Consider the following 57,671-nt stretch of genomic DNA (forward strand, 5'->3'; position numbering starts at 1 on the left):
CCAACACCGTATATAAAAAATTGCTGATTTTAGCTAAATCAAAAGGTCGTTGCACGTTTGCTACGTCTGATTTTCCTTCGGAAAATCCTCGCACGCAAACACGCAACTTTCCATATACAAACACGTTAGCAAACATTAAATACCTACTATTAGGTATAGTTCTAACATTAAGAAATTACTACTTTGCAAAAACCAAAACCAACCAAATATGAAAACAATTACAAAATTTATTTTAATCCTATTCTTAGGATTTAATAGCTATGCACAAGTTACACCTACATTTACAGGAACAGAAGAAGTAAAATTGAAAACTGGAAGTTATGAATTTATACAATCTCTACCTCAAGGGTTTTCACCACAACTAGAAAACGGAACTTCTTCCTCAATAGATATAAATAAACGCAATAAAATTAGTGTCTTATATGAATATAATGATAGAATTTATTTTAAGTATTGGAATTTCAAATCTACAAGTCCATCATTTACTAAATACAATAATGACAAAGTTTTTAGTATAGAAAAAGAAAAATTTGATCAATTAGTACAACCTCTTTACAGTAGATATAAAGGAGTAGCTTTTGGAGCTTACACAGTACCTTTCAGATTGAGAAGTATTGGAGGTGGAGACGATTTTGATTTTGAATCTAGCCTATCTTTACAAGCAAATTTAGTTTTTGGTTTTGGTAGTATTTACAAACAAGACTCTTGGTTTGATGCTTCAATAGGATTAGGTTTAACTGGTGTCAATCTCACTAGCAAAAATAGTAATGTAACAGAAGATAGAACTGCTTCTGCATTTACCTTTTCATTAGGTGGTGTAATAAAACCAGCTAGATATGCAAATATTGGAATTTTTATGGGATGGGATTTTCTTGGACAAAATGATAATGAAGTAGATTGGAAACACGATGGAAATGCTTGGATTGGATTAGGTATAAACGTTAGTTTTAATGAGGTAAAAACTGAAAAAACTGCAACAAACCTTGACAACAAATAACGTTTGCAAAACAGTAAACCTAAGATAAATAAAAAATCAACAAAAATGAAAACATCAATATTATCTGCCTTATTTCTGATACTTTTTACAAACTCTGTTTTTTGTCAAGCCAAAAAAATAAATCCTACAGAATATCCTTACGCATATGTAGTTAAATTACTGATGCATAAAAATGGTAGTACTTTTCACGGAACTGGAATAATGATAAACGAAAATAGTATTATAACTAATGCTCATAATGTTAACGGAAAAGATTCAATTAGTATTTATCCAGGATATAGCAAGCAAAACAATTCACCATTTGGAAAAATAACAGTCGAATGTAAATTTAATGAAAACATTTTTTATCCAAAAGAGTACAAAATTGATTCTCTACATAGATTCTATGATTATGCGGTTATAAAATTTGAGAATAAAGAAGTTTTTAATAAAGTTTTAGAAAAATCAAGCAATAAAAAATTTGAAATAGAACTTGTTGAAAATCTAGACTCTAAAACAATTAACATATCTGGTTATCCTTTTTTTAGATTTTTTGAATTTTGGAAACCCAAAAAAGCAAGAGTTCACTATCACAATTCGACAACAAAATTTAATATTACAGAAAATATATTATTGAATTACAAACTAAACACTCGTGGTGGAAGTAGCGGTTCACCTCTCTGGATTGAAAAAAATGGTAAACTGATAGTAATAGGAATTCATAAGTCAGGAAAAGGATTTAGCAATCAAGGAATTTTCTATGATGCGAAAAGGGTTAATCAAATTAAAGAATGGATAGAAAAATAACGTTTGCTAACACCGTATATAATTTATTGCTAGTTCTCGCCTACTTACGAAAATCCTCGCGGATTTTCTATTCGGTTTTTATTTGCTAAATTAGTTGCTTAAACACGCAACGAAATCATACACAAACACGTTGTGCATAATGCTGAAGAAACAACCGAAAAATTAAATAACACAGTTGATTGCGAAAAACCGTAAGGAAAAAATAAAACTAATTTAGAATTTTACAAACTAACCAAAACTATAAATATGTCAAAAGTCATTGTTACAATCGGAATTATTATTGGATTCATTTTCTTATTTGGAGTTATCGTAGCAGCTAATAAAGGAAGTGGAACACCAGGAATTTTAGGGTTAATTCTTTTTGCTGGAATGGTTGCCGGAATTCGAGCAGTTTGGAAAAAACCTTCTGTAAAAAATGAAATTACTGAAACTGACAAACACCAACTTGACAAAAGAGACTAATCGTGTTTAAGGATTATTATTCCATTCTCGAAATTCCTCAAACAGCAACTCAAACTGAAATAAAACTTGCGTTTAAAACCCAAGCATTAAAATGGCATCCCGATAAAAACATTGGTTTGGATACTACTATAAAAATGCAGGAAATTAATGAGGCTTATCTTATATTAAAAGATAGCGATGCAAGAAGAAGATATGATATTGAATATTCAAAATACAAAGAGTTTAAAGAACAAACTCAATATCAACGAGAAGAAAGGAAATACGAGAAAGAAGAAAACACTAAAACAAAATCAAGAAGCTATGAATATGAAGTAGAAGATGAAACTTTAGAAAAATGGATGAGAAATGCACGCAGGCAAGCGGTGGATTTAGCAAAACAAACACTTAAAGAGATTGCAGATTTAAGTGTAGAAGCTACTAAACAAGCTGGCTCTAAAATGTTTCAAATGTTCATTTATTATGGAATTTCAGGACTAATAGTAATGCTCTTATTTAGAGCTTGTAATTAAAAAAATATGATTCAATTAAAACGCATTTCATCAATTATTATATTATCAACTATAATACTTTCTTGTAACCAAAAAAAGGAAACAAAATACTCTAAAAAAGAACTGACTGATAACTTTACTATCGAAATACCATCTGACTATTTTAGTTATGGAAATAGTGAGGGAAGAAAAGTTTGGAAATCTGGAGAGACATCATTTTTATTAATAGAAACAAAATTTGCTAATTCTACAGATTTAAACAAAGAGATTCAAGAATATTCCTCTGCGCAAGATGCTAAAGACCTTTATAAGAACAAACGATTAGTGAAAACAGAAAATTTTGAAAATGATGATTTAAAAGGAATCATTTCCTTTTATAAAAATGATGTTAAAGGCAAAGGTGCTGGTTTAGTTACTCTAACTTCTTACATTACTTTCGCAATAGTTCAGTCAAAAGATACTCAATTCAATATAGAATCAATGACTTTGAGTGATAACACCTTTGATGAAATTGCAAAAAGTATTAAGTCAATTTCAAGAAAAACGAATTCAATAAATATTCCTGTTGCAAATTCATTTGACAAGAATAAAGCACTTGAAGAAGGTTATCAGGTTTTTCAAGAAGATGGTTTTATGGTTAAATGTAAAGGAGAATTAAAGTTGGATAAATTACGAATTCAACAAATGAAACAAGCTGGAATGGCAGATAACTCAAAACCATATCACGTTTATCATAATAATACAGATTACAATATCAATGTGAGTTCTTTTGACCAAGTTTTGTTTGGAAAAAATGATAAAGAAATTGAAGATTACAATAAAAACGATTTAGACTATTATCAAACCAAGTTAGATGAAATGTCAATAAAAAATAGTCGTAAAAAATTCAAGGATTATGATGCTGTTTATTATGAGAATACACAAGATAACAGAACAACAAAAGCTGTTTTTTTTCATCATAAAATGAAAAGTTATATGCTTCAAGTTACAGACGATAATAATGTAGAAAAGAAATTTTTAGATTTTATAGATACATTTGAGATAATAAAATAAAAAGCACTATGCACAACAATGGCTATAAGTAATTGCTTGTTCTCGCCTACTTCTGAAAATCCTCGCGGATTTTCAGATTGGTGTGTACTTGCAAAGTTTAGTACTAAACCACGCAACTACTCATAGCCGAGACCGTTGGCAACAAGCTAAAAAAACATCGAGCTTCAAACAAAAACACGAATTCATTTTTACATATCGAGAATTATCAATATATTTGAAGTATGAATTTGAAAACAGCAACAGAAATAGGTAAATGTTTATCGAACCAAATCAGATTTCAGATATTGGAATGGTTGAAAGAACCAGAGAAACATTTTCCACCACACGAAACATTAAAGCATTTTAACGATGGTGTCTGTGTAACTTATATTCAAGAAAAAACGGAATTATCTCAATCAACGATTTCAACATATTTGACCAATATGGAAAAATGCGGACTTTTAATATCAACAAGACACGGTAAATGGTCTTATTTAAAAAGGAACGAAGAGACTATTAAACAGTTTACGGATTTTCTAACATAAAAAAAAAATTGACAAAATATATCGACATTTCGCAATATAACAAACTATGAAATTATTAATTGACATTTTAGGTTGGTCAGGTTCAGGATTGATAATCCTTGCCTATGCCCTAACGTTAATCGAAAACAAAAAATATTTGGACTATGGCAAGTATTTAAACTTGCTTGGAGGACTTTTAATAGCCATAAACTGTTATTACTACAATGCTATCCCACCATTTGTAACCAATCTGCTTTGGAGCATCATTGCGACTTTAACGATATATAAGTCAAGAAATAAAAAAGAGAAATGTAACAAGACTAAATGCTTAACTTAAAAATTAAAACAATGAAAATTTTAATAATTGGAGGAAACGGAACAATAGGAAAAACTGTTGTTTCACATTTTAAAGAAAAAAACGAAATCATAATTGCTGGACGAACCAATGGAGACGTGACTGTTGACATTGCTGATAGTAGTTCAATACAATCGATGTTTGAAAAGATTGGAAAAGTGGATGCTATAATTTGTATCGCTGGAGAAGCAAAATGGGACGATTTCAATAAACTATCTGAAGACGATTATTATATCGGTCTTAAAAGTAAACTAATGGGACAAGTTAATCTTGTACGCATTGGACAGAATTATTTAAATTCTAATGGTTCTATAACTCTATCTACAGGAATTTTAGCAGATGACCCAGTTGTGAAAACTGCAAGTGCTGCTATGGTAAATGGTGGAATACATAGTTTCGTAAAAGCTGTTGCACTTGAAATTGAAAACGGAATTAGGGTAAATGTAGTTTCTTCAGGAATGGTTGAAGATGCTTATGAAAAATACAAAGATTATTTCCCAGGACACAATCCGATACCAATGAAAAAAGTAATTAACGGATATGTAAGAAGTGTAAACGGAAAAGGAAATGGAGAAATTATTAGAATTTACGACTGAAAAAAGCCAGTTGCCAACAAAGAACTGAGGTAAAAAACAAGTAAAAATTATTGTTTTATAACCAAAGTACTTCTAAACTCAGGGTTATAAGGTATTCCTTTTTTAACTATAGAAAAAGCCTGCTTTAATAGTTTGTTACAAACCGCTATTAAAACAAGTTTTTTACATTTTCCTTTTGCCACAATTCTATCAAATAGTGCTTTACAAGCACTATTATATTTACAGGCATTAAAACTGCACATAAACAATAAGCTTCTAAGTTTTGGATTTCCCATTTTACTTATTCGGGGTCGCCCCTTTATACTACTTCCCGATTGCCTTATTATTGGTGTTATACCAGCATAACTACACAGTTCTTTTGAACTTTCAAAACGCTTAAAACCATCTGTAAAAACCAATAACATTAATCCTGTTTTACTTCCTATTCCTGGTATACTTTTTAAAAGGGTTAAGGATGCTTGATACTCTGATTTTACATTCTCTTCTAACTTTGTTTCTAATAGTTCTATCTCCTTTTTTAAACTTTTTAATTGTCTCTTTAAAGAGCCTAAAACTGCTTTTGATGGGGTGCCTAAAACTATTTCTCCATGAATTTTATTTTTAATTTGAGTGCTTTGTTTACTATAAACACTAAGTAAACGCGATATTTGCAAACTCTCTTGCTGCGTTTTTGATTGACCAAACCATAACTTAGGTTTTTGGTCTTGTCCATAAAGCTGAATCATCTTGGAATCACTCTTATCTGTCTTGATTTTACACATTTCCATTTGAATATAACGCTTAATTTTTAATGGATTTACTATGCTAACCTTAAAACCATTATCTAATAAAAAGTAAGACAAGCGTACATGATAGTAACCGGTAGCTTCCATAACGCAAACCGTATTATGATCTAATAATTTTAGCAACTTTTTAAAGCCTATTAAACTGTTTTTAAATTGATAATAATTGTGATGATTATCGCATACATCAAAGACATCTTTACTAATGTCTAAACCAAAATATTTTATATCTTTAGTCATAAGAAAATAGAATTGTAAAGAGCCAATCTACTGAGAATTCAACAACTTGAAATCGAAGTCTAAAGCTTCTTAGAACTGAACGAATTTAACGTAGATAAGAGAGGGGATTATCAATGTTGACGAGATCTAGGTCTCTGCGTATATAATAACCTTATTCCGCTCTTTGGTTCTTTATGATTAAATAATAAATTTAGTGAATTGCTAAGTTAAGATGTATAACCGCAATTACGGCGGATTCGACTACGTCCGAATCCACTCGGAATTGCTAATGTCAGTGCTAAACCGAAAATTAACGCATATTAACCCGTAACTGACGGTTATACGAGACCGTTGTGCATCATTTTAAAAAAGGAGAATATGAGATTTTGTGTAGATAAAAATATGAGATTAATAATAGTCATTTCTATTATTCTGGTTTTATCAGTTAATGCTTGTATCATTGGACCAACAAATAAAAATGGAATTAAGCCCAACCTAGTCATTATAAACATTGATGACATGGGTTGGAAAGATGTTGGTTTTATGGGGAGTGAATATTACGAAACGCCTAATATTGATGCGCTCTCTACCAAAGGTATGGTATTTACCAATGGTTATGCAGCATCAGCAAACTGCGCACCAAGTAGAGCCTGTTTAATGACAGGAATGTGGACTCCACGTCATGGGATTTATACGGTGAATTCTTCTGAAAGAGGACAAGCTAAAGACCGTAAATTAATTCCAACAAAAAACACAAACCTCTTAGCTTCAAAATTCATTGTAATTCCTGAAGTCTTAAAAAGTAATGGATATACTACCTGTCATGCAGGCAAGTGGCACTTAAGTCACAACCCACTTGAAGACGGTTTTGATGTAAATATAGGTGGTAGTCATGCAGGTCTTCCAAAAAGTTACTACCCGCCTTATAAAAGCGTGAATATTACTAAAGGGAAAAGTGAATATTTAACTGATTTGGTTATGGAAAAGGCTATAGAATTTGTTGATACTGTTGCTTCTCCATTCTTTTTATACTATTCTCCCTATGCAGTACATACCCCTATAACGCCAGTAGATAGCTTGTTACCTAAATATAAGAATAAGGCACCTTGGAATGGTCAAAAAAACTATGAGTATGCTACCATGGTAGATAATCTAGATAGAAATATTGGGTTGCTTATCCAAACATTAAAAGACAAAAATATTTTTGATAATACTTTGATTGTGTTTACATCAGATAATGGAGGTTTGTATGGAGTAACTAAACAAAAACCTTTACGAGCAGGAAAGGGGAGTTATTACGAAGGCGGTATTCGAGAGCCCTTTTTCTTCGTTTATAATAACATAATTAAACCAAATACAAAGAGCGATGTAACAATTACCAATCTCGATATCTTTCCAACTATTTTGAATTATGCTGGTATTCAGAATACCCAACTGGAATTAGATGGAGTTAATATATCTTCGGTGCTAGAAGGAAAAACAGAAACACTAGAACGCCCATTATTTTGGCATTTCCCAATCTATTTGGAGTCTTATAATAGAAAAGACAACGAAAACAGAGACCCTTTATTTAGAACAAGGCCTGGTTCTGTGATACGCAAGGACGATTGGAAAATGCATTACTATTTTGAAGATGATGCCATTGAATTATATAACCTATCTGAAGATATTGGAGAGCAAAACAACTTAGCAGAAGCCAAGCCTGAAAAGGTAGAAGAACTTTTAGAGGATTTACAAAAATGGTGGAAAGATACTAATGCCCCAATTCCTACAAAGTTGAATCCTAAATATGGAGATTGAAAAAAAACGAATGCACAACAATGTATAAAAATAATAGCCGAGATAGTAGTAAATTCAGGGATTGTAGCCCGCTTCAACTTCATGGTAACTTGACAGGAAAGTACCACGCAGTCGGCTACTATTCTTATACTTAACGTTGGGTGTAATTTGAGCGAAAATCTACAAATTTGATTATTTTACCAATATTTGGTATATTTGATTAAAATTAAAAACGAAATGAAAAACACATCAATATCGCTTGGAAATTATTTTGATCAGTTCGTACAAACTCAAGTATCTGCTGGACGATACAAAAACGTTAGTGAAGTAATCAGAGCTGGACTTAGACTTTTGGAAAATGAAGAAAGTAAAGTAATTGCTTTACGAAATGCAATTCAAGAAGGACTAAACAGCCCATTAGTGGAAGACTTTGACTTTGACGAAAATCTAAAAAGACTAAAAGCGGAAAAAAGAAAAAATGGCTAAAGTAATATTAAGACAAAAAGCCATTGATGACTTGAATGACATTTGGGATTATACTTTTGAAAAATGGTCAGCAAAACAGGCGGACAAATATTATGCGACAATAAAGTTAGCGTGTAATGGAATCGGACAAAATCCTGATGTTGGAAAAGAATATGACGGAATAAACAAAAACTTGCTCGGACTAAAATCTGGGAAACACATTATATTTTATCAATCACTTTCCGAAGATAAAATTGAAGTTATAATAACCTTATTCCTCTCTTTGGTTCTTTATGATTAAATAATAAATTTAGTGAATTGCTAAGTTAAGACGTATATAAAAAATTGCTATATTGTGCTTAATCAAAGGTCGTTGCACGTTTGCTACGTCTGATTTTCCTTCGGAAAATCCTCGCACGCAAACACGCAACTTTCCATATACAAACACGTTGTGCATAATGCTGCCCCGTCCTGAATAAAGGCTACATAATTTAACATCGTTAGATTACTATTTAAACAACAACTAGAGTTATTTTTTTCTATCAATAACGTAATTCACCATAAGCTTTAATGAATTTTTATACTCAGATTCTGGATAGGTTTTAAGTAAATTAAGTGCTTCTTCTTGAAATGTTTTCATTTTATTTATAGCATAATCTAACCCGCCATTAGCCTTTACATAAGCTATAACTTCTTTTACTCGTTTGGTATCTTTATTATGGTTTTTCACAGAATTAATAAGCCATTTTTTTTCTTTTATTGGAGCTTGATTTAAGGCGTATATTAAAGGCAGAGTCATTTTTTGCTCTTTAATATCAATACCTGTAGGCTTTCCTATTTGGGTATCTCCGTAATCAAATAAATCGTCTTTTATTTGAAATGCCATACCTATTAATTCTCCAAACTTACGCATAGTTTCTACATGACTAGATTCTGGCTTTACAGATGCTGCTCCTAAACTACAACAAGCTGCAATTAAAGTTGCTGTTTTTTGACGAATAATTTCATAATATACATCTTCTGTAATATCTAGTTTTCTTGCTTTTTCAATTTGAAGCAATTCGCCTTCACTCATTTCTCGAACGGCAATAGATATTATTTTAAGCAAATCGAAATCGTTATTATCAATAGAAAGTAATAGACCTTTAGAAAGTAAAAAATCGCCTATTAAAACCGCTATTTTATTTTTCCATAATGCGTTTACCGAAAAAAAGCCTCTGCGACGGTTACTATCATCAACTACATCGTCGTGCACTAAAGTTGCTGTATGAATTAACTCTATAACTGATGCGCCTCTATAAGTGCGCTCTCTTACCTCTCCATTAGAAACCATTTTGGCTACTAAAAACACAAACATTGGTCGCATTTGTTTGCCTTTTCTGTTTACTATGTAATGTGTAATTCTATTTAACAACGCTACTTTACTTGACATAGAAAGTTGAAACTTTTGCTCGAAAAGATCCATTTCGAAGGCTATAGGTTGTTTTATTTGTTCTACTACTTTCAATTTATAGTGTATTTAAAACGCGGTTAAAATATAGGTTTTAGAAAGCTTATTTTTAAGTTTTATTAGCTAATTGCCCGCAAGCTGCATCAATATCTTTGCCTCTACTTCTTCTTACGGTTACGGTAATATTATTTTTTTCGAGTATTTCTACATACATATCTATAGCCGTAGATTGGGCTTGTTGAAACTCACCATCGTCTATTGGGTTATATTCAATTATATTAACTTTACTTGGTGCAAATTTGCAAAATTCTACTAAGGCATCAACATCTTTTCTTTTGTCGTTAATACCTTTCCATACTACATACTCGTATGTTATTCTGTTTTTTGTTTTGGCATACCAGTATTGTAGGGCCTGCCTTAAATCGTTTAGTGGAAATGTAGCGTTAAATGGCATGATAGAAGTTCGTACTTCATCTATTGCAGAGTGCAAGGATACGGCTAGTTTAAATTTAACATCGTCGTCGGCCATTTTTTTTATCATTTTTGGTACTCCCGATGTTGAAACAACTATTCGTTTTGGCGACATACCTAAGCCTTCGTCCGATGTAATTTTATCTATAGCTTTTAATACGTTATTATAATTCATTAGTGGTTCGCCCATACCCATAAATACTATATTGCTTAATGGTTTGTTATGGTATAAACGGCTTTCGTTATCTATAGCTACGACTTGGTCGTAAATTTCGTCTGGATTTAAGTTGCGCATTCGTTTTAAACGTGCGGTTGCGCAAAATTTACAATCTAAACTACAGCCTACTTGACTGGATACGCAGGCCGTTGTTCTTGTTTTTGTTGGTATTAAAACAGATTCTACTACTAAATTATCGTGTAAGCGTACGGCATTTTTTATGGTGCCATCGCTGCTACGTTGCATTTGATCTACTTTAATATGATTAATTACAAAGTTATCTTCTAGCATTTGTCGGGTTTGTTTTGATAGGTTTGTCATATCATTAAAACTATGTGCCGATTTTTGCCACAACCATTCGTAAACTTGGTTACCACGAAAGGCTTTGTCTTCTTGTTTTACAAAGAATTCTCTGAGTTGTTCTTTGGTTAATGCGCGTATGTCTTTTTTAGCTGTTGCCATATGTATTGCAAAAATAAGGAAAGGTTTTTCTAATTATGAATTATGATTTGATAATTATGGTTTGATACTGTTTTTGTGCATTAGGGATTGAGGCTTTGTTGAAGCTCTTTTTGTGTTGTTGCGCCTATGCAACACAAAAAAGCGACTGCCGAAAGCCCGACCCTTGGGTAATGCCCTAATATACCTGCCAAAAAAGAAAAAGCCCCGTTATAAACGAGACTTTTTATGATTTTAGGTTTGTTTTTTTATATAATTAACATGGCATCGCCGTAGCTATAAAAATTGTAGCCTTCTTTTATTGCCTCTTCGTAAGCTCGTTTTACAAAATCATGCCCGGCAAATGCAGATACCATCATTAATAGTGTTGATTTTGGGGTATGAAAATTGGTTATCATGGCATTTGGTATGCTAAAATCGTACGGTGGGAAAATAAATTTATTGGTCCAACCATCAAATTCGTTTAACATGCCGTTTGTAGATACAGAACTTTCTATGGCTCGAACGGCTGTTGTACCTACAGCGCATACACGACGTTTTTCTTTAAGTCCTTTGTTTACAATTTCTACAGCTTTGCTGTCTATGGTTAACTCTTCGCTATCCATTTTATGTTTAGATAAGTCTTCTACTTCTACAGGATTAAATGTTCCTAATCCTACGTGTAATGTAACTTCTGCAAAGTTTACGCCTTTTATTTCTAAGCGTTTTAATAAATGTTTTGAGAAGTGAAGCCCTGCTGTTGGTGCTGCTACTGCGCCTTCGTTTTTTGCAAATATGGTTTGGTAACGCGACTCGTCTTCTGGTTCTACATCTCTTTTTATGTATTTTGGTAGTGGTGTTTCTCCTAATTCGTTTAGTTTTAAACGAAATTCTCTGTATGAACCATCGTATAAAAAGCGTAAGGTACGCCCTCTTGATGTTGTATTATCTATAACTTCTGCGACTAGGGTTTCATCATCTCCAAAGTATAGTTTATTTCCTATTCTTATTTTACGTGCTGGGTCTACTAAAACATCCCATAAACGTTGCTCTTCGTTTAATTCTCTTAATAAAAACACCTCAATTCTTGCTCCTGTTTTTTCTTTATTTCCATAAAGTCTTGCTGGAAACACTTTGGTGTTATTTAAGATTAATACATCATCTTCATCAAAATAGTCAATAACATCCTTAAACATTTTATGCTCTATAGTTTGCTCTTTTCTATTAAGTACCATTAAACGCGATTCGTCTCTGTTTTCAGCTGGGTATTCTGCTAGTAGTTCGTCTGGTAACTCGAAGCCAAAGTTTGATAATTTCATGTGTTACTTTTTATTAATTTTTGTGAGAAAGATGCAAATATACAATCTGAACATAGGGGTTGTCAAGTAAATAGCTGTTTATTATTTACTTATTTGAAAACCAATAGACTCTAAATCATTCCAAAAGGTTGGATATGACTTTGAAACTACCATGGCTTCTTCTATAGTAATGGCTGTTTTTAAAGCTAATGGTGCAAATGCCATTGCCATTCTGTGGTCGTTATAAGTGGCTATTGAAACCATTGATTTTATACCACTTGAAGCCGATAGATGTAATGATTTGTCTGTGATTTTTACTTGCCCTCCTAATTTTTCTATTTCGGTTTTTAAAGCAACAAGCCTATCTGTTTCTTTTATTTTAAGTGTATGTAGCCCTATTAAATCGCACGGTATACCTAAGGCAAAACAGGTTACAGCTATGGTTTGCGCTATATCTGGTGCATTTTTTAAATCTAAAGTTAAGGGTGCTAATTTAGATGGTTCTTTTTTTAGTGTTAGTGTATTTTTATTAAAAACTGCAGATACACCAAAATGTTTATAAATTTCTACTAATGAAGAATCGCCTTGTAATGAATTTTCTTTATAAGACGACAAAGTTATCTCTGTTCCAACATCGCTTAAAGCCACAATACTAAAGTAATATGATGCCGAAGACCAATCGGACTCTACAGTTAACGTTTTAGCATTTAACGTTTTTGTGTTGGGTTTTACAGTTATTACATTATTGTTAAAGGATGTTTCTACTCCTATTTCGTCCAACAAACTTAAAGTCATGTTAATGTACGGAATAGAGGTAATTTCGCCTTCTAAAGTTAATTCTAGGCCGTTCTCTAATTTTGATGCGATAAGTAATAAGGCCGATATGTACTGGCTACTTACATTAGCTTTTAAAGATACTTTATTTTTAATAAGCTTTTTCCCTTTTATTTTTATTGGTGGGTACCCTTCTTTTTCTACATAACTAATTTCGGCTCCTAATTCTTGCAGGGCTTCAACTAAAATTTGTATTGGGCGCTCTTTCATTCGTTTAGAACCTGTTAGTATGGTTTCTCTACCTTCTTGTATTGAAAAGTAAGCTGTTAAAAAACGCATTGCTGTACCGGCATGGTGGATGTCTACAATTTCTAATTGAGAGCTTAATGCGTTTGTCATTAAATTACTATCATCGGAGTTTGAAACATTTTCTAATTTAAACTCAGGGTATAAGGCTTGTAATAACAATAGTCTGTTAGATTCGCTTTTTGATCCTGTTATTTGAACTGATGATTGTTTTGCTATTTCGGATTTTTGAAGTGTAAAGTGCATGTTCTAATTATTCCTAAATTTAAAGAAGTGGCAAATTTACTCGATAATCGAGATTAATACTATGAATCTTAATGATTTTTTTATGCTCTTGCTTAATTTTAAACACATCATGCAAATTAAAGTAGTTATTTAAGTTTTTTGTTATTGTGATGCCTGTCGTGGTCTCGTTTTCCTTTTTTATCCATTCGTTTATCAAAAGCATTTTGTAAATCTACACCTGTTTGGTTTGCTAAACATAATACTACAAATAACACATCGGCAAGCTCTTCGCCTAAGTCTTTATCTTTATCGCTTTCTTTTTCGCTTTGCTCGCCATAACGCCTAGCTATTATTCTGGCTACTTCGCCTACTTCTTCTGTAAGCTGCGCCATGTTTGTTAATTCATTGAAATAACGAACACCGTGTTCTTTTATCCAATTATCTACTTCTTTTTGTGCGTTTTTAATATTCATTATGCTTTGGTTAACACGATTTGTTCTGACTCTTTTTCTACCAACATTTTAAAATATGATTTTAACGCATCATAATAAACTGGTGAAATTATTGGCTGATTTATTTCCGACTCAATTACAATTTGTACTTTACTATCTGTTGGCGATATATTATACTTAAAGCTCCCTAAATTATCTGGTAATGCTATAACCGTTGATTCTGGTACGCTTTCTACTTTATATCCTTCTGGCAAATTTACAACAATAGTGTATTTACTGCTTGAAGGGTATCCAAAATCTACAGGAAATTCTCTTTTTTCTAACTTAAATGGGTTTTCTTTTGTTTTTAGAAAAAATACTGGCGAAAAATATACTTTATCTCCAATTATATCTGCTTGATTTTCTAAAGAAAACTTAAAGGATTCCATAATAGGCTTAGATAAATCTCTATCGTTTTTAACAGTAAAATCTGAAATCTCCATACCGTTATATTCGTTTTCTAGATTTTCAATAAAAGTATTATTATCTGTATTTATGTAATTTTCTCTGTATAACAATGCGTTATTTGCCGTTTTTATATTTCTAATTCCGCCTTTTATTGTACCTGTTTCATCCAAACTTAAAAATAGAGAAACGATTTTTTTAGACTTCTGGCTTGGGTATAGGTTTACTGTTGAAAATGTATTGTCCTTCCTTATAATTCTACCTTCCCAATTTAGCACTCTTGAAGGCAAAACATTTGGTGCAGAAAACGTATTAGTAGCATCTAACAAAACAATACCTTTTGGGGTTTCAATACAGGAAATTACATAATTATACCCTTCTCTGGTTGGGAATAATGGCACTCCGTTTTCTCTTGTACTTACTAAAACCGGGTTGGCATTTAATCCTGCATATCTTAACATAGCCGTAAGCATTAAGTTTATTTCTGCAACACCACCTACTTGTTCTTTATAGGCTTTTCTAACTCCTGAATTACAATACTTACCATAATAACCATTCCATTTTATTTTGCTTTTAACAAAATTAAATATTAATAGTGCTTTTTGCATTGGATCTGAAGTGGTTTTTATTAAAGCTTCAACATCGGTTTTAAAATAACTAGTTTTATCTAATTCTGAACCAAAGCTAGGGTTGTTATATATTGCTTTTACAACATCTTCCCATGTGGTTGAATAATATTCTGTTGACGATTGTGGCATCTGTATATAAGACAACTCGTAGTTAACCGCAGATTGATAATTAGATATGTTATTTACATAGGGTTCGTCCTTTAAAGCTGGAATATTGGTTAAACTATAGGTTGTAACATTTTTCATGAAATTTAAATCAGACGAAGAAAAATCTGTTGTTCCGTTAGAACCATATCTTTCTTTATTTTGAAATGTTATCTTGCCTGGAACTTTTTCTTTTTTAGGATTAATAGACAAAAACCCTTTAGTGTTTACTTTAAAGTTAAAATACTCGGGTGTTTCAAAAATAGCTTCTAATTTTTTTACAGGAATATCATGCTGAAAAACATAATCATCAATATTTGAAATAAAATCTGAAAGAATAGTATACCTAAATTCAACTACAGAGCCTTCCTTTAAATTAGGCATTGTAAATTTATATAGGTCGCGATAATCATCATATTCTGTTTCAAAAACACCATTTTTTTGCAGTTTGGTATCCTCTACCTTACCATTAACCATATTATATGTATATGCCTTTAGGTTAGACACTTTTTCTTTATTGCCTCCTCTATTATATAACATAATTTGGTGGGTTGCATGATTAAACCCCTCTTGGGTATAAATTTTAATACGTTGATGCACTTCTGTAAAAAGCTGAAACCCCTTATCTTGAAAGTACTCGAAATGGGTTTTCCTATACTTATACAAATACGTTGCACTTGCCGAAGAATCTAAAGTATTATACTTTTCTTGAAGCTCGGCTTTTGATATTTTTCCAAATTTAAAGTCTTGAGATAATAGTGTTAAAGAAAAACACATACAAAATAAAATAGTAATAATTCTCATATTAATAGTAATTGTTATTTTTTAATTAAAGCAACTTTAGCGTTATCTTGTTTTGAAACTTCTTTGTAAAATTCTCTAAATGGGCTATAGTCTTCCTTTGTAAATAGGCCATCATTAATTATAAATTCGCGCTTATAAATAAGTGTGTTTTCATCTATAACGACAAACTCTGTTTTATAGCTTCCAAATTTATTTTGAATGGTTTTATTTTTTGGTATTGCTTCAACTTTATAATTGGTTGGAAGCTTAATTTCTAACTCGTCTATATCTTTAAATCCACGGTTTATCTTAAGCGGTAACTTTCTGTTTCTATATCTATTGGGAATATGTGTGTTTCTGTTTAAGGCGTTTAGGGTTAGCAACATTCTGTCTCCTACTTTTTTTGTGTAATTGGTTGCATTGAAATTAATGTGTTCAATAAATTCGGCATTATTTTTATTATTTTCAATAGTTATATTATTTATAGTTATATTATTTATATAACGCCACCTATTCTTGTAATGCTCATTTAAATCTCTTTCAACTTCGGTTTCTAACCAATACTTGTTATCATACTGTATTCCTTTCGAGGTTATCATAACATTGGTATTTAAAACCCCATTGTTAGTAATACTACAACGGCCTTTAATTTTTTGAATGTTCTCGTTTACACTATATTTTTTAGTATGCTTTATTTTGCCACTATTTGGTGTAATTACTAGCACATCTCTATCATCAGTAAAGTCTCCTATAAAACCAAATGGTAATTTTTGGCTTGTACACTCTAACCAAACATCTTCTGTATCTGTTGGTATATTAAGAATAACATGATTACCCATCATGGCTGCAAAATCATTTTCAATATGCCTTTGAGATTCTCCGGCATAAACTACCGTGTAGTTAGATGTAATTCCTACAGCCTGCAAAAGAGCCATGGTATAATTTGTTAAAGCTTTACAATCGCCATAACCCAACCTATCGACTTCTGAAGCATTAAAAGGTTTCCAACCGCCAATACCAACTTGCACACTTATATATCTTACTTTATTTTGCACATACTCGTATATTTTTTTTGCCTTTGCTATATTATTTGGTTCGTTCTTTACCAAATCCTGAACCATTGTTATGGTACTTTCGGGCAAATCGTGTGTGCTTTTTATTAAGTCGTGATACATCCATTTTGCAAAATCGTCCCAAGTTTCAACCTGAGACCTTACTCCTTCTAGGGTAAAATACTTTGATGCTAATAATACTTTAGGAGCAATATCAAAAAATGCAGGTGCATATTCTTCTGGTTTTAAAGCTTGAATATTTTTAACATGGTATTTAATTTGCCCATTAAATTTTTCTTTTTGTAAATCGAAATCTTGAAAATTTTTCTCTTTGGTTCTTATCTTTAAATTTAAAGGATAATTAATTTGATAACTACTATTTTCAACACTAACAAAATACTCATCAATAGGCATAAAAGATTGTATAAATGCTGTATTATTACTTATGGTTTCGCATACAAACTCTATAGTATAAGGGTAGCTAATTGGTGTAAATTCTAGATATTTAACTCTAGAATCTGAATATAAGGTGCCACCATCTACAGCACTTACATCTTTAAACTCGTGCTTTTTTATTTTTTTTATTTGATTACCAAAATTGTTATAAACAATAGCCTCTAGGTTTTTTATTTTAACATTATTATCATAATGTACATAGGCATTAATAGCATGATTTCCTTCTTTATTAAATACTGTAATTATTCTTTTAACAGATACAAACATTTCGTAATGCGATTTTAATTCGACCTGTACAGTATTAGACCTAATTACTGCATTTGCATTTTTATTAAGGTTGGGTGGAATACTAAAACTTGTAAGTAAGTTTTCTTGAGAAAAGGAAAGCGTTGCGATAAATAAAAATAAAATACTTAGAATAAGCTTTAATTTCATACTTGTTATTTATAATATATAATTGAGGTTTTAATACCTACAAAAACAACTATCTTTTCTAGTAAAGAAAAAAATCAATTAATAAACTAAAGGACTAATATAGCTTTTTTATTAAAAATCTTACAGTAAAAGTAAAAAAACATGGCAAAACTATGTACTTAAATTCACTTAAAAGCACTTTTATACCCCAAGTAGAAAAAAAGTTTTTAATTCCTAATGGAGACACCAATATGCTTCTAAATGAAAAGAAAAATCTTTCATTATTAAGAGGGATAAAAAAGCCTACGCCTTCGCCACCAGACGTCATGGCATCTAACACACCATGAGATATTGTAGAAAGAAAAATAACCAAAAACCAAATAAGCTTATGTTTTCTGCCTATTGTAAACATTAATACTAATGCCCAAAGTATTGCAAAAAGTATGGAATGTGTAAATCCGCGATGCCCTAAAGGGTGCTGGTAAGCAATGCCTAGCTTAAAGGCTACAACATCAAAATCTGGTAAAATGGTAGAAAAAACAGCAGCCAACAGCAACCATTTAAGGTTTTTATTATCTATAACCTTTGTTATTGTTAAGCCTAATACGGCATGCCCAAAAATTGATGCCATTATATTTTATTCTTTATGCTTTGTGTCTATAATTATAGTAACTGGCCCATCATTTAATAATTCGACCTTCATGTCTGCTCCAAATTGGCCCGTTTGTACTTTTTTACCTAAATCGGTTTCAATTTGTTTTACAAAATCTTTATAAATTGGTATGGCTATATCTGGTTTTGCTGCTTTAATATAACTTGGCCTGTTTCCTTTTTTTGTTGAGGCATGTAGTGTAAATTGACTAACCACAATGGCATTACCGTTTATATCTTTTAACGATGTATTCATAACACCGTTTTCGTCATTAAAAACGCGAAGGTTTACTATTTTATTGGATAACCATTTAATATCGTTTTGGGCATCATCATTTACTATGCCTAACAATACTAAAAGTCCGTTTTCTATTGTCGCTACTTTTTCGCCTTCAATGGTTACGCTTGCTTTTAATACTCGTTGTATAACTGCTTTCATTCTTTATCCCAAATATCGGTTCGGTAATGTTCGTCTTCTCCTTCAAGAATTTGTACGTAGCTTCTATAACGCGAATATGGTATTTCTTGGTTTTCTAAAGCTTCTTTAACAGCACATTTAGGTTCTTTTAGGTGTAAACAGTTATTAAACTTACAGTTTTGTTTTAGTTTAAAAATTTCTGGAAAATAATCGCCAACCTCTTCTTTATCCATATTAACTACACCAAAGCCTTTTATTCCTGGAGTGTCTATTATTTTAGCATTGAAACTTAAATCGAACATTTCTGCAAAAGTTGTTGTGTGCTGTCCTTGACTGTGTAAAGTAGAAATTTCTTTAGTTTTTATATTTAATGCGGGTTCTATACAATTTACTAATGTAGATTTACCAACTCCAGAATGCCCAGAAAACATACTTGTTTTTCCTTCCATTAGTGCTTTTACTTTATCTACATTTTTCCCTGTTTTTGCAGACACACCTATACACTGGTAACCTATTTCTCTATACTGGTGCGCTAAAAATTTCACTTCGTTTAAAGTGTCTTCATTATAAGTATCTATCTTATTAAACAACAAAATAGTTTTTATAGAATAGGCTTCGGCCGTTACTAAAAACCTATCGATAAAACTGGTAAGGGTTGGAGGGTTATTAATAGTAATCATTAAAAAAACCTGATCTAAATTTGCTGCAATAATGTGCGTTTGTTTAGATAGGTTTACAGATTTTCTAACAATATAGTTGGTTCTGTCATGAATGTTATGAATAACTCCTGTTTCTTGATTATTATTAGTTTCAAGCTCAAAATCTACAACATCGCCAACCGCAATTGGGTTTGTACTTTTTATACCTTTTATACGAAACTTACCTTTTATACGGCACTCGTAAGTTTGCCCTAACTCGGTTTTTACCGTGTACCAACTTCCTGTAGATTTATAAACGTGTCCTGTCATTCATTATAATATATCACAAAATAACAATTTTTATATTGATTTATATTAATAGTAAATACTTTTTTAAAAGCTAATTTCTTGTTACAAATAAAATTTAAAAATATTTTTTAAGCTTATGCAACCCTTTAATTAATGTACTGTCTATTAAAAAACAAATACTCCATTACATTATTTTTAAATTAAATTAACATTTTAATGTAAGAGTATTTCTATATTAGCCGTTTTTTAAATCATAAATCAAAAAATCAACAACATGAAAAAATTATTAATTGTATTAACCATTTCTTTATTTACTTTTTTAGAATCTAATGCGCAAGTAGAGTACAAAGTTGTAACTAGTGTAGAGTCTATTGTACCTAATGGGTTAGGGCGCTCTAGACTTATTAGTGCTAATGAGAAAAAAGATTATAAAGCATTTACCTCAACCCAAACTGAGGAAGATAATAAGAGAAACAAATCTAAACGTGGTGAAATACGAGTTAAAGATTTTGACGAAACTAAATTATTAAACTTTTATAACATTGGTGGTATTCGTTTTCAAAACATTGCTGCTAATGATGCCGTAATAGAATCTAAAATTAACACCATGATTGAAGAAGGCTGGGAACTAGCTTTTGTAACAAGTGCTGTTGAAAGTGAAGGTGGAAAAGGTGACGGACAAGGTATTTTTATTACTAGATATCTTTTTAAAAGAAACAAACAATAATTTAATTATAAAAAAGCCTCGCAATGCGAGGCTTTTTTATGTTTATTTACCAACCATTACTATCCGTTAATAATTTTCTCTTGGTGATTAATTGACTCTTGGTGAACGGCTTTAAACATTCTTAAAATAAACTCTTCGCTTAAACCATGTTGCTCGCCTTCTAAAACCATTTTTCCTAAAATTTCGTTCCATCGTTTAGATTGTAAAACGGCAACGTTTTTTTGTTTTTTTAGGGCTCCAATGCTATCAGATGTTTTCATTCGTTTACCTAATAACTCAATAATTTGGTTATCAACTACATCAATTTGAGCTCTTAAATTATCTAAAGCACTATTATATTCTGCTTCTGCATCAGTTTCTTTTCTAATTTTTAAATCTCTCATTATTTGTACTAATGTAGATGGTGTAACTTGTTGTGCTGCATCACTCCAAGCATTATCAGGGTCGTAATGAGTTTCTATCATTAAACCATCAAAATTTAAATCTAGAGCTGTTTGAGACACATCAAAAATCATATCTCTTTTACCTGTAATATGCGATGGATCGTTTATTAAAGGAATGTCTGGAAATTTATTTTGAAACTCGATAGCCATTTGCCATTCTGGAATATTTCTATATTTTGTTTTTTGGTATGTTGAAAATCCTCTATGAATAGCTCCTATGTTTTTAACACCAGAACTATAAATTCTTTCTATACCTCCTAACCATAAAGATAAATCTGGATTTACTGGGTTTTTTATTAAAACAGGCTTATCTGTTCCTTGTAAAGCATCTGCAATTTCTTGCATTATAAAAGGCGATACTGTAGAACGTGCACCAATCCATAATAAATCGATATCGTGCTCTAAAGCTAATTTTACATGAGCTGCATTTGCAACCTCTGTACAAACTTTCATTCCTGTTTCTGCTTTTACTTTTTGTAACCACTTTAAGCCTAAAGCTCCAACACCTTCAAAATTCCCTGGTCTTGTTCTTGGTTTCCAAATACCTGCTCTAAAATAGCTTACATCTGTATCTTTCAATTCGTGAGCAATTTTTAATACTTGCTCTTCTGTTTCTGCGCTACAAGGTCCTGCAATTACTAACGGATGATCTAGTTTTAAATCATCTAACCAGGTTCTCATTTTTTTTGTGTTTTCCATTTTTACTTAATATTTAGCTTCTTAAGCTATTGTGTTTACTATTATTTTTAATTGTTTTGCTTTATTATTTATCCAACTATACAATACCGTTAAGTATATCTTTAATATGGTTGGTATCTTTCATCTCATTAAAAATGGCATCAAAATTATCATTTTTCATGAGCTCTTTAAACTGCGACAAATTATTTATATACTCTTCTAGAGTTTCGATAACATTCGTTTTATTTTGCTTAAAAATAGGTGTCCACATTTCTGGCGAGCTTTTAGCTAACCGTACTGTAGAGGCAAAACCACTTCCTGCCATATCAAAAATATCGCGTTCGTTTTTTTCTTTTTCTATTACCGTTTTTCCTAACATAAAAGAACTAATATGCGATAAATGCGATACGTAAGCTATATGCTTATCATGATCTTTAGGATTCATGTATCGAATTCGCATGCCAATATCTGTAAACAGTTTTAATGCTTTTTCTTGTAATTTAAATGTTGTTTTTTCTACCTCGCAAACTATGTTTGTTTTGCCTTTAAAAAGCCCCTCGATTGCTGCTGTTGGCCCAGAGTGTTCTGTTCCGGCTATGGGATGCATGGCTAAAAAATTTCTTCGCTTTGGATGATTTTCTACAACTTTACAAATATCTTCTTTAGTTGAGCCTGCATCAACAACCAAACCTGTATCGGATATTTTATCTAAAACAGTTGGCAATAATTTTACTGTAGCATCAACAGGTATGGAAACGATTACTAAATCGGCTTTTCCAAGATCATCTAGCGTTGCTTTTTTGTCTATTAAATTTAACTCTAAGGCTTTTTCTAGTGTTGTATCTTTTCTACTAATACCATGAATAATTGCATTTGGGTTATTCTTTTTTATATCAATAGCAAGGCTACCGCCTATTAATCCTACTCCTATACAGTATATATTTTTCATATTACTTTATTCTTGCAATAGCTTCTTCTAAAACCTCGGTTGATGCACATAAAGAGAACCTAATGTAACCTTCACCTTTGGTTCCAAAAATGGTTCCTGGTGTTATAAAAATATGGTTCTCTTTTAATACTAAATCTATAAATTCTTCGGCTTTTAAATAGGCTGGTAATTTGGCCCATACAAAAAGTCCGGATGTATTTTTATCGTAAGTACAATTTAAAGCATCGGCTAATTTCCATACTAACTGTCTGCGTTCTTGGTACACATTATTTAAGGTTGCAAACCACATATTTGAGCATTTTAAAGCCTCGATAGCGCCTTTTTGTATCCCATAAAACATACCCGAATCCATGTTACTTTTTACTTTAAGGATATTGTTTATATGCTGGCTAGCCCCTACTACCATTCCTACGCGCCAGCCTGCCATATTAAAGGTTTTACTTAAAGAATTTAGCTCTAAACAAACCTCTTTGGCGCCCTCTACACTTAGTATACTTTTTGGCGAATCGTTTAATATAAAACTATATGGGTTATCGTTTACAATTAAAATATTATGACGTTTACCAAAAGCTACCAACTCTTCAAAAACTATTTTACTTGGTTTTGCTCCTGTTGGCATGTGCGGGTAGTTTACCCACATTATTTTTACTTTACTCAAGTCTTGGTTTTCTAACGCTTTAAAATCTGGCATCCAATTGTTAGTCTCATCAAGCTCATAAAGCACTCCTTTAGCGCCTACTAATTTAGTTACCGACTGGTAGGTTGGATATCCAGGATTAGGAATTAATACCTCATCGCCTTCATTTAAGTAAGCCATAGATATATGCATAATACCTTCTTTACTTCCCATTAATGGCAAAATTTCTGTTCCTGGACTTAAATAAACCGAAAATTGAGTTTTATAAAATTTTGAAATTGCATCTCTAAGCTCTGGTAAACCTTGATAGCTTTGATATTTATGTGCTATGGGGTTTTCAAAACTCGCAGAAATTGCAGACAACACCTTTTTTGGTGGTTGCAAATCGGGGCTTCCTATACCTAAATTAATTACAGGCTTACCACTTGCTATAAGCAAGTTTACTTCTCTTAATTTCTTTGAAAAGTAGTATTCCTCTACGGTTTGCAATCTATTTGCTACCTCTATCATAATTTTGCATTTTTATATTCGCCTAATACTTTAAAGCCTTCGGCCATTATTTCAATAATAGATTTTGCTTTATTAAAATCTTCATAATTTTCAAATGTAACATCTACAAAAAAAGCATATTTCCAAGGCGTTTCAACAATAGGTAAAGATTGTATTTTTGTTAAATTAAGCTTACAATCGCTCATTACATTTAAAATGGTAGCCAAACTGCCTCGTTTATGGCTAGCTTCAAATTTTATTGATGCTTTATTAATATGGTTTTTAGAAACCTCAGAATTTGTTCGTTTTACAATTACAAAACGGGTTTCGTTATGCTTAATGGTTTGTATACTATGCGCTAAAACATCTAAATTAAAAATCTTGGCAGCCGTAACACTAGCAATGGCACCAATACCTACTAGCTGTTTTTCTTGTATGCGCTGCGCTACTTCGGCAGTATCTTTATCTTCTACCAACTTGATATGCGGATGCAACTTAAAAAACTCTTTACATTGCAATAATGCCATTGGGTGCGAATACACTTCTTTAATAGCTTCAATTTTTTGATTTGGCAATACCATTAAATTGTGCTGAATATCTAAATAATGTTCGCCTACAATATGTAATCCATATTTATCAATTAAAGCGTAATTTGGTATTATAGATCCTGCTATAGAGTTTTCTAAAGCCATAATTGCGGCATCGCACTCTTTAGTAATTAAAGCATCTACAACCCTATCAAAAGTCATACATTCTATAACATTAACAGAGTTATTAAAAAACTCGCGAGATACAATGTGATGAAACGATCCCTTAACTCCTTGTATGGCTACAGTATTTATCAAAACTTAATTTTTAACTCTATTTATATTAATTTTTATTCAATATCTTAACTGTTAAACAAAAAAAAGTCTCGATTTTCATCGAGACTTATATTTAAATTTATAGTTATAAATTACACATACAACGCCTCGTTCTTTTTGCTAAAAAAGAAATAAAACCAGTTGCTAAAATATGTATAACCTGTTGTCATTGTCATAATTGAGTGGCTAAAGTAATTATTATTTTAAGAAATCAAAATACTATAAAACCTTTTTTTTATTTTTCTGAAAAGTTTTAAAGATTTTATAGTAAATCCTATATTACATTATATAATCATTTATTTTTGAACAAATTATTTTAGATATGTCTATTGAAGTTGAAGGAGTTTTAAAACTATATGGAAACCAAAAAGCACTTAACCATATTTCTTTTAAAGTAGGTAAACCAGAAATTGTTGGTTTTTTAGGGCCAAATGGCGCCGGAAAATCTACTATGATGAAAATTTTAACAACCTACCTTAACACCAATCTAGGCGAAGCTAAAGTTAATGGTTATAGCGTTAATACAAACCCTAAAGCTGTACAACAAAGTGTGGGTTACCTACCAGAACACAACCCTTTATACCTAGAACAATATATTAAAGAATATTTAGCGTTTAATGCAAACATTTATGGTGTAAATAAAAAACGTATTAACGAGGTTATTGAATTAACAGGACTAACCCCCGAGGCGCATAAAAAAATTGGACAACTATCAAAAGGATATCGCCAACGTGTAGGCTTAGCAAATGCCTTATTACACGACCCCGAAGTTTTAATTCTAGACGAACCTACAACAGGACTAGATCCTAACCAATTAGTAGATATTAGAAACCTTATTAAATCTATTGGAAAAACAAAAACCATATTTTTATCTACACACATTATGCAAGAAGTAGAAGCCATGTGCGATCGTGTTATTATTATAAATAAAGGAGAAATTGTAGCCAATAAAAAACTAAAAGACCTTAGAGACGATAAAGAGCAAATAGTAATTGTAGAGTTTGATTACCGTGTAGAAGATGCGTTCTTATTAAAACTCCCTAAAGTAAATAAAGTCGTTAACACCTACGGATTTGTTTACGAAATATCTTTTAAAACCTCTGAAGATATGCGCTCTCACGTTTTTGATTTTGCACACGATAACCAATTAAAAATACTTCAACTTAATCAAAAAAATGCTAGTCTAGAATCTCTATTTAGAGATTTAACTACTAAATAACTCGTACTTATTTTTTTTCGTTTTCATACCTAAGTATGACAAATATCATTATACCCAAATTACTAAGTCTGTAATTTTGTATTTATAACTAACAAACCATTTTTAGCTATTACAAAAAAGCAAAAATTGCATTTGTTACTATATTAAATATAAACTTATGAGCAAAGGAATTTATGTAGCCACTATAGAGCCAAATAGTGGAAAATCGGTAGTTGTACTAGGATTAATGCGTATGCTTTTAGGCAAAACAGCCAAAGTAGGTTACTTTAGACCAATAGTTGAAGACACCAAAACAGGCGAAATGGATAACCACATTAACACCGTGATATCCTATTTTGAAATTGATATTAATTACAAAAACACCTTTGCCTATACCAGAAGCCAAGTATTAGATTTATATAACAAAGGAAAATCTGGCGATGTTATTGACCAAATAATTAAAAAATACAAATACCTTGAAGAGCGTTTTGATTTTGTTTTAGTTGAAGGCACCGACTTTTCGCATGAAAACTCTAGTTTAGAATTAGACATTAACCTACTAATATCAAAAAATTTAGGATTACCAGCAATAATTGTATCGCAAGGCGACGGAAAATCTATTACAGAAATTGTAAATAATGTACAATTAGCGCATGATGCTTTTAAGGAAGAAGTAGATGTTCTTTCTATAATGACAAATAAAATTAACGCAGACGATGTAACAAACTTAAAATCTCTACTAAAAGCAAGAATAAATAACGGAACAGATATTACTGTAATTCCTAAAATTAAAAGTTTAGCAAACCCAACCATTAAAGAAATAACAAAAAAACTTAAAGGCACCATACTATTTGGTGAAGATATGGTTAACAACCAATCAGAAAACTTTAGTGTAGGCGCTATGCAACTACGCAACTATTTAACCCATTTAAAAGAAAACGCCTTAGTTATTACACCTGGCGATCGCGCAGATATTATTCTGGGTGCATTACAAGCCAATATTTCTAAAAACTATCCAAAAATAGCAGGCATTATTTTAACAGGAGGCTTAATTCCTGAAGCTCCTATCTTAAAATTAATTGAAGGCTTGTCTAGCGTAGTTCCAATAATTAGCGTTAAAGATGGTACTTTTTTTGTAACCAATACCATAGGTAAAATTAAATCAAGAATTTATGCCGAAAATATTGAGAAAATTGAAACCTCGATAGCAACCTTCGAAAAACATGTAGAAACAAAAAAACTGTCTGAAGACTTAATTACTTTTCAGTCCGATATTTTTACACCTCGAATGTTTCAATACAACTTATTACAGCGCGCTTTAAAACACAAAAAACACATTGTACTTCCCGAAGGTTACGATGAACGCGTTTTACGTGCTGCAGCAAGATTAATTGATGCCCGCGTTGTTAATTTAACATTAATTGGTGAAAAAGAAAAAATTCAAGAACAACTAATTAAATACGATATTCCTTTAAATATTGAAGATATTAATATTATTTACCCACAAAAATCTTCCTATTTTAAAAATTATGTAAACACTTTTTACGAACTAAGAAAACACAAAAATGTAAATTTAGATATGGCTAAAGATGCCATGTCCGATGTATCGTATTTTGCAACCATGATGATTTATAAAGGCCATGCCGATGGTATGGTATCTGGAGCTGTACATACCACCGCCCACACCCTTCGCCCTGCATTACAATTTATAAAAACAAAACCCAACGTAAACATTGTATCGTCTGTGTTTTTTATGTGTTTAGAAGACCGTATTTCTATTTTTGGCGATTGCGCTATAAACCCAAACCCAAATGCATCGCAGTTGGCCGAAATTGCTATTTCATCAGCAAAAACAGCTAAAAATTTTGGTATCGAACCTAAAGTAGCCATGCTTTCTTATTCTTCTGGTGCTTCGGGCAAAGGTGAAGATGTTGAGCGTGTTAGAAAAGCTACAGAAATAGCAAAAACAAAAGAACCAAATATAAAAATAGAAGGTCCTATTCAATATGATGCTGCTGTTGATATGCGAATTGGCAAAAGCAAACTACCAAATTCTGAAGTTGCAGGACAAGCTAGCGTGTTAATTTTTCCAGATCTAAATACAGGAAACAACACCTACAAAGCAGTACAACGAGAAACTGGAGCTTTAGCCATTGGTCCCATGCTACAAGGTCTTAACAAACCTGTTAACGATTTAAGTCGTGGCTGTACAGCAGACGATATTTATAGCACCGTAATAATAACCGCCATTCAAGCACAAGACCTTTAATATATGCAAGTACTCGTTTTAAATTCTGGAAGCTCTTCTTTAAAGTTTCAATTATTTTTAATGCCTAAAAAAACCATTTTATGCTATGGATTAATTGAGCGTATTGGATTAGATGATGCGTTATTTAAATTTAATACCGATAAAGATAAAATTGAAATAACACAAGCCATACCAAATCATAAAGTTGGATTAGAATTATTATTAAAACAATTATTACACAGTAAAACAGGTATTATTAAATCTACTGATGCTATAAATATAGTAGGACATCGTGTAGTACATGGTGGCAAATATTTTACAGCTACAACCCAAATTACAACAAAAGTAAAAGAAAAAATTAATGCCCTTTCTAGTTTAGCGCCATTACACAATCCTGCAAATTTAGAAGGTATTAAAGTTGCCGAAGCTATTTTTCCGCATGCCAAACAAGTGGCAGTTTTCGATACGGCTTTCCATCAAACCATTCCAGAGTATGCTTATAAATATGCTATTCCTAATAAATATGCAGACCAACACAATATTCGTTTATATGGCTTTCATGGCACTAGCCACAAATTTGTTTCGCAAAAAGCAATAAACTATTTAGGAAAAAAAGATTCTAAAATTATAACCATTCACCTAGGAAATGGTTGTAGCATGACCGCTGTTAAAAACGGCAAAAGTATAGACCACACATTAGGCTTTTCTCCTGTTAACGGGCTTATTATGGGCACGCGCTCTGGCGATATAGACCAATCTATTATATTTCATTTAGCTAAAAAATTTAATTATAGCTTAGATGATATTAACACTTTACTACAAAAAAAAAGTGGTATGCTAGGTTTAACAGGTTTTAGCGATTTAAGAGATATTCAATTTGAAGCTGAAAAAGGAAACAAATCATGCCTATTAGCTTTACAAATGAATGCTTATCGTATAAAAAAATACATAGGTAGTTATGCTGCTATTTTAAATGGTTTAGATGCTATTGTATTTACCGCCGGTATTGGCGAAAACTCGGCAGAAATACGACGTCGGGTTTGCAAAAACATGGATTACTTAGGTATTAATCTTGACATTAAAAAAAACCAAACACGAACAAACAAGCTAACCGTTATTAGTAAAACCGATTCGAAAGTAAAAATAATAGTAATTCCTACTAATGAAGAATTAGAAATAGCAAAACAATCTGTAGCATTATTCAAAAATTAATTGCCCTCTATACACAGTTTCAACATTAACAATTGGAGGTGTATGTACAGCAATTACATTTCCAATTCCAGAAATTTCGCCTGTAATTTCTTGCTGCGGATTAACAATCATATCGTTAGAACCTCGGTTAAAAACCATAACTTTTTGAGCCATTAAATCTCTACCTTCAAACCTTGGTGTTCCTGCCGCAAAGGTTATACTTAAATTATTGGTTTTACCAGAAACGTAACAAACCGATAAGTTATTAAATGTTAACTTTAAATTGGTATTATCTATTTGCAAATTAAAATCGCCTACATTAAATGCCCCGGGTGCTCCAAAATCTTCAGACAAAAGGGTTAAATTTGGGTATGTTAAAACACCATTAGAACTAATAGTATATTGTGTAGAACTTCTTATCTCTGTAATATTTGGAGCAGAAACATATACTTTTGTTATACCATAGTCTCTAACATAATTACAGGTATTATTATCGGTTAATGTTAATCTTCCATCTGTAACTTTAGCTACAACATCATCCATTAAGTTTTTACCTGTTTCAATTAATACACGATGTTCTGCACTTTCGGTAATAACCAACTCTATATCTCTATTTACCCATATTTTATTAAAACTAGAAATGGCAACTTCTTGCTGTATAATATCTCCTGCTTTTTGAAAACAATTACCCGCATTTTCACTATCGCAAGATGTTATTATAAACCCTATAATTAATATGTAAACTATTTTTTTCATAATCTTACACCAATACCAAATTCGACTCCTTCTGCTTTAGCACCATGAGATTTTAGTGTTAATGCTCCAAACCATTTTTTTGCAAAATATCGTTTTAACCCTATTCTTACATAAACACGACCTTCAAAATCAAAAGGATAATACACATAATAGCCTAATTGCGTAATTAACGATGTTTTATTTACAAACAATTCGTGTCCTGCAAAAATACCTACACGTTTATGGTCTTCATTGCCGGAAAGACCATCATTAGGAAAAGCAACGCTTCTGTAATAAATAAGTTCTTTTAAAAAATTTGAAAAAAACACGTCTGTTCCTAAATGTAAAGCACTTTTTTTATTTATGCGTTTATCGGCGTAAGCAGAAACAACATACATAGCATATTGGCCACTACCAACAATATCGCTTTCGTTAATACCCGTTCTAAATGCTAAATTATACTTTATAGGCTCAGAAAAATCTTGGTCTTCTTTTAAATTTATAGTGTGTTGGTATTCCAAATCTTCTCGATCTAAACTATACGTTAAGCCAAGATTAAACGTAATAGAATTTGTACCATTGTTTGGCGATTTTACATTAGCATTAGAATAATGAATTAACGAAAAACCTCCTTGCAAGCCAAACCTATCTATTATACGTTCCTTTTTATAATTTAGCATAACGTAGGTGCTACTGCCAAATTTAGAACCAAAAGCCACGTTTTTAAAATTAGTTTCCTTATCATAAGGGTTAGTATTATAAGCCATACCTTGCCCAATGCGGAACATTAAATTTCTATTAAAAAAATAAAAATTATAATGCGCATAAAGCGAATAATTATTGCCTAAAACAGGATTTTTCATGTCTTGGTAAGCAAACGAAACACCATAATCTGGATAATTAAAACGTTGCTCCCATGCTTTAAAACCATAGGTTTTTTTATTCCAACTTAAAATAACACCTTCTGGGTGCCCTTTTATTAGGTGTAAAATTTCGTTATTGTGTAATGCTATATTTCCTTTAAAATAATTGACATCAAAATACGATGTATGCGTCTTATCTTGAGCAAAAGAAAAGCTAAATATTACAAAAAAAACACAAAAAAATATGTGGCGCATAAATAGGTTTTATGCTGCAAAAGTAAGTTAATTATTAAAACAAAGCCGAAGCTATAGCTTTAATATTATCACTTTTACCCATAGAATAATAATGTAGTACAGGTACACCAGCTTTTCTAAGTTCTTCAGATTGTTTAATAGCCCACTCTATACCAACTTGCCTAACAGCTTTGTTATCCTTACAATTTTCTACCTCTGTAATTAACGCTTCTGGCAAATCAATTTTAAAAACTTGAGGCAATAACTGTAAATGTCTTTTTACAGCAATAGGTTTAATACCAGGTATAATAGGCACATTAATACCTGCTTTTTTAGCAGCATCAACAAACTTAAAATACTTATCGTTATCAAAAAACATTTGAGTTACCACGTAATCTGCTCCAGCATCAACTTTTTCTTTAAGGCGTCTTAAGTCGGTTTGTAACGATGGGGCTTCCATGTGCTTTTCAGGGTAACCAGCAACTCCAATACAAAAATCGGATTTATGCTCTGTTTCAATAACATCGTGTAAATATTTACCTGTGTTTAAGTTCTGAATTTGTGTAACCAATTCGGTAGCAAATTTATGTCCACCTTTAGCGGCTTCAAAATATTTTTCATGGCTCATAGCATCGCCACGTAAAGCCATTACATTTTGTATGCCTAAGTAATGGCAATCTACAAGCACATACTCTGTTTCTTCTTTTGTAAAACCACCACACAACACGTGCGGAATAGCATCAACATTATATTTATGTTGTATAGAGGCACAAATACCAACCGTTCCTGGGCGCATACGCGTTATCTTCCTATCTAAAAGCCCATCGCCTTTATCAATATAAATATACTCCTCTCGAGAGGTTGTTACATCAATAAATGGTGGATTAAACTCCATTAACGGATCTATATTATTGTATAATTCTTGAATATTTCTACCTTTTTGAGGCGGAATAATTTCAAACGAAAACAATGTTTTCCCGTTTGCCTTTTCTATGTGTTCTGTTACTTTCATTTATTCTTTTTTGCTATTTTCACACTAGTGAAAACTCCTTCTATTTTATATTAAACCTAAAATCTATAAGGTTTTGGCATTATTTTATTTCTACTAGTTTTTTTAAATTGAATTTATGTTTCTAGAAATAAGATATTTTATTAATCTATCTTTTTTCTTAGAATTCTTTCCGAAATCAATAAGGTTATTAAAATCTATTTTAACAATTTTATTATTTGTTAGGAATATTTTTAAGCTATCGGAACCACGACCTGTAAGCAACTTCCAATTTTTAATTTCTGAAATAGCAATTATTTGATTTTCTCTTTTAGTAAATAATGGCCTTATTTTCCATTTGGTAATAAGCAAATCTTCTTTACTTTTAAACTCTATAATTAAAGTACCGGTAAATATTAAAAGCAAAATAATAGTACAAATAAGATGAAAAATTAAAGCCATAGTATACTGGTTACTTACATTAATAAGGTTTATTAAAAATGCTTCTGCTGGAAGCAAAATTAAAATTGCTAAAACAAAAGGAATAACAGATAATGTTTTCACTTCAATTATATTATTTTTTGTTTTCACCTTAATTAATTATTATAGTGAGTTACACCAAAGCTTTTTTTACATCATCATAATGTTCTTTATACTCCCAGTAAATCCATCTACCGTCGGCATAATCGGTTAAAACATACTTATCGCTTACCGATTTAATTCTAGAAATAGGCACTATTTTTTTAGAAAATGTATCTGAATTTACATGTTGTAAAATTTCTTTATTTTTATTATCGTACCCATGCGATATAATATAACTCCCTAAAGTTAATTCTATAAATTTCATATTGCTTTTTTATACAAAATAAGCCACTATAAATGCAGAAACGGCCAATATTAAAAGCTGAATAAAGAACAGTACTTCTGTTTTAATTTTTTTCATTTTAATAATTTTCTGCAAAATTCTTATTTCTATTATTTTAATTTGTTATTTCAAATAAAACAAATTGTTAACTTATTAATTACTACATTTATTCTTCTGCTAGTGTTGGGTGCAACCATTTTCTGGCTTTCTGCTTTGTTATGCCTTTTCGGCTAGCATAGTCTGTTACCTGATCGTCTGTTATTTTACCTAAACCAAAATACTTAGCCTCTGGGTTAGCAAAGTAATAACCCGATACTGCTGCTGCTGGCCACATGGCTAAGCTTTCTGTTAATTTAACACCAATTAGTTTTTCAACCTCTAATAATTGCCAAATGGTTTCTTTTTCTAAATGGTCTGGGCATGCTGGATACCCCGGAGCTGGACGTATACCTTTATAGTTTTCTTTTATTAAATCGTCGTTGGTTAAATCTTCGTTTACTGCATATCCCCAATGCTTGGTTCGTATTTGTTTATGTAAATACTCGGCAAAGGCTTCGGCAAACCTATCGGCTATGGCTTGTGCCATAATGGCGTTATAATCATCTTGTTTTTCTTTGTAACTATCTGCTAGTTCTTGCGCACCAAAAATACCCACACAAAAGGCGCCTATATAATCGGTTTTGCCTGTTTCTTTTGGTGCTATAAAATCTGCTAGCGCATGGTTTGGTACACCTTCTCGTTTACTTAATTGTTGGCGTAAGGTTCTAAACACAGCTATTTCTTTTCCTTTTTTCTGTACAGAAATATCATCGTTATTAATTGTGTTTGCCTCAAACAACCCAAATACAGCTTTAGGTTTTAAAAGTTGTTTTGCTATAATTTCTTTTATCATAACCTGAGCTTCATTGTACATAATTGTAGCTTGCTCGCCAACCACTTTATCGGTTAAAATATCTGGAAATTTACCATGTAAATCCCAGCTTCTAAAAAACGGACTCCAGTCTATAAATGGTACTAATTCTTTTAAGCTTAATTGTTTTAAAATTTGTACGCCTAATTCGTTAGGTTTTATAATTTCAGAAGTTTCCCAATTTATGTTATATTTTCTATTTCTGGCTTCTTCTATTGAGATGTATGTTTTTTGTTTTCCGCGTTTTAAAAACTTGGTTCTAAATTCATCATAATCTGCTTTTAATTTGGCTACATAAGCGTTTGATGATTTTTTGTTTAATAAATCTCCCACTACGGTTACCGCTCTAGATGCATCATTTACATGAACTACTGCATTTTTATATTGTGTATCTATTTTTACAGCTGTGTGTGCTTTTGATGTTGTTGCGCCTCCAATTAACAATGGTATTTCGAAGTTTTCGCGCTGCATTTCCTTAGCTAAATACACCATTTCGTCTAACGATGGTGTTATTAATCCAGATAGCCCAATAGCATCAACACGCTCGTTTATTGCTGTTTCAATAATTTTTTCGGGTGGTACCATAACCCCTAAATCGACAATTTCGTAATTATTACAAGCTAATACTACACTTACAATATTTTTACCAATATCGTGCACATCGCCTTTTACAGTTGCCATTAATATTTTACCTACGGGTTCTGCGTCTTCTGTTTTTTCGGCTTCAATAAAAGGGTTTAAATATCCTACTGCTTTTTTCATAACACGAGCAGATTTAACGACTTGTGGCAAGAACATTTTACCAGCCCCAAACAAATCGCCAACTACATTCATCCCAATCATTAAATGACCTTCAATAACTTCTATTGGTTTTTTGGCTTCTTGTCTGGCTTGTTCTATGTCTTCTAAAATAAAAGCATCGATACCTTTTACAAGGGCATGCGTTATTCTGTCTTGCAACGGGTTTTCTCGCCATGATAAATCTACCGTTTTCTCTGTTTTTTTGCCTTTAACAGTTTCGGCAAATTCTAATAATCTTTCGGTAGCATCGTCTCGTCTGTCTAAAATAACATCTTCTACGTGTTCTAATAAATCTTTTGGAATATCATCATAAACCTCTAACATAGCTGGGTTTACAATACCCATATTCATGCCAGATTGGATGGCGTAATATAAAAACACCGAGTGCATGGCTTCGCGAACAGGGTTGTTACCTCTAAATGAAAAGGATACGTTACTAACACCACCGCTAACCGAAACATTTTCTAGGTTTTCTCGAACCCATTTTGTAGCTTTAATAAAATCGATAGCATTTTTTCGGTGTTCTTCCATACCTGTAGCTACAGGAAATATGTTTAAATCGAATATAATATCTTCGGATGGGAAACCTACTTTGTTTACCAAAACATCGTAAGATCGTTTTGCTATTTCAATTCTACGTTCGTAATTATCTGCTTGCCCAACCTCATCAAAAGCCATTACAATTACGGCTGCTCCATAGCGTTTTATTTGTTTGGCTTCCCAAATAAATTTTTCTTCGCCTTCTTTAAGCGATATCGAGTTAACAACACATTTTCCTTGTACAACTTGAAGCCCTGCTTCGATTATATCCCATTTAGAGCTATCTATCATGATAGGTACACGACATATATCGGGTTCGGCTGCAATAAGATTTAAAAAGCGAACCATGGCTTCTTTACCATCAATTAAGCCATCATCAAAATTAATGTCGATAATTTGTGCGCCACCATCTACTTGATGTCTTGCTATATCTAGCGCTTCATCAAATTTTTCTTCTTTAATTAGTCGAAGAAATTTTCGTGAACCTGCTACATTAGTTCGTTCTCCTACATTTATAAAATTGCTATTCTCGTTTAAAACCAAAGGTTCTAAACCAGACAATTTCATGTATTTTGTTTGTTTCACTTTCATCTACATTCAACAATTTTATTACGATGCCGAAATTGTTTCGGCATAACGACGAGGTTCGTATTTTGCTGCAATATCTGCTATTACTTTTATATGTTCAGGAGTTGTCCCGCAACAGCCCCCTACAATATTCATTAAGTTCTTTTTTAAATACTCTTCTATTTGAGCACCCATTTCCTCGGGTGTTTCATCATACTCCCCAAAGGCATTTGGTAATCCTGCATTAGGATGTGCAGAAATAGCAAAATCTGTTTTATTGGCAATAGCTTCTAAATGCGGTTGTAACAAATTAGCACCTAAAGCACAATTAAACCCAACTGAAAGTAACGGAATATGCGATACCGAAATTAAAAAAGCTTCGGCTGTTTGACCTGATAATGTTCTACCTGAAGCATCTGTAATGGTTCCGCTTAACATAACTGGCACCTCTATATTTCTTTCCTCTTTAACTTCTTCAATTGCAAATAATGCTGCTTTGGCATTTAAGGTATCAAACACGGTTTCTACCAATAACAAGTCTGAACCGCCATCTATTAAAGCTTCTACTTGCTGTTTATAAGCAATACGCAACTCATTAAAAGTAACGGCTCTAAAACCAGGGTCGTTAACATCTGGCGACATGCTTGCTGTACGGTTTGTTGGCCCAATAGACCCTGCTACAAAACGTGGTTTATGTGGTTCTTTTGCTGTAAACTTATTTGCAACTTCTTTAGCTATTTTTGCCGATTGATAATTTAACTCGTAAACCAAATCTTCCATTTGATAATCTGCCATAGCAATGGTAGTTCCAGAAAAAGTATTGGTTTCTACAATATCTGCTCCTGCCTCGAAATATTTTGCATGAATGATTTTTATAGCTTCTGGCTGTGTAATAGATAACAAATCGTTATTACCCTGTAATGGTGTTGGATAATCTTTAAAGCGCTCGCCTCTAAAATCTTCTTCAGTAAATTTATAAGCTTGTAACATGGTGCCCATAGCGCCATCTAAAACTAAAATTCGTTCTTTTAATGCTTGTTGTATACTTGACATTTGATATTTATTATCTACATGTCATCAAGAAAAGCTAAGGATTTACTTTTCGTTATCTTTCTAATATTTCTATTAGTAGAATTTAGCACCTTCTTTAAAAGTTAAAGGGTTGCCAAGGCTTCAACGGGTCTAATCCCTCTACCTTTCTTGATAACATTAGTACGTTTATGAACTATTTCGCTTTCGCGGAATTTTAAGTTACAAAAATACTAACTATATTTTTGTTATTCAAACAAAGAGGAAGATAAATATCTATCTCCTCTGTCGCAAATTACAGCTACAATAACACCTTCTGTAATTTGCTCTGCAATGGTTAATGCACAAAACACAGACCCGCCGCTACTCATTCCTGCAAAAACACCTTCTTGTTTAGCTAAATTAATGGTTGTGGTTTTGGCATCTTCTTCAGAAACATCTACAACTATATCGACTTTTTTAGGATCGAAAAACTTAGGTACATAATCTGGCGACCATTTTCTAATTCCTGGAATTCTTGCTCCGTCGGCTGGTTGTGCGCCTACAATGGTTATGTTTTTATTTTTTTCTTTTAAATATGTAGATGTTCCTGTTATGGTTCCTGTGGTGCCCATGGCAGAAACAAAATGTGTTATTTTTCCGTTGGTTGCTTCCCAAATTTCGGGACCTGTTGTTTTATAATGGGCTTTCCAATTGTCATGGTTTTCAAATTGATTTAACAAAGTATACCCTTTTTCATCTCTAAGTTTAAAGGCTAAATCTCGTGAGCCTTCTATACCAACATCGGCAGGTGTTAAAATAACTTCGGCGCCATAGGCACGCATGGTTTTAACACGCTCTTCTGTTGAGTTTTCGGGCATAATTAACACCATATTTAACCCTAAAAGTTTCGATATAAATGCTAAGGCTATTCCTGTGTTTCCGCTTGTAGCTTCTACTAAAGTACCTCCTTTTTTTATATCGCCTCGTTTTAAAGCTTCATTAATCATGTTAAAAGCCGGCCTATCTTTAACGCTTCCGCCGGGATTATTACCTTCTAACTTAAGAAACAATCGGACGTTTTTTTTAGATATAAGATGCGTAGCTTCTACTAAAGGCGTATTGCCTATTTGACCAATAATACTATTTTTGAATTCCATTTTTTCTTGGTCTTATTTTAATTTCTGTTTGATAGGTTACTAACGAATTTTCTGGAACACTTTCTGTTATCCAAACATTAGCTCCTATTATACTATTTGCTCCTATTACAATATCGCCTCCTAAAATCGTAGCATTTGCATAGATACAAACATTATCTGCTATAGTTGGGTGGCGTTTTGTAGATGCCAAATTTTTAGAAACAGATATACCTCCTAAAGTTACTCCTTGATAAATTTTAACATGGTTGCCTATAACAGAGGTTTCGCCTATTACAATTCCTGTGCCGTGGTCTATATAAAAAGAATCACCAATGGTTGCGCCTGGATGAATATCGACCCCTGTAATGCCATGAATATATTCACTCATCATTCGTGGTAAAATGTAAACTCCTAATTTATGAAGGGCATGGCTTAACCTATAAATTGAAATGGCATAAAAACCTGGATATGCCATATAAATTTCGGCTAAACTGTGCGAAGCTGGATCGTTACTCTCAAAAGCAATAGCATCTAAATCTAGTTTTTTTCTAATATCGGGCAATTGAGTTTTAAAAGTTGCCCAAATATTATTGGCATTTTTTATGTCTAGTTTAGCTAAAATTTTAAGAAACGTTTTTTCTAAATAATCGCCATGAGCCTCTTCTTGTTCACAATCAAATAAAGAATAAAACAATCTTTTTGTAAATGTTTTTGCGGTATCTTTAAGGCAAACGTTATAACTTATCATTTTGTTAAATATGAAATCCTACAAGGCTTTTAACCTTGCAGGATTGTAAATTTATAGTTTAATTTTACCCATATTGGGCTTTTTTATTTTTATTAATTTATAGCTTGTACTACCGCTTTTGGTGCTTCTTTACGAGAGCCATCAAAGCCATCAATACCAGAAACTGTTGTATATTTTAATACGAATTTTTTTCCTGGATTAATAATTTTATATGCGGCTTGACACATTATTGTGGCCTCGTGAAAACCACAAAGAATTAACTTTAATTTTCCTGGGTAAAAGTTACCATCTCCTATTGCGAAAATTCCAGGAATATTGGTTTGATAATCTAAAGCGTTATTAACTTTTATTGCATTTTTCTCGATCTCTAACCCCCAATTTGCAATTGGCCCTAATTTTGGAGATAATCCAAATAACGGAATAAAGTGATCGGTTTCTAAAGTAAATGGCTCTTCATCTTTTTTAGTAATTTCTAAGGCTTCAACCTTATCATCGCCAATAATTTTTGTTATTTCGGCAGGTGTAATTAAGTTAATTTTTCCTTCTCTTTTTAACTCACCAACCTTTTCAACAGAGTCAAGATGACCTCTAAACTCATTACGACGGTGCACAAGTGTTACACTTTTTGCTACATCGGCTAAAAAGATACTCCAGTCTAAGGCAGAATCTCCGCCTCCAGCAATTATCACATTTTTATCGCGATACATTTCTGGTTCTTTAATCATGTATTCTACACCTTTATCTTCAAAATCGACAAGGTTTTCTAGCTGTGGCTTTCTAGGTTCAAAACTTCCTAAACCACTAGCAATAGCAACTACAGGCGCTTGGTGTTGTGTCCCTTTATTTGTTGTAACTATAAATGTCCCGTCTTCTTGCTTTTCAATAGTTTCAGCGCGTTCTCCTAATGTAAACCCAGGTTCGAACTGCTGCCCTTGCTCTAGTAAGTTTTTTGTTAAATCTCCGGCTAAAATTTCTGGAAATCCTGGTATATCGTAAATAGGCTTTTTTGGATATAATTCTGAGCATTGACCACCTGGTTGTGGTAATGCATCAATTAAATGACATTTTAATTTTAATAACCCAGCTTCGAATACTGTAAATAAACCTGTTGGCCCCGCGCCAATTATTATTATATCTGTTTTAATCATTATATATATTCTTAATTTTACTTTTCTATTAGTCCTTTTGTAAATTCGTTTAGTTTTTCTACTTTTTCTTCGAAATTACCTTTTATTGTTTTTCTATATTCGTTTAAATTCTTCACTAAATCGTCTACATTTTCTGGAATAACATCTTCAAAAAACTGACGTAAACGTTTTGCTGTTGTTGGCGATTTTCCGTTTGTTGAAATAGCCACTTTTACATTTCCTTTGGTTACAATACCACCCATATAAAAATCGCAATACGGCGGATTATCGGCAACATTAACCAAAATACTTTTTTGCCTGCAATGTTTATGAACCTTGATATTAACCTTTGGTACATTGGTCGTTGCAACCACAATATGCTTTTCTTTTAAATACTTTTTTTTATATTTTTTTTTTATTAGCGTAACATTTCCTGTCTTAGCCAAAGATACGGTACCTTTTCTAAACATTGGTGATACCATTGTTACACAAGCATCTGGACTAGACTTTAATAAGAACGTTAATTTTTCTTCGGCTACATAACCACCGCCTACTATAAGCACGTTTAAACTTTTAGCTTTTAAAAATATAGGATATAAATTATTTCGTTCCATAATTTAATTCTCTACAAATTTTTTAGCTATTGAATCTAATATTGCTCTTTCTTTTACTACATCTCCAATAACTATTATTGCAGGTGCTGTAAGTTGTTTTTCTTTTACAACTTGCTGAATATTACGAATGGTACCTACACCTACATTTTCGTCATGACGTGTTCCGTTTTGAATAATTGCTACTGGTGTATTTCGTTTATTCTCTGCATAAAACACTTTAACAATTTCACTTAATTTATGCATCCCCATTAAAATAACTATGGTTGCTGTTGATTTTGCTGCTAACTCAACATCGGATGATAATGCATGTTTTTTTGTTGTAGCTGTTACTACCCAAAAGCTTTCTGAAATCCCTCGTTTTGTTAAAGGAATACCTTGATATGCTGGCACGGCTAATGCCGATGAGATGCCTGGTACAACATAGGTTTCTAAGCCAAAGTTTCTAACATAGTCTATCTCTTCTGCGCCGCGACCAAATATAAATGGGTCGCCTCCTTTTAACCGAACTACATGCCCTTTTTCTTTAGCTTTAGTAACTATTAACTCGTTTATTTGTTCTTGCTGAAATGCATAACACCCTTTGCGTTTCCCTACAAAAATAAGCTCGGCATCATTAGAAGCGTATTTAAGTAAAGTCTCGTTTATAAGTGCATCATACAGAACTACGTTTGCAGATTCAATGGCCTTAATAGCTTTAAGGGTAATTAAATCTTCATCGCCTGGACCTGCGCCTACTACGGTTAACTTTGGAGTGTTTAAATTCATTTAATTTATAATTATGCTTCTTGTTGTACTGTTCTAAAAGCTCTTACTGCTGCCAAAAATTTATCTGAATTTGATATATAATTTAAAGCAAATTCTTTTGTTGGTGCGTTTTTATTTATTTGATAAATTAATTCTGCAAACGATGTTCCTAATTCAATTTTTCCGCTTTCAACAAAAAGCTCATCAAATTGTTTAACGATACCAGCGTGTGTATTTGTCTTTTTATTTTCTGCCAACAATAAAGCTTTTGCTGAATTAACTAAAGATTGGTATGCGTAATAAATAGCACTAGAATATACTTGATTTTCAAAAGCTTCTTTGGCATTATCAATTTTTTCTTCGCTTTCAAAAAATAGTGTTGCAATTAAATCGATAACAACACCTGCACACTCACCAATACCAATTTCTTTTACGTATTTTTCTTCTTCACCCCAATCAATAAAATCTTCTTGGGTTAAATTAGTAGCGTCTTGTAAATCGTTTAAGAAATCGTAAAAATATTTTTCTCCTTTTTCTTGATAATATTCAACAAATGGTTTTCCTTTTGCATTGGCTTCAAAATCATTTAAAATTCTACGTAAAGCTTCTGGCCCTCTTCTACTTGGTACTTTTACAACCTTATCGGCAAAAGTTGCATTTCCATCGCCTTGATTTCCGCCACCTAACAACACTTGTAATGCAGGTGCTACTAATTTGTCTGGTGTGCGTACTGTCATGCCTTGAAAACCAATATTTGCCATATTGTGTTGCCCGCAAGCATTCATACAACCACTAATTTTTATAACAAGGTCTTGATTTTTTAAGTATTGCGGATACTCTTCTTTAAGCATACGCTCTAACTCTACAGCTATACCTGTACTACTTGCTATACCTAAGTTACAAGTATCTGTACCTGGGCATGCTGTAATATCTACAGCTTTATTATAACCTGCTTCTACAAATCCTAATTTCTCAAGTTCTTGGTAGAAATATGGCACTAAATCTTCCTTTACAAAAGGAATAACTATATTTTGGCGCAATGTTAAACGTACTTCGCCAGCTCCATATTTATCTACTAAATTGGCTAATAAACGTGCTTTATCTGTATAAAAATCGCCTAATAACACCTTAATTCCAATAGCTACGTAACCTTTTTGTTTTTGCGGTATAAGGTTGGTAGATTTCCATAAGTTAAAAGCCTCTTGATTTTTAATTTCTACCTGCGGTGCTTCAACCGAAACTGGTTTTGAAGCTACATAAGCATCTGCATCAATAGTTACTGTTTTAAACTCTATAGCTTTTTGTTCTTGAGCAATTAATTCTTTAAAAGCCTCTAACCCGATATCTTTTACTAAGAATTTCATTCTTGCTTTAGCTCTACTTTTACGCTCGCCGTAACGATCGAAAACTCTTAAAACCCCTTCCATAATTGGAATAATTTTATCTGTTTCTATAAAATCGTATAACACATCGGCATGGCGTGGTTGAGAACCTAAACCTCCTGCTACTAATACTTTAAAACCACGTACACCGTTTTGTATTTTAGCAATATATCCTATATCGTGTAAGTATGATAATCCTGTATCCTGATCTGTTGATGAGAAAGACACTTTAAATTTACGTCCCATTTCTTGACAAATTGGGTTACGTAAAAAGAATTTATAAAGTGCATCGGCGTAAGGTGACACATCGAAAGGTTCGTTAACATCAATCCCAGCAGTTTCTGAAGCTGTAACGTTTCTAACTACATTTCCGCAAGCTTCACGAACGGTAACCTCATCTTTTTCTAATTCGGCCCAAAGCTCTGGGGTTCTATTTAAATCTACATAGTGAATTTGAATATCTTGACGTGTTGTAATGTGTAAACGCCCACGAGAATACTCGTCTGATACCGCAGCAATTCTACGTAATTGATTGCTTTTTAGTTTTCCGTAAGGTACCTTAATACGAATCATTTGCACGCCTTCTTGACGTTGCCCATATACACCACGAGCTAAACGTAGGCTTCTAAATTTTTCTTCGTCTATTTTACCATTATGAAAAAGCTCTATTTTTCTAGCTAATTCTATGATATCCTTTTGTACTATTGGATTTTCTATTTCTGTTTCAAAACTTTGCATGCTATACCTGACTTTTTCTATTAGAAAAAAATTGTTTTTGTTTTACTGAATAAATCCAGCCCCAACTGTATTATTTGATTGCGGATCGATTATAATAAATGAACCGTTAGTTCTGTGGTTTTTAAACTGATCGTAAAATATGGGTTTGTTTAATTTAAATGATACTGAAGCAATATCGTTTATATTTAAACCTGTTACTTCTTTTTCGATACCCGAATAATCTGGATTAATTTTATGGTTTATTCTATCAACCTTAGCTAACACTTTATTTACGCCGTGCTGAATAATATACTTTCCGCCTGTTGATAACTGATCTGAATCCATCCAACATACATTGGCCGTAAATTGTTTCTCGATGGTTGGTAAATCGTTTTCTTTTACAATCATATCGCCACGAGATACATTAATATCGTTTTCTAAAGTGATGGTTACAGACGAGCGTCTTGATGCCGTTTCGTACTTTTCATCATAGAAATAGATGTCTTTAATTTTAGATCTTGTTTTTGATGGTAATACAATAATATTGTCTCCTACACTTAAATCGCCACCATATACTTTTCCTGCATAACCTCTATAATCGTGAAAACTTTCGGTTTTAGGTCGAATTACATATTGCACAGGGAAACGCGGGGTTCCTGTATTAAAAATATCGGCTTTATCTAATTGCTCTAAATGTTCTAATAACGCTTCGCCTTTATACCAAGGCATAGCTTCAGATTTATTTACAACATTATCGCCTTTTAAAGCACTTACAGGAATAAATGTTATTTTTTGATCCTGGTAGTCTCTTTTACTCATTAATTCTGAAAAATCGGCTTTAATTTTATTGTAAACCTCTTCAGAATAATCTACTAAATCCATCTTATTAATGGCAACTACAACATCTTTAATTCTTAACAAATTATTGATAAAAAAGTGACGATTAGTTTGTTCTATAACACCTTTACGAGCATCAATTAATATAATAGATGCTTGCGATGTTGAAGCACCTGTTACCATGTTACGTGTATATTCTACGTGACCTGGAGTATCTGCAATAATGTAACTTTTCTTTTTTGTTGAAAAATAAATATGGGCTACATCGATGGTGATGCCTTGCTCTCTTTCGGCTACTAAACCATCGGTTGCTAATGAAAAATCTAAGTAGTCGTACCCGCGTTGTTTACTTGTTTTTTCTATGGCTTCTAACTTATCTGTAGTTAAAGATTTTGTATCGTAAAGAATACGCCCAATTAAGGTACTTTTTCCGTCGTCTACACTTCCTGCTGTTGCTATTTTTAATACTTCCATTTTATCTTGGCTGTTGGCCTTTGGCTTTTAGCTGTTGACTAATCTCCGCTTGCCTAATTTTAAATTCTTTTTAGTTTTGCTAAAGGCTAAAAGCCAATAGCTAAAGGCTAAATTTGCTACAGCAAATTTTAAAAATACCCTTGTTGTTTACGTTTTTCCATGGCTGCTTCAGAGCGTTTATCGTCAATACGAGCACCACGTTCTGATATTGTAGAATCTCTAATTTCTTCTACTACTTTTGATATTGATACAGCATCAGACAGTACTGCTGCGGTACAACTCATATCTCCAACGGTTCTAAAACGCACCATTTTTTCTAAAACTTCTTCATCTTCATCTCTGTAAACTACATCATCTTCGGCAGACCAAATCATGCCATCTCTTAAGAATACTTTACGCTTGTGTGCAAAGTAAATTGAAGGAATTTCTATGTTTTCTTTCTCTATATAAGACCAAACATCTAACTCTGTCCAGTTTGAAATTGGAAATACACGTACGTTTTGACCGTGATCTATTTCTCCATTTAACATATCAAACAACTCTGGTCGCTGATTTTTCTCATCCCATTGCCCAAAATCATCACGTACAGAAAAGATACGCTCTTTTGCTCTTGCTTTTTCTTCATCACGACGAGCCCCTCCTATTGCTGCATCAAACTTAAATTCTTCTAATGCATCTAAAAGTGTTGTTGTTTGCAACATATTTCTACTTGCATAACGTCCAGACTCTTCTTTTACTTTACCTTGATCGATAGAGTCTTGCACATTTCTAACTATAAGCTCAAGCCCTAATTCTTTAACCAAACGGTCTCTAAACTCGATAGTTTCAGGAAAATTGTGTCCTGTATCTATATGCATTAATGGAAATGGCACTTTTGCTGGATAAAATGCTTTTACAGCTAACCTTACTAAAGTAATTGAGTCTTTACCTCCAGAGAATAATAGCACTGGTTTTTCAAACTGTGCTGCTACTTCTCTCATAATGTAAATAGCTTCGTTTTCTAGCGAGTTGATATGCGATGTGTCTTTCTTCATAATCTTATTTTTAAGCGTGTAAACCACACTCTCTATTTTCTAATGCTTTTGTTGGATCGAAATATTTAAATTCGTTTGGTAAATTATTTTCTTCTAAGTAGGTATCTAATCTTTCATCAGACCAGAAGTAAAACGGACTTACTTTTAAAACACCATCTTTACTTAAACTAAATATTCCTATACTATTTCTAAATGCTGTTTGCCCTTGGCGCAAATTTGTAAACCACACATTTGGTTTATGCTCGGCCATTGCTCTTTTAAAAGGCTCTAGCTTTACTTGCTCTGTAAACAATGCATGCTCTGGAGCATCAATACTTGGAATTCCCATAACCACATCTCTATGAGCCGATGTTTGTTTTGGTACATATAAAGACACGTTTAAGTTTAAATCTTTTATAACCTGCTCTGCATGCTTGTATGTTTGCGGGGTGTTATACCCTGTATCGCACCAAACTACAGGAATACTAGCTTCTATTTTACTGACTGCATGTAAAATAGCGGCTTCATAAGGCCTAAAATTTGTTGTAACAACGGCTTTGTTATTAAGCTCGAAAGCTTTCTGAATAATTTCAGAAGGTGTTGCTTTTTCAAAGCTTTTATTTAATTGTTCTATTTGAGTTTCTGTAAACATTTTAATTGCTATTTATTTGCCCCATTTAATTGAATTCCAAATGCGTTCGTGAAAAAAGTATAATACCATTTTAGTAACTAACTCTATACCACCAATAGAAAATGCTAAATCTAATTTGCCTGTAATAATCCAAGAAATTAAAATCGTATCTAAAGTTCCGATAGTTCTCCAACTAAGTGATTTAACTACACTTCTAATTGGTTTTTCGTTTGTACTATCCGCTTTATAAGTCGACTTTTCTTTGTCTTTTGTTAACATTTGTGCAATCATTTGTAATTGTTTTATATTAATCCTATCGATTTAGTAGGGATTACAAAAGTAAAACATTTTATAACATAAAAAAGAGAATTAACAACTTTTTAGAATAATGAAGTATTTTTAGGATTAAAAACAGATAATATTATAAAAAAGCGATTTATATTACGAAATTTTCAGCTATTTGTATTTGACAAATCTGCCAAAGTGGTGTTTCTAAACACTTTAAGTGTGTTGTCTCGCACTTGAATCATTAGTTTATGCACACTACAAAGATTCTCATCTGGACAGTCATCACATTTTTCATAGTAATTTAAACTTACGCAAGGCACCATAGCAATTGGTCCTTCTAGAACACGCATAACATCGGTCATTTTTATTTCTGAAGGCTCGTTTCTTAGATAGTAACCTCCATGTTTTCCTTTTTTTGAACCTAAAACACCTGCTTTTCTTAAAGTTAAAAGAATGCTTTCTAAAAATTTTTGTGGTATTTGCTCGTTTTTAGAAATTTCACTTACCCTAACTGGATTTTCGCTTTCAGATTGTGCAATAAAAGTTAATGCCTTTAAGCCGTATTTTGTTTTTTTGGATAGCATGGTGCTAATATAGTTAATTTAATGCCTGTTCCAAATCTGCAATAATATCATCAACATGCTCCAAACCAACCGAAACTCTTACCAAGCCATCGGTAATGTTTACAACCAACCTTGCTTCTTCTCCTAAACTGTGATGGGTTGTTGATGCTGGATGTGTTACAATAGTTCTTGTGTCTCCTAAATTAGCAGAAAGCGAACACATTTTTATAGCGTTTAAAAAACGACGCCCAGACTCTATACCACCTTTTATTTCGAAAGCAACAATATTGCCTCCCAATTTCATTTGTTTTTTGGCAACTTCATATTGCGGATGCGATTTTAAAAACGGATATTTTACCCAATTCACTTTAGAATGCTGCTCTAAAAACCGAGCTACTTTTAGGGCATTTTCGCAATGCCTATCTACTCTTACAGGTAGAGTTTCTAAACTTTTTGATAATGTCCAGGCATTAAAAGGAGATAAAGCTGGTCCGGTATTTCTTGCAAATAAATATATTTCTCGAATTAAATTGGCTTTACCAACTGTTACCCCACCTAACACACGACCTTGTCCATCCATTAACTTTGTTGCCGAATGAATTACCAAATGCGCTCCATGCTTTATAGGTTGTTGTATGTATGGCGTTGCAAAACAGTTGTCTATAATTAAAATAAGATTATGCTTTTTTGCTATGTTACCTAGCAGCTCTAAATCTATAATATCTACAGCTGGATTTGTTGGCGATTCTGCATAAAGAATTTTAGTTTTTGGGGTTATAAATCCCTCAATAGTTTCAGGCTTATTAATATCAAAATAACTTGTTGTAATATTCCATTTTGGTAAATACTTGGTAAACATAGAATGTGTAGACCCAAATACCGAACGTGCAGACACAATATGGTCGCCACTTTCTAGCAAGGCTGCAAAGGTTGAAAAAATAGCAGCCATACCTGTTGCAAAAGCATAACCAGTTTCTGCTCCTTCCATATTACATACTTTTTCTACAAACTCTGTAGTATTAGGGTTTGTAAAACGACTGTATATATTTCGCTCTTTTTCTTCTGTGAATGATGCGCGCATATCTTCGGCATCTTCAAAAACAAAACTAGATGTTAAATATAACGGGCTTGAATGTTCTAAAAATGCTGTGCGCTCTAACTGATTGCGAATGGCGTTTGTTTCGAATTGTTTTTTATGTTCACTCATTTTATTTACTTTAGTCTTTTGGCCGTACTATACCAAAATAGCTATATTTAACTTATATGTTTTGATAACCTTAAAATATCTCCAAAAACGCCTCTTGCAGTAACTTCTGCTCCGGCACCTGCACCTTGTATTACAATAGGTTGCTCGCCATACGATTCTGTAAATATTTCGAAAATGGCGTCACTTCCTTTTACATGCCCTAAAGTACTATCTTCTGGAATAGATACCAATTTAACTTCTAGATTACCTTTATCTTGTGATAAATCTCCAGACAAATCGCCAACATATCTTAAAACATGTCCTTCTTTTTGATTGTCTTTAATTTCTTGATACTGTTCATCTAAAACATGTAATTGAGACAAAAACTCATTAACCGATATATTTTGATATGCTTCTGGGATTAAATTTAATACCGAAACATCTTCAAATTCATTTTGTAAATCTAACTCTCTTGCAAGGATTAATAGTTTTCTTGCCACATCGTTACCAGAAAAATCTTCGCGCGGGTCGGGTTCGGTAAAACCCTTATTAACAGTTTCTTGTATAATTTCGCTAAACGGTTTATCTTCTACAGAAAAGTTATTAAATAAATAACTTAAAGTACCAGAAAATACACCTCGAATTCGGGTTATATTTTCACCAGATTCATGTAATAGTTTAATAGTGTCAATTAGCGGTAAACCTGCACCTACAGTTGTTTCATACAAATACTGCTTATTATTTATAGCTAGCTGCCCTCTTAATTCCTTATAAAAATCATGCGAAATCGTGTTTGCTATTTTATTAGACGATACTAAATCGAAACCCGCTTCAATTAAAGGTATGTAATTTTTATAAAATATAGAACTTGCCGTATTATCAACCGCTATTAAATTTTCAAGATGATGGTTTTTAGCATACGTTATCACATCATCAACAGAACTTTCATAAGCACTATATTTTATAGCATCTTCCCAGTTAGATTCTGCTCCATTTTTATTTAAAATAAGCTTTTTAGAATTCGCTATTGCAAAAATATTTAGGTTGATACCTTTACGTTTTTCTATATCGTTTTTAGACTTTAAAATTTGATTTATTAAGGCTCCGCCAACACCTCCATGACCAAAAATAGCAATGTTTATCTTTTTTGAAATACCAAAAATTTCACCATGAATTACATTTACTGCTTTATGAAGCTGCGATTTTTTAACTACCAAACTCACATTTTTACCAGTAACCGTATTATTGAAAAGTAATGGTGTAATTTGATTTTTTATTAAAGCATTAAAAGGTTTATGAAATGAGCTTAACTCTATACCAATTATAGAAATTACAGCAACATCATCAACCACATCAATTTTATTAACATCTTGCGAATAGAAATCGCTTTCAAACTCACGTTCTAAAGCAATGACGGCTTGAGTTGCTTGATCGGCATCGATAATTAACCCTATACCACGTTCAGACGAGCCTTGAGATACAATACTTACACTAATACCATATTTACTTAAAGCGCCAAATATTCTGGCATCTACACCTATTTTACCTAATAATCCTCGACCTTCTAGATTTATTAGCGCCACATTATCCAAAATAGATAACGATGTAACCTCTTTTGTACTTGGTCTGGCTGTAATTAGCGTACCCACATCATTCGCATTAAATGTATTTAAAATACGAAGGTTTATATTTTTTTCTACAAGCGGTATTATGGTTTTTGCGTGTAACACCGAAGTACCAAAATTTGCGAGCTCGTTTGCTTCGCTAAACGACAACTCTCTAATTTGTTTTGCATCGGGCACCAAATTAGGATCGGCTGTATAAATACCGCTTACATGCGTATAATTTTGTAGCTCTTCGGCATCTAAAAAGTTAGCCAATAAAGCCGCTGTGTAATTACTACCATTTCGGCCAAGAGTAGTAGTTTCGTCCTTTAAATTTGAAGCAATAAAGCCTGTTACCACATGAACTACTTCTTTATTTTTATTAAAATAACTTTGAGTATTTTCTTTTGATATTTTTGATAAAGGCTGCGCATTACCAAAGGTTTCATCGGTTTTTATAAGTGCTCTCGAATCTGTTGCTTTAGCTGCAACACCTTGTAAATTTAACAAACTAGATATAAGCTTAATAGACAATAACTCGCCTTGAGCTAAAATATTATCTTTTGTTTTTTTGCTATAATCTCTTAACAAACTTACACCTTCAAACAACTTATCTAACACAGAAAACTCTTCAGAAAAATCAATTTCTTTAAAAGGTGCTATTTGGTAGTTTTTAAAAGCTTGTAGTTCTTCTTGATATGGTTCTCCTTTTAAAGCTTTGTTTAAAATAGCCTCTAAATCATCGGTTGCCGATCCTCTGGCCGATACCACCACGCTTATACGCTCTCCAGCTTCAACTTTATTTTTTATAATTGAAAGTACTGTTTCTAAGCCTTTTCCGTTGGCTAAAGATTTACCTCCAAATTTTAATATTTTCATAGGTTTTCTTTTAGAATATGGCACAAAAATGCCTTCAATAATTTTTTCTAATTGCTCGTATTCCATTAAAAAGGCATCGTGCCCGTGTACCGAATGTATTTCGTTATACGTAACATTTGGGTGTGTTAAAGCAAGTTGTTTGTGTGTTTCTCTGTTTTCTTCGGCTGTAAAAAATAAATCGGAATCGACTCCAATAATATGAATTTTTGCCTCAATGTTTTCAAGCACATTAAAATTACTAGATCTTCCTTTTGTAACATCAATAGTTTTTAATAGCTGATTCATTAACTTGTAAGCAGATAACTGAAAACGCTCTTGTAATTTTTTACCATGGTGCAACAGCCAACTTTCTACATTAAAAATTTCTAAATCGTCGTTTTTAGAACGCTGAAAACGTTCTTTAAAAGACTCTGGAGTACGATAACACAGCATTGCATGCATTCTGGCATCATGTACTGGGTGTTTAGAGTTTAACAGGAATTGCTCTTGAATTTGACAATTAGCAATCAACCAATCTGTCGATTTCCAATCGGTAGCAACAACTATTAAATGCTCGGAAAAATCTGGTTCTAAAACTGCCATTTCCCATGCTATACCACCGCCTAAAGACCCTCCAATGGTAGCAAATAATTTACCTGTGTTTAATTCTTTTAATCCTATTAAAAAAAGTTTTGCCACATCACGAGCAACAAAATCTTTATAATTATCTATAACAAAACCATCAAACCCATTTCCAGGAATATTAAAAGACAAAACGGTATACAATTTAGTATCGATAACCTTATTATCGCCAACCAAATCTTTCCACCAACCGTTATCTCCTGCCACCTCACTATTTCCGGTTAAAGCATGATTTACTAAAACAACAGGCGCACTACCTAATGTTTTTCCAAAAACCTGATAACTTAACTTTATTTCTGAGTTAGTAACACCACTTTCTGTAGTAAAATCTTTTAAAATTATATGTTTTAATGGATGCTTCAATGTTTATATATATTTGGGCGTTACCACAAGGGTCGGGCTTTGCGTTACAAGTCCTCGCACCTCCTACGTCGGGCTGTGGGCTATCCACTTCAATCCCTAACGCGGGTTAGTTTGCCAATGTTTTTAATTAAACTTAACCTGCAAGATTATTAAAACCTTACAGGTTAACTTTTAGTTTAAATTGTTTTAAAGGCTTCTAATAAATCGGCTTTTAAATCGTCTATATCTTCAATACCAACAGACAAACGTATTAAATCTGCCCCAACTCCGGCTGATGCTTGTTCGGCCTCATCCAATTGCTGGTGTGTTGTACTTGCAGGGTGAATAATTAAAGATTTAGTATCTCCAATATTTGCTAATAAAGAAAATAGCTTTGTATTATCAGCAATTTTCTTTGCTGCTTCAAAACCGCCTTTATGCCCAAAGGTAACAATACCACTTTGGCCTTTTGGTAAATATTTATTAGCTAAATCGTTATATTTACTACTTTTTAAACCAGGATAATTTACCCAAGCAATTTCATCTTGTGCTTCTAACCATTTTGCTAATTCTAAAGCATTTTCGCTATGTTGCTTAATTCTAACAGGCAATGTTTCTAAGCCTTGAATAATGTTAAAAGCATTGGTTGGGCTTATAGCGCCACCAAAATCTCTTAATCCTTCAAGAATTAATTTATACGTATACGATGCAGCACCTAAAGTTTCATGATATTTTAAACCATGATAACCAGCCGATGGCTCTGTAAACTCTGGAAATTTACCATTTGCCCAGTTAAATGTTCCTGCATCAATTATAGCTCCACCTAACGATGTACCTTGCCCGCCAATATATTTAGTTAACGAGTGTATAACAATATTTGCTCCATGTTTTATTGGGTTTAATAAAGCTGGTGTAGCAACTGTATTATCTACAATAAAAGGCACCTCGGCTGCTTTAGAGTGTTCTGCAATAGCTTCTAAATCTAAAACATCTAATTTTGGGTTTCCTAAAGACTCTACAAAAAATGCTCTGGTATTATCTTGAACAGCATTAGCAAAGTTATCTGGGTTTGAAGCATCAACAAATGTCGTTGTAATACCCAACCTTGGTAAAGTTACGTTTAATAAATTATATGTACCTCCATATAAACTGCTTGATGCTACAATATGATCGCCAGCTTTTAATAAGGTTAACAACCCTGTTGCAATAGCCGCTGTACCCGAAGCAAAAACTACGGCTCCAATACCTCCCTCTACAGCAGCTAAACGCTCTTGTAAAATTTGGTTAGTTGGGTTATTTAAACGGGTGTAAATAAATCCTAATTCTTGTAACGAAAATAGGTTTGCAGCATGATCCGAATCGTTAAAAACATACGATGTGGTTTGGTAAATAGGCACCGCTCTAGTACCTGCGTTTGTTTTTACGTCGTGCCCTGCGTGTAATGCGTTTGTTGCTAATTTTTGATCGCTCATTTTTCTAGTTTTTTTTGAATTAATAAATTAATACAAAAGTTAGTTATGCTAAACTTTAGCTTACTTAATAGAAAAATGTTAAAAAGAGATTATAAAAAATTACCTTAAAGTAATTTAATTGTGGTTATCTATCCAAACACCAATAAATGAATTGGGTTTAAGTAGAATTTAGCACCTTCTTTAATAAGTTTAAAGGGTTGCTAAGGCTTCAACGGGTCTAATCCCTCCGCCTTTCTTGATAACATTTCAATACGTGTGTTGAACTTTTGTGAGTGCAAATATTGAATGAGAAAAATTAATATCCAAATTTTTATGAATATTTTTTACATTAAGTTTTCTTTTTAAAAAAAGCTGCACCTTAAGCTAACCCGCCATAATTAATACAAGTACTAGCAGGCAAAACTTAAATTTATTGTTTTAATTGCTTAAACTTATTTCTAATAATATCGCCTATAGTTTGGCTTTCAATTTTAGACTCTAACCAAGAAATAATATCTAAATACAAAAACGAACGGCTTTGATATGGGTCGTTTTCAAACTCTTTTAATTTTTTATGTAGTTTAATAAATTCGCCCTTTACCTCATGCGGATAAATATCGCCTAAACCACGTAAAAATTTAATAAATTCTTTTTGCACTTCGTATAAGTCTTCCATTTTAATTAAAAACTTATAGGTGCTTTTAATTAAAGTATCTAAATTATAATCTAACCCAGCTTCGTAGTGCGCCACTAAGTTTAAAATTCTAGAAAAACATAGTAAGTCTTCGCGCATTTGTAATGATTTATTACTTATTATTTTTTCTAAATAATAAATACATTTTTTATTATCGGCAGCACCAAAATACATGCTTGCAATTTTATAGTAAAACACCATAATATGATGCTCGTCAATTCTGTTTTTGTAATCTTCTAATCTATCTAAAACCTCATCAATAAGCGGAAGCCCTTCTTGAAAACTACCTTCTATAAAATGTAAATTAAACTTATTATTATATATGTACAAGAAGGCCAAACCATCAATATTATCATCCGTTGGAAACCATTTTTCTTTAGTTAAATTTTCAAGTTTTGATAATGAAAACTTAAATTTCTCGTACTGTCTTAAATAATATAACGACTCTAGTAAATAATGGTTACCCTTTAAAAAAAACACCGGGTTTAAAGCAATCATATCTTTATTATCATAAAATAAATCTACCCACTTTGATGCGTATTTATAACACGCCAAAAAATCGACCGTTAAAAAGCTATACCATAAATACGATTTATAAAGCCAAAGTTTTTCTCTAAAACCAAGCTTATTAATATTATATTTAGGTAATCTATCGTTAAAATATTTTGTTATTATTTGGTAGTCTTCATCATTTTTTATGTAACCCATTTTTAAAAACAAACCATATAACTGCAACGATAAATTAGAGAGTTTACTAGCCAAAACATTTTGCAAACTAAGCGATTTAGCTTGAATAGTAAGCTCGTCTGCACGACTACTTATACTTCTAGTAATGTACTGAGACTCTATAACTTTTTCTAACTCAACAATTTCGTAAGCTGCATTTTTTTCTTCGTTAGATATGGCTAAGTTTTTAGCTTTATCTAAAATTTTTAAGCTTTGTTTATAAAGCCCTTTATGGTATAAAATGGTAGCAAAATCTAACTGTTCTCTAATTTGAATACGGATATCTTGGTGTGATGGATTTAACCGTAAGCTAATTAAAATTTGTTTATATAAATGCGCTTTTAAATTTGATAACTGCTGTTTTTTAACAATTCCTTTTTTTAAAATTACAGCTTCATCATACACAGAAAGCTTATCAAGGATATTGAAAAGCATTAAGAATTTCGAGTCTTCATTAACCCCCAATCTGCCCACATAAAGCTTAAATTGTCTTTTTTCCGATTTAGACAACGATTTTATTAACACAAATAAATTATCTTTTTGCTCTTTTGTTATAGTCATAAAAACAGTATTATAAAACTGATTTTCAATTATTTAACTCGTTTTACACACAGTTAAACATCGTAATATTTACGTATAAAGTTCTGCATTTAGAAAAGCAAAATATAAATTCGTATAACAATACGAAAATATATTTTAATAAATGTCTGATAATAAAGTCCAAATTTTTGATACAACGCTAAGAGATGGCGAACAAGTCCCTGGCTGCAAATTGAATACTGACCAAAAATTAATTATTGCCGAGCAACTTGATTTATTGGGAGTAGACATTATTGAAGCTGGTTTTCCGGTATCTAGCCCTGGTGACTTCAAATCAGTTGAAGCCATTTCAAAATTAGTAAAACACGCTACCGTTTGTGGTTTAACACGCTCTGTAGAAAACGATATAAAAGTAGCTGGAGAGGCTTTAAAATATGCTAAAAAACCAAGAATACATACAGGTATTGGAACCTCTGAATCTCATATAAAATTTAAATTTAAGTCTACACAAGAAGATATAATTGAGCGTGCCGTTAAAGCGGTTAGTTATGCCAAATCTTTTGTTGAAGATGTAGAGTTTTATGCCGAAGATGCTGGCAGAACAGATAACGAATATTTAGCAAGAGTTTGCGAAGCTGTAATTAAAGCAGGTGCAACCGTATTAAACATTCCAGATACAACTGGATATTGTTTACCAAGCGAATATGGAGCCAAAATAAAATACTTAAAAGAAAACGTAAAAGGTATTGATAAAGCTATTTTGTCTTGTCATTGCCATAACGATTTAGGATTGGCTACTGCAAACTCTATTGAAGGTGTTATAAACGGTGCTCGCCAAATAGAGTGTACTATTAATGGTATTGGAGAACGCGCAGGAAATACAGCTTTAGAAGAAGTGGTAATGATTTTAAAACAACACCCTTACCTAAATTTAGATACAGGCATTCAAACCGAAATGCTATATGGTATTAGCCAATTAGTATCAGACAGTATGGGAATATACACGCAACCCAACAAAGCTATTGTAGGCGCTAATGCATTTGCACACAGCTCTGGAATACATCAAGATGGTGTAATAAAAAACCGAGAAACTTACGAAATTATAGACCCCAAAGCTGTAGGCGTTACAGAATCTGCCATTGTTTTAACGGCAAGAAGCGGAAGAGCTGCCTTAGCTTACAGAGCAAAAAATGTAGGATACGAATTAACAAAACTTCAACTAGATGAAATCTATACTAATTTCTTAGATTTTGCCGATAAGAAAAAAGAAGTTGACGATAACGATATCCATAAAATAATAGAAAACAGCAAAGTATATAACGAAATTACTTCTGCTTAATTGAAAAAAATATGAAACTAAATATAGCTGTATTACCCGGCGATGGTATAGGTCCAGAAGTTATAGCTCAAGCCGTTAAGGTATTGAAAGTTGTTGCTATGGAGTTTAACCACATATTTACATTTCAAAATGCACTAGTAGGCGCTAGTGCTATAGATAAAACTGGAAGCCCTTTACCCGAAGAAACCATTAACATTTGCAAAAAAGCAGATGCTGTTTTATTTGGTGCCATTGGTAATACTAAATATGATGATAATCCAGACGCTAAAATTCGCCCAGAACAAGGGCTTTTAGGTTTGCGCAAAGAATTAGGTTTATACTCAAACATAAGACCCGTAATAGCTTACGAAGATTTATTAAGCAAATCCTCACTTAAAGTAAAACAAATAAAGGACACCAATATTCTTATTTACCGCGAACTAACAGGCGGCATTTATTTTGGCGATCGCCATCTAAGTGACGATGGCAATACCGCCTCAGACGTTTGTAAATACCAACGTTTTGAAATAGAACGCATTGCACATCTAGCCTTTAAAGCCGCACAATCTAGAAAACACAAATTAACTTTAGTTGATAAAGCTAACGTATTAGAAAGCTCTCGTTTATGGAGACGCATTGTAAAAGAAATTGCGCCACAATACCCAAATGTAAAAGTTAAATACATGTATGTTGATAATGCCGCTATGGAACTTATTATCAACCCAAGGCAATTTGATGTTATTTTAACCGAAAATATGTTTGGCGACATCCTATCTGAAGAAGCCAGCGTAATTGTAGGCTCTATAGGCTTATTAGCATCGGCATCAATAGGCGATAAACATGCCATGTTCGAGCCCATTCATGGTGCATATACCAAAGCCGCAAACAAAGGCATAGCAAACCCTATAGCCTCAATTTTATCGGCAGCCATGCTACTAGACCATTTTGGGCTTTACGAAGAAGCTGCTTTAGTAAGAGAAGGCGTAGACAAATCGTTAAAACTACACATTACAACACCAGATTTAAACAATAAATACGATAATAT

54 protein-coding genes and 2 riboswitches (1 of these 56 running past the window's edge) are annotated in these 57,671 nt (G+C 32.5%); of the genes, 17 read left to right on the forward strand and 37 right to left on the reverse strand.

Annotated elements, in window-relative coordinates; all coding sequences use genetic code 11:
• Positions 1–208: 208 nt before the first annotated feature.
• The 8 genes from ACNG5D_RS13610 to ACNG5D_RS13645 all read left to right on the forward strand — a co-directional run bounded on the left by ACNG5D_RS13610 (position 209) and on the right by ACNG5D_RS13645 (position 5,240).
• Entirely contained in the window at positions 209–997 is a 789-nt protein-coding gene (locus ACNG5D_RS13610) for a hypothetical protein (protein WP_418184077.1), read from the forward strand.
• Between the two features lie 45 nt (positions 998–1,042).
• On the forward strand, positions 1,043–1,783 hold the full coding sequence (locus tag ACNG5D_RS13615) for a trypsin-like serine peptidase (protein WP_418184078.1): 741 nt from the start codon (positions 1,043–1,045) through the stop codon (positions 1,781–1,783).
• 246 nt (positions 1,784–2,029) lie between these two features.
• Positions 2,030–2,245, forward strand: a complete 216-nt coding sequence (locus ACNG5D_RS13620; RefSeq protein WP_418184079.1) for a hypothetical protein — start codon at positions 2,030–2,032, stop codon at positions 2,243–2,245.
• Positions 2,246–2,247: 2 nt separating this feature from the next.
• Positions 2,248–2,754 carry a J domain-containing protein gene (locus ACNG5D_RS13625; protein ID WP_418184080.1) on the forward strand — a complete coding sequence of 169 codons (507 nt, stop codon included), beginning with the start codon at positions 2,248–2,250 and terminating at the stop codon, positions 2,752–2,754.
• 6 nt (positions 2,755–2,760) lie between these two features.
• A complete protein-coding gene (locus tag ACNG5D_RS13630) occupies positions 2,761–3,786 on the forward strand; it encodes a hypothetical protein (protein WP_418184081.1) in 1,026 nt (341 codons plus the stop codon).
• Positions 3,787–4,007: 221 nt separating this feature from the next.
• Positions 4,008–4,310, forward strand: a complete 303-nt coding sequence (locus tag ACNG5D_RS13635) for an ArsR/SmtB family transcription factor (protein WP_394907496.1) — start codon at positions 4,008–4,010, stop codon at positions 4,308–4,310.
• A 46-nt stretch (positions 4,311–4,356) separates the two neighbouring features.
• A complete protein-coding gene (locus tag ACNG5D_RS13640) occupies positions 4,357–4,626 on the forward strand; it encodes a CBU_0592 family membrane protein (protein WP_418184082.1) in 270 nt (89 codons plus the stop codon).
• Positions 4,627–4,637: 11 nt separating this feature from the next.
• Positions 4,638–5,240: a short chain dehydrogenase gene (locus ACNG5D_RS13645; protein ID WP_418184083.1), complete on the forward strand. Its 603-nt coding sequence runs from the start codon at positions 4,638–4,640 to the stop codon at positions 5,238–5,240.
• Positions 5,241–5,287: 47 nt separating this feature from the next.
• Here ACNG5D_RS13645 and ACNG5D_RS13650 read toward each other — a convergent pair whose 3' ends face one another.
• Complete coding sequence (locus ACNG5D_RS13650) at positions 5,288–6,262, reverse strand: IS110 family RNA-guided transposase (RefSeq protein ID WP_418184084.1); 975 nt, start codon at positions 6,260–6,262, stop codon at positions 5,288–5,290.
• A 381-nt stretch (positions 6,263–6,643) separates the two neighbouring features.
• Between ACNG5D_RS13650 and ACNG5D_RS13655 the strand changes: the two genes are divergently transcribed.
• From ACNG5D_RS13655 to ACNG5D_RS13665, 3 genes are all read left to right on the forward strand, one after another.
• Positions 6,644–8,041 (forward strand): sulfatase, encoded by a 1,398-nt coding sequence (locus ACNG5D_RS13655; protein ID WP_418184085.1) that lies wholly within the window; start codon positions 6,644–6,646, stop codon positions 8,039–8,041.
• 216 nt (positions 8,042–8,257) lie between these two features.
• Positions 8,258–8,506, forward strand: a complete 249-nt coding sequence (locus tag ACNG5D_RS13660) for a type II toxin-antitoxin system ParD family antitoxin (RefSeq protein ID WP_019036946.1) — start codon at positions 8,258–8,260, stop codon at positions 8,504–8,506.
• Positions 8,499–8,786: a type II toxin-antitoxin system RelE/ParE family toxin gene (locus tag ACNG5D_RS13665; RefSeq protein ID WP_418184086.1), complete on the forward strand. Its 288-nt coding sequence runs from the start codon at positions 8,499–8,501 to the stop codon at positions 8,784–8,786. The genes ACNG5D_RS13660 and ACNG5D_RS13665 overlap by 8 nt, the downstream gene beginning before the upstream one ends.
• Before the next feature lie 228 nt (positions 8,787–9,014).
• Here ACNG5D_RS13665 and ACNG5D_RS13670 read toward each other — a convergent pair whose 3' ends face one another.
• From ACNG5D_RS13670 to rsgA, 10 genes are all read right to left on the reverse strand, one after another.
• Positions 9,015–9,992: a polyprenyl synthetase family protein gene (locus ACNG5D_RS13670; protein ID WP_418184087.1), complete on the reverse strand. Its 978-nt coding sequence runs from the start codon at positions 9,990–9,992 to the stop codon at positions 9,015–9,017.
• Between the two features lie 52 nt (positions 9,993–10,044).
• Positions 10,045–11,085 carry a dual-specificity RNA methyltransferase RlmN gene (gene rlmN / locus ACNG5D_RS13675; protein WP_418184088.1) on the reverse strand — a complete coding sequence of 347 codons (1,041 nt, stop codon included), beginning with the start codon at positions 11,083–11,085 and terminating at the stop codon, positions 10,045–10,047.
• Positions 11,086–11,330: 245 nt separating this feature from the next.
• A complete protein-coding gene (queA, locus tag ACNG5D_RS13680; protein WP_418184089.1) occupies positions 11,331–12,380 on the reverse strand; it encodes a tRNA preQ1(34) S-adenosylmethionine ribosyltransferase-isomerase QueA in 1,050 nt (349 codons plus the stop codon).
• 81 nt (positions 12,381–12,461) lie between these two features.
• Positions 12,462–13,685 (reverse strand): 3-phosphoshikimate 1-carboxyvinyltransferase, encoded by a 1,224-nt coding sequence (locus tag ACNG5D_RS13685; protein ID WP_418184090.1) that lies wholly within the window; start codon positions 13,683–13,685, stop codon positions 12,462–12,464.
• 125 nt (positions 13,686–13,810) lie between these two features.
• Positions 13,811–14,137 (reverse strand): nucleotide pyrophosphohydrolase, encoded by a 327-nt coding sequence (locus tag ACNG5D_RS13690; RefSeq protein ID WP_418184091.1) that lies wholly within the window; start codon positions 14,135–14,137, stop codon positions 13,811–13,813.
• A complete protein-coding gene (locus ACNG5D_RS13695) occupies positions 14,137–16,137 on the reverse strand; it encodes a DUF3857 domain-containing protein (RefSeq protein ID WP_418184092.1) in 2,001 nt (666 codons plus the stop codon). Before ACNG5D_RS13695 ends, ACNG5D_RS13690 begins: the two co-directional genes overlap by 1 nt.
• A gap of 14 nt (positions 16,138–16,151) precedes the next feature.
• Positions 16,152–18,059: a DUF3857 domain-containing protein gene (locus ACNG5D_RS13700; RefSeq protein WP_418184093.1), complete on the reverse strand. Its 1,908-nt coding sequence runs from the start codon at positions 18,057–18,059 to the stop codon at positions 16,152–16,154.
• A gap of 94 nt (positions 18,060–18,153) precedes the next feature.
• Positions 18,154–18,669: a metal-dependent hydrolase gene (locus tag ACNG5D_RS13705; protein ID WP_418184094.1), complete on the reverse strand. Its 516-nt coding sequence runs from the start codon at positions 18,667–18,669 to the stop codon at positions 18,154–18,156.
• Between the two features lie 6 nt (positions 18,670–18,675).
• On the reverse strand, positions 18,676–19,128 hold the full coding sequence (gene dtd / locus ACNG5D_RS13710; protein WP_418184095.1) for a D-aminoacyl-tRNA deacylase: 453 nt from the start codon (positions 19,126–19,128) through the stop codon (positions 18,676–18,678).
• On the reverse strand, positions 19,125–20,075 hold the full coding sequence (rsgA, locus tag ACNG5D_RS13715; protein WP_418184096.1) for a ribosome small subunit-dependent GTPase A: 951 nt from the start codon (positions 20,073–20,075) through the stop codon (positions 19,125–19,127). Before rsgA ends, dtd begins: the two co-directional genes overlap by 4 nt.
• Before the next feature lie 253 nt (positions 20,076–20,328).
• Between rsgA and ACNG5D_RS13720 the strand changes: the two genes are divergently transcribed.
• The gene (locus ACNG5D_RS13720) at positions 20,329–20,781 is read left to right on the forward strand and encodes a hypothetical protein (protein ID WP_418184097.1); all 453 of its coding nucleotides are present in this window, start codon (positions 20,329–20,331) and stop codon (positions 20,779–20,781) included.
• 59 nt (positions 20,782–20,840) lie between these two features.
• On the opposite strand, the gene ACNG5D_RS13725 is transcribed toward ACNG5D_RS13720, so the two are convergent.
• From ACNG5D_RS13725 to ACNG5D_RS13740, 4 genes are all read right to left on the reverse strand, one after another.
• Positions 20,841–21,923 (reverse strand): chorismate mutase, encoded by a 1,083-nt coding sequence (locus ACNG5D_RS13725; RefSeq protein WP_418184098.1) that lies wholly within the window; start codon positions 21,921–21,923, stop codon positions 20,841–20,843.
• Positions 21,924–21,999: 76 nt separating this feature from the next.
• A complete protein-coding gene (locus ACNG5D_RS13730) occupies positions 22,000–22,851 on the reverse strand; it encodes a prephenate dehydrogenase (RefSeq protein ID WP_418184099.1) in 852 nt (283 codons plus the stop codon).
• A 1-nt stretch (position 22,852) separates the two neighbouring features.
• Complete coding sequence (locus tag ACNG5D_RS13735) at positions 22,853–23,998, reverse strand: pyridoxal phosphate-dependent aminotransferase (RefSeq protein ID WP_418184100.1); 1,146 nt, start codon at positions 23,996–23,998, stop codon at positions 22,853–22,855.
• Positions 23,995–24,822, reverse strand: a complete 828-nt coding sequence (locus ACNG5D_RS13740; RefSeq protein ID WP_418184101.1) for a prephenate dehydratase — start codon at positions 24,820–24,822, stop codon at positions 23,995–23,997. The genes ACNG5D_RS13735 and ACNG5D_RS13740 overlap by 4 nt, the downstream gene beginning before the upstream one ends.
• A gap of 340 nt (positions 24,823–25,162) precedes the next feature.
• On the opposite strand from ACNG5D_RS13740, the gene gldA reads away from it, so the two are divergent.
• The 3 genes from gldA to ACNG5D_RS13755 all read left to right on the forward strand — a co-directional run bounded on the left by gldA (position 25,163) and on the right by ACNG5D_RS13755 (position 29,498).
• The gene (gene gldA, locus ACNG5D_RS13745) at positions 25,163–26,059 is read left to right on the forward strand and encodes a gliding motility-associated ABC transporter ATP-binding subunit GldA (RefSeq protein ID WP_418184102.1); all 897 of its coding nucleotides are present in this window, start codon (positions 25,163–25,165) and stop codon (positions 26,057–26,059) included.
• Between the two features lie 157 nt (positions 26,060–26,216).
• A complete protein-coding gene (gene pta, locus ACNG5D_RS13750) occupies positions 26,217–28,307 on the forward strand; it encodes a phosphate acetyltransferase (protein ID WP_418184103.1) in 2,091 nt (696 codons plus the stop codon).
• 3 nt (positions 28,308–28,310) lie between these two features.
• Entirely contained in the window at positions 28,311–29,498 is a 1,188-nt protein-coding gene (locus ACNG5D_RS13755; protein ID WP_418184104.1) for an acetate/propionate family kinase, read from the forward strand.
• Here ACNG5D_RS13755 and ACNG5D_RS13760 read toward each other — a convergent pair.
• The 22 genes from ACNG5D_RS13760 to ACNG5D_RS13865 all read right to left on the reverse strand — a co-directional run bounded on the left by ACNG5D_RS13760 (position 29,484) and on the right by ACNG5D_RS13865 (position 55,329).
• The gene (locus ACNG5D_RS13760; protein ID WP_418184105.1) at positions 29,484–30,233 is read right to left on the reverse strand and encodes a head GIN domain-containing protein; all 750 of its coding nucleotides are present in this window, start codon (positions 30,231–30,233) and stop codon (positions 29,484–29,486) included. The genes ACNG5D_RS13755 and ACNG5D_RS13760 overlap by 15 nt on opposite strands.
• Positions 30,230–31,330, reverse strand: coding sequence for an acyloxyacyl hydrolase (locus ACNG5D_RS13765; RefSeq protein WP_418184106.1), 1,101 nt, complete (start codon positions 31,328–31,330; stop codon positions 30,230–30,232). Before ACNG5D_RS13765 ends, ACNG5D_RS13760 begins: the two co-directional genes overlap by 4 nt.
• 34 nt (positions 31,331–31,364) lie before the next feature.
• Entirely contained in the window at positions 31,365–32,321 is a 957-nt protein-coding gene (metF, locus tag ACNG5D_RS13770; RefSeq protein WP_418184107.1) for a methylenetetrahydrofolate reductase [NAD(P)H], read from the reverse strand.
• A 102-nt stretch (positions 32,322–32,423) separates the two neighbouring features.
• Positions 32,424–32,861, reverse strand: a complete 438-nt coding sequence (locus ACNG5D_RS13775) for a hypothetical protein (RefSeq protein ID WP_418184108.1) — start codon at positions 32,859–32,861, stop codon at positions 32,424–32,426.
• A gap of 49 nt (positions 32,862–32,910) precedes the next feature.
• Positions 32,911–33,144, reverse strand: coding sequence for a hypothetical protein (locus ACNG5D_RS13780; RefSeq protein ID WP_418184109.1), 234 nt, complete (start codon positions 33,142–33,144; stop codon positions 32,911–32,913).
• Between the two features lie 184 nt (positions 33,145–33,328).
• A complete protein-coding gene (gene metH / locus ACNG5D_RS13785) occupies positions 33,329–36,004 on the reverse strand; it encodes a methionine synthase (protein WP_418184110.1) in 2,676 nt (891 codons plus the stop codon).
• 18 nt (positions 36,005–36,022) lie between these two features.
• Positions 36,023–37,033, reverse strand: a complete 1,011-nt coding sequence (locus ACNG5D_RS13790) for a homocysteine S-methyltransferase family protein (RefSeq protein ID WP_418184111.1) — start codon at positions 37,031–37,033, stop codon at positions 36,023–36,025.
• A 49-nt stretch (positions 37,034–37,082) separates the two neighbouring features.
• Positions 37,083–37,190: riboswitch (SAM riboswitch) on the reverse strand.
• A gap of 67 nt (positions 37,191–37,257) precedes the next feature.
• Positions 37,258–38,148: a cysteine synthase CysM gene (cysM, locus tag ACNG5D_RS13795; RefSeq protein WP_418184112.1), complete on the reverse strand. Its 891-nt coding sequence runs from the start codon at positions 38,146–38,148 to the stop codon at positions 37,258–37,260.
• Positions 38,132–38,875: a serine O-acetyltransferase EpsC gene (gene epsC / locus ACNG5D_RS13800; RefSeq protein WP_418184113.1), complete on the reverse strand. Its 744-nt coding sequence runs from the start codon at positions 38,873–38,875 to the stop codon at positions 38,132–38,134. The genes cysM and epsC overlap by 17 nt, the downstream gene beginning before the upstream one ends.
• Before the next feature lie 92 nt (positions 38,876–38,967).
• Positions 38,968–40,023 carry an NAD(P)/FAD-dependent oxidoreductase gene (locus tag ACNG5D_RS13805; protein WP_418184114.1) on the reverse strand — a complete coding sequence of 352 codons (1,056 nt, stop codon included), beginning with the start codon at positions 40,021–40,023 and terminating at the stop codon, positions 38,968–38,970.
• Between the two features lie 17 nt (positions 40,024–40,040).
• Positions 40,041–40,616 (reverse strand): precorrin-2 dehydrogenase/sirohydrochlorin ferrochelatase family protein, encoded by a 576-nt coding sequence (locus ACNG5D_RS13810; protein WP_418184115.1) that lies wholly within the window; start codon positions 40,614–40,616, stop codon positions 40,041–40,043.
• 3 nt (positions 40,617–40,619) lie between these two features.
• Positions 40,620–41,381, reverse strand: a complete 762-nt coding sequence (gene cobA / locus ACNG5D_RS13815; RefSeq protein WP_418184116.1) for a uroporphyrinogen-III C-methyltransferase — start codon at positions 41,379–41,381, stop codon at positions 40,620–40,622.
• A gap of 11 nt (positions 41,382–41,392) precedes the next feature.
• A complete protein-coding gene (locus tag ACNG5D_RS13820) occupies positions 41,393–43,480 on the reverse strand; it encodes a HEPN domain-containing protein (protein WP_418184117.1) in 2,088 nt (695 codons plus the stop codon).
• 42 nt (positions 43,481–43,522) lie between these two features.
• Entirely contained in the window at positions 43,523–44,770 is a 1,248-nt protein-coding gene (locus tag ACNG5D_RS13825; RefSeq protein ID WP_418184118.1) for a sulfate adenylyltransferase subunit 1, read from the reverse strand.
• A gap of 128 nt (positions 44,771–44,898) precedes the next feature.
• Positions 44,899–45,804, reverse strand: coding sequence for a sulfate adenylyltransferase subunit CysD (gene cysD, locus ACNG5D_RS13830; protein WP_418184119.1), 906 nt, complete (start codon positions 45,802–45,804; stop codon positions 44,899–44,901).
• Positions 45,805–45,814: 10 nt separating this feature from the next.
• On the reverse strand, positions 45,815–46,435 hold the full coding sequence (locus ACNG5D_RS13835) for a phosphoadenosine phosphosulfate reductase domain-containing protein (RefSeq protein ID WP_418184120.1): 621 nt from the start codon (positions 46,433–46,435) through the stop codon (positions 45,815–45,817).
• A gap of 12 nt (positions 46,436–46,447) precedes the next feature.
• Complete coding sequence (locus tag ACNG5D_RS13840) at positions 46,448–46,705, reverse strand: DUF2061 domain-containing protein (protein WP_418184121.1); 258 nt, start codon at positions 46,703–46,705, stop codon at positions 46,448–46,450.
• A 161-nt stretch (positions 46,706–46,866) separates the two neighbouring features.
• Positions 46,867–47,286 (reverse strand): RrF2 family transcriptional regulator, encoded by a 420-nt coding sequence (locus ACNG5D_RS13845; RefSeq protein ID WP_418184122.1) that lies wholly within the window; start codon positions 47,284–47,286, stop codon positions 46,867–46,869.
• Positions 47,287–47,299: 13 nt separating this feature from the next.
• The gene (locus ACNG5D_RS13850; protein ID WP_418184123.1) at positions 47,300–48,472 is read right to left on the reverse strand and encodes a trans-sulfuration enzyme family protein; all 1,173 of its coding nucleotides are present in this window, start codon (positions 48,470–48,472) and stop codon (positions 47,300–47,302) included.
• 47 nt (positions 48,473–48,519) lie between these two features.
• Complete coding sequence (gene thrA, locus ACNG5D_RS13855; protein WP_418184124.1) at positions 48,520–51,918, reverse strand: bifunctional aspartate kinase/homoserine dehydrogenase I; 3,399 nt, start codon at positions 51,916–51,918, stop codon at positions 48,520–48,522.
• A 176-nt stretch (positions 51,919–52,094) separates the two neighbouring features.
• A complete protein-coding gene (locus tag ACNG5D_RS13860) occupies positions 52,095–53,369 on the reverse strand; it encodes an O-acetylhomoserine aminocarboxypropyltransferase/cysteine synthase family protein (RefSeq protein WP_418184125.1) in 1,275 nt (424 codons plus the stop codon).
• Between the two features lie 121 nt (positions 53,370–53,490).
• Positions 53,491–53,614: riboswitch (SAM riboswitch) on the reverse strand.
• A 164-nt stretch (positions 53,615–53,778) separates the two neighbouring features.
• The gene (locus ACNG5D_RS13865) at positions 53,779–55,329 is read right to left on the reverse strand and encodes a hypothetical protein (protein WP_418184126.1); all 1,551 of its coding nucleotides are present in this window, start codon (positions 55,327–55,329) and stop codon (positions 53,779–53,781) included.
• A gap of 142 nt (positions 55,330–55,471) precedes the next feature.
• Here ACNG5D_RS13865 and ACNG5D_RS13870 point away from each other — a divergent pair, with 142 nt between their 5' ends.
• A complete protein-coding gene (locus tag ACNG5D_RS13870) occupies positions 55,472–56,647 on the forward strand; it encodes a 2-isopropylmalate synthase (RefSeq protein ID WP_418184127.1) in 1,176 nt (391 codons plus the stop codon).
• An 11-nt stretch (positions 56,648–56,658) separates the two neighbouring features.
• Positions 56,659–57,671, forward strand: the 5' portion of a protein-coding gene (leuB, locus tag ACNG5D_RS13875; RefSeq protein ID WP_418184128.1) for a 3-isopropylmalate dehydrogenase. 106 nt of this gene lie beyond the right edge of the window; 1,013 of the gene's 1,119 nt are visible here — the first part of the coding sequence; it begins with the start codon at positions 56,659–56,661; its stop codon lies beyond the right edge, outside the window.

It is taken from the genome of Algibacter ulvanivorans (assembly GCF_048381495.1).
GTDB classification, from domain to species: domain Bacteria; phylum Bacteroidota; class Bacteroidia; order Flavobacteriales; family Flavobacteriaceae; genus Algibacter_B; species Algibacter_B ulvanivorans.

What these genes read in the sequence shown, in the direction of transcription:
- ACNG5D_RS13845 (WP_418184122.1), bottom strand. Translation starts at nt 47,286, where the DNA reads ATGCTATCCAAAAAAACAAAATACGGCTTAAAGGCATTAACTTTTATT.
- ACNG5D_RS13835 (WP_418184120.1), bottom strand. Translation starts at nt 46,435, where the DNA reads ATGTTTACAGAAACTCAAATAGAACAATTAAATAAAAGCTTTGAAAAA.
- metH (WP_418184110.1), bottom strand. Translation starts at nt 36,004, where the DNA reads ATGAAAGTGAAACAAACAAAATACATGAAATTGTCTGGTTTAGAACCT.
- rlmN (WP_418184088.1), bottom strand. Translation starts at nt 11,085, where the DNA reads ATGGCAACAGCTAAAAAAGACATACGCGCATTAACCAAAGAACAACTC.
- ACNG5D_RS13640 (WP_418184082.1), top strand. Translation starts at nt 4,357, where the DNA reads ATGAAATTATTAATTGACATTTTAGGTTGGTCAGGTTCAGGATTGATA.
- cobA (WP_418184116.1), bottom strand. Translation starts at nt 41,381, where the DNA reads ATGAATTTAAACACTCCAAAGTTAACCGTAGTAGGCGCAGGTCCAGGC.
- ACNG5D_RS13810 (WP_418184115.1), bottom strand. Translation starts at nt 40,616, where the DNA reads ATGGAACGAAATAATTTATATCCTATATTTTTAAAAGCTAAAAGTTTA.
- ACNG5D_RS13805 (WP_418184114.1), bottom strand. Translation starts at nt 40,023, where the DNA reads ATGATTAAAACAGATATAATAATAATTGGCGCGGGGCCAACAGGTTTA.
- queA (WP_418184089.1), bottom strand. Translation starts at nt 12,380, where the DNA reads ATGAAATTATCAAACTTTGGCTTCGAGTTACCAGACGAACTACTAGCA.
- ACNG5D_RS13865 (WP_418184126.1), bottom strand. Translation starts at nt 55,329, where the DNA reads ATGACTATAACAAAAGAGCAAAAAGATAATTTATTTGTGTTAATAAAA.
- ACNG5D_RS13720 (WP_418184097.1), top strand. Translation starts at nt 20,329, where the DNA reads ATGAAAAAATTATTAATTGTATTAACCATTTCTTTATTTACTTTTTTA.
- ACNG5D_RS13820 (WP_418184117.1), bottom strand. Translation starts at nt 43,480, where the DNA reads ATGCAAAGTTTTGAAACAGAAATAGAAAATCCAATAGTACAAAAGGAT.
- cysM (WP_418184112.1), bottom strand. Translation starts at nt 38,148, where the DNA reads ATGGAATTCAAAAATAGTATTATTGGTCAAATAGGCAATACGCCTTTA.
- ACNG5D_RS13700 (WP_418184093.1), bottom strand. Translation starts at nt 18,059, where the DNA reads ATGAAATTAAAGCTTATTCTAAGTATTTTATTTTTATTTATCGCAACG.
- ACNG5D_RS13660 (WP_019036946.1), top strand. Translation starts at nt 8,258, where the DNA reads ATGAAAAACACATCAATATCGCTTGGAAATTATTTTGATCAGTTCGTA.
- ACNG5D_RS13645 (WP_418184083.1), top strand. Translation starts at nt 4,638, where the DNA reads ATGAAAATTTTAATAATTGGAGGAAACGGAACAATAGGAAAAACTGTT.
- ACNG5D_RS13620 (WP_418184079.1), top strand. Translation starts at nt 2,030, where the DNA reads ATGTCAAAAGTCATTGTTACAATCGGAATTATTATTGGATTCATTTTC.
- epsC (WP_418184113.1), bottom strand. Translation starts at nt 38,875, where the DNA reads ATGATAAGTTATAACGTTTGCCTTAAAGATACCGCAAAAACATTTACA.
- ACNG5D_RS13635 (WP_394907496.1), top strand. Translation starts at nt 4,008, where the DNA reads ATGAATTTGAAAACAGCAACAGAAATAGGTAAATGTTTATCGAACCAA.
- cysD (WP_418184119.1), bottom strand. Translation starts at nt 45,804, where the DNA reads ATGAAGAAAGACACATCGCATATCAACTCGCTAGAAAACGAAGCTATT.
- ACNG5D_RS13685 (WP_418184090.1), bottom strand. Translation starts at nt 13,685, where the DNA reads ATGCACTTTACACTTCAAAAATCCGAAATAGCAAAACAATCATCAGTT.
- ACNG5D_RS13825 (WP_418184118.1), bottom strand. Translation starts at nt 44,770, where the DNA reads ATGGAAGTATTAAAAATAGCAACAGCAGGAAGTGTAGACGACGGAAAA.
- ACNG5D_RS13665 (WP_418184086.1), top strand. Translation starts at nt 8,499, where the DNA reads ATGGCTAAAGTAATATTAAGACAAAAAGCCATTGATGACTTGAATGAC.
- pta (WP_418184103.1), top strand. Translation starts at nt 26,217, where the DNA reads ATGAGCAAAGGAATTTATGTAGCCACTATAGAGCCAAATAGTGGAAAA.
- metF (WP_418184107.1), bottom strand. Translation starts at nt 32,321, where the DNA reads ATGAAAGTAACAGAACACATAGAAAAGGCAAACGGGAAAACATTGTTT.
- ACNG5D_RS13690 (WP_418184091.1), bottom strand. Translation starts at nt 14,137, where the DNA reads ATGAATATTAAAAACGCACAAAAAGAAGTAGATAATTGGATAAAAGAA.
- ACNG5D_RS13695 (WP_418184092.1), bottom strand. Translation starts at nt 16,137, where the DNA reads ATGAGAATTATTACTATTTTATTTTGTATGTGTTTTTCTTTAACACTA.
- ACNG5D_RS13735 (WP_418184100.1), bottom strand. Translation starts at nt 23,998, where the DNA reads ATGATAGAGGTAGCAAATAGATTGCAAACCGTAGAGGAATACTACTTT.
- ACNG5D_RS13840 (WP_418184121.1), bottom strand. Translation starts at nt 46,705, where the DNA reads ATGATTGCACAAATGTTAACAAAAGACAAAGAAAAGTCGACTTATAAA.
- ACNG5D_RS13655 (WP_418184085.1), top strand. Translation starts at nt 6,644, where the DNA reads ATGAGATTAATAATAGTCATTTCTATTATTCTGGTTTTATCAGTTAAT.
- ACNG5D_RS13850 (WP_418184123.1), bottom strand. Translation starts at nt 48,472, where the DNA reads ATGAGTGAACATAAAAAACAATTCGAAACAAACGCCATTCGCAATCAG.
- ACNG5D_RS13650 (WP_418184084.1), bottom strand. Translation starts at nt 6,262, where the DNA reads ATGACTAAAGATATAAAATATTTTGGTTTAGACATTAGTAAAGATGTC.
- ACNG5D_RS13760 (WP_418184105.1), bottom strand. Translation starts at nt 30,233, where the DNA reads ATGAAAAAAATAGTTTACATATTAATTATAGGGTTTATAATAACATCT.
- ACNG5D_RS13705 (WP_418184094.1), bottom strand. Translation starts at nt 18,669, where the DNA reads ATGGCATCAATTTTTGGGCATGCCGTATTAGGCTTAACAATAACAAAG.
- ACNG5D_RS13860 (WP_418184125.1), bottom strand. Translation starts at nt 53,369, where the DNA reads ATGAGCGATCAAAAATTAGCAACAAACGCATTACACGCAGGGCACGAC.
- ACNG5D_RS13765 (WP_418184106.1), bottom strand. Translation starts at nt 31,330, where the DNA reads ATGCGCCACATATTTTTTTGTGTTTTTTTTGTAATATTTAGCTTTTCT.
- ACNG5D_RS13730 (WP_418184099.1), bottom strand. Translation starts at nt 22,851, where the DNA reads ATGAAAAATATATACTGTATAGGAGTAGGATTAATAGGCGGTAGCCTT.
- ACNG5D_RS13780 (WP_418184109.1), bottom strand. Translation starts at nt 33,144, where the DNA reads ATGAAATTTATAGAATTAACTTTAGGGAGTTATATTATATCGCATGGG.
- ACNG5D_RS13870 (WP_418184127.1), top strand. Translation starts at nt 55,472, where the DNA reads ATGTCTGATAATAAAGTCCAAATTTTTGATACAACGCTAAGAGATGGC.
- ACNG5D_RS13755 (WP_418184104.1), top strand. Translation starts at nt 28,311, where the DNA reads ATGCAAGTACTCGTTTTAAATTCTGGAAGCTCTTCTTTAAAGTTTCAA.
- rsgA (WP_418184096.1), bottom strand. Translation starts at nt 20,075, where the DNA reads ATGACAGGACACGTTTATAAATCTACAGGAAGTTGGTACACGGTAAAA.
- ACNG5D_RS13630 (WP_418184081.1), top strand. Translation starts at nt 2,761, where the DNA reads ATGATTCAATTAAAACGCATTTCATCAATTATTATATTATCAACTATA.
- dtd (WP_418184095.1), bottom strand. Translation starts at nt 19,128, where the DNA reads ATGAAAGCAGTTATACAACGAGTATTAAAAGCAAGCGTAACCATTGAA.
- ACNG5D_RS13725 (WP_418184098.1), bottom strand. Translation starts at nt 21,923, where the DNA reads ATGGAAAACACAAAAAAAATGAGAACCTGGTTAGATGATTTAAAACTA.
- ACNG5D_RS13790 (WP_418184111.1), bottom strand. Translation starts at nt 37,033, where the DNA reads ATGTCAAGTATACAACAAGCATTAAAAGAACGAATTTTAGTTTTAGAT.
- ACNG5D_RS13615 (WP_418184078.1), top strand. Translation starts at nt 1,043, where the DNA reads ATGAAAACATCAATATTATCTGCCTTATTTCTGATACTTTTTACAAAC.
- gldA (WP_418184102.1), top strand. Translation starts at nt 25,163, where the DNA reads ATGTCTATTGAAGTTGAAGGAGTTTTAAAACTATATGGAAACCAAAAA.
- ACNG5D_RS13610 (WP_418184077.1), top strand. Translation starts at nt 209, where the DNA reads ATGAAAACAATTACAAAATTTATTTTAATCCTATTCTTAGGATTTAAT.